This window comes from Aeromonas sp. FL131, from assembly GCF_049860615.1.
In the GTDB taxonomy this organism is placed as follows: Bacteria; Pseudomonadota; Gammaproteobacteria; order Enterobacterales; family Aeromonadaceae; genus Aeromonas; species Aeromonas hydrophila.
The window spans coordinates 54,013-109,190 of the sequence record NZ_CP187595.1 but is presented as its reverse complement, the minus strand read 5'-3'; the positions used below and the strand labels follow the sequence as shown (position 1 = coordinate 109,190).

Below are 55,178 nucleotides of genomic sequence, written 5' to 3'. Positions count from 1 at the left end.
CTGGCCTGCAAGCTGGTGAGCCAGCGCCAGATCATGCCATTGGTCGAACAGCAGCGGCAGATCCTGGCACGTCGCGGCGAGCTGCTGCGCCACCTGCTGCCGGGGGCCTGCTGGCAGGCGGGCTCCATGCACGCCTGGCTGCCGCTGCCGGAACCCTGGCGCAGCCAGGAGTTCGCCGAGGCCGCCAACGCCCTTGACGTCGGCGTGGCCAGCGGGGAACACTTCGCCGCCGGCCAGTTCGCCGCGCCGCAGGGCGTGCGGCTGAGCCTGAGCCAGCCGGCCACCGACGCCCGCGTCGCCGAGGGGCTGGAGCGGCTCGCCGGTCTGCTGCGCGCCGCGCCGCCCACCAATACCCTGCTATAGTCAGCCCCGGCCCAGCCCATCCGTGCGCTCAAAGGAGAGCCCATGCACCCGACCCGCGCCCCCTTGTTGCTCCTCACCCTGCTGCTGGGGGGCTGCGCCGCGCCCGGCCATCAGCAGCTGGGGGCCGCGCTGAGCGGACTGGAGGGAGAGTTGCAACGGCTGGAGGAGGAGCTGGCGGCGATGAACGGCCTGCACTACCAGAAGGCGATCGATGCCCCCCTCAGCCTGCGCCGCCGGCTGAGCGCCCCCGTCCCCACCGCGGAAGGGCTGCTGCCCAGCCGCAGCACGCTGACAGACGGCCCCCTGCTGCGCTACGACTACCGGCTGCCGGCCGGCATGGCCAGCCTGCCCCTCGCCGAGCCCTGTCTGCGCTACGAATTCGAGCTGCGCCACCTGGGCCGCCTCGGCCAGCTCGGCCTGCACTGGCAGGGGGCGGCGGGCTCGGGGGAGCAACTGATCCAGCAGCGCGACTGCCCCTTCTCGGCCAAAGGGCCCGGTCTGCAATAGGCCCGCCGCCGGCCGACCTGCCCCTATGGTCAGTTGAAAGGGGCGAAGCCATCTTGTAGCGTGCCAGCATCCCGACTCCTGCTGGAAGCGCCCATGAAACTGACTCCCCTGTGGCTGGCCCTGTGCAGCCTGCCCGCCCTGGCCTGCGGCCCGGATGGCTGCGAGACGCCGCTCACCCTGCAACTGACCGCCGCCCAGTGCCACCTGAACGGGCTGCCGTTCCTCTCCCCCGACAACGACACCCGCACCAACCTGGCGCTGCTGCTGGCCGATGAGCAGGCCTTCTCGCTGCCCAAGTCGCCGCTGCCGCTGCCCTTCGCCATCGAGGATCTGCTCAACCCGACCCAGGCCGAGCCGGCCCCCGCCGTGCCGGATCCCCTGCTGGCGCTGGCCGCCGGTCTCGGCATCGAGCAGAACACCACCCAGGCCGCCCTGGAGCGGGCCGCCGGCTGGAGCGAGGGGCGCTGCATCAGCAACAATCCGGTTGCGGCCGAAGCCTTCCTGCAGGCGCTGGTCGACACCCCGGCGCTGGGTGCCGACGAGCGCAGCCAGCTGGCCCGCCAGCGGCTGGCCATGCTGGGCCAGTGCGCCCAGCAGATCGAAACGGCGCCGGAGGACAAGGCCATGCCGCTGTCGGCCGCCGGCCAGGGCTTTGCCGACTATCTGGCCGCCAGCCGACTCTTCTATCAGGGGGAGTTCGCCCAGGCCGATGCGCTGTTTGCCGCCCTCGCCGGGCAGGATCAGCCCTGGCTGAAAGAGACGGCGGATTACATGCGGATCCGGGTCGCCCTCAACCAGTCCCAGCAAAGCGCCTTCGATGACTGGGGCACCCTGGATCGCAACCAGATTGACCAGGCCGCCGTGCAGCGCGCCGAGCAGTTCATCGCCGACTATCGCAGTCGCTACCCAGAGGGGCGCTATCTCGACTCCGCCAACGGGCTGCTTCGCCGGCTCGCCTGGTTCAAGGGGGACGAAGCGGCGCTGGCCAGCCTGTTCCAGCAGGCGAGCCGCCAGCCGGGCAACCCGGAGCTGCTCAACGAAATAGACCTCAAGCTGCTGATGCAGCCCGGCTTCACCGGCTCAGCCGCCATGCCGCAGCTGACCCTGGTGCAGGATCTGCGCCGGCTGCGGCTGCACGAGAGCTGGGACGAGTGGCAACCGCTGCAAAGCGGCGAGCTGACGCAGCAGAACGCCCAGTTTGCCAGCAACCCGGCCTGGCTCGCCTATCTGCAGCAGGCCGAGCGCTATTATCTCGCCAAGGATTATGCCGCCGTCATCGCCGCCGCTCCCGCCCTCGGCAAGGGACCACTCGACAACCTGGCGTTCAGCCAGCAGGTGCTCAAGGGCATGGCGCTGGCGGCCAGTCAGGCGCTGCCCGAGGCGGAGCAGCAGTGGCGCGCCCTGCTCGCCAGCCAGCCCACCCCCTTGCAGGATCAGCTGCTGCAGCTGGCTCTGGCCATGACCCTGGAGCGGGCCGGCCGGCTGGAGCAGGTGTTCGCCAAGGAGAGCCCCATCCAGAGCGTTCACTACCGCATTCCGCTGCTGGAGTACGTGGCACCGGCCCCGCTGCTGCGCCGCATGGTGCAGGATGAGCAGGCCTCCGACACCCTGCGCCAGCGCGCCGGCCACACCCTGCGCTACAAGCAGCTGACCCACGGCGACTACCGGGGCTTCCTGCAGGATCTGGCGCTGGCCCCGCTGGCCGCTCCGTTCGACTGGCAAGGAAGCCAGGAGTATCAGTGCCCGGCGCTCACGGCGGTGGTCACCACCCTGGCGGACAACCCCAAATCCCCCAGGGCGCTCAACTGCCTCGGCGAGTTTTTCCTGAGCCAGGGGCTGGACTGGGATCCGCTCCTGCAGCGGCCGGGTGCCGACACCCTGGCGGGCAGCCGGGATCTGTTTGCCGGTCAGCAGCGCAGCCGGCTCGACTGGTATCAACAGGTGATCGCAAACCCAAGGCCGCCAAGGAGGAGAAGGCCTACGCCCTCTACCGCGCCATCAACTGCTACGCCCCGAGCGGCAACAACAGTTGCGGCAGCCAAGAGATCCCTCTCAGCCAGCGCAAGGGCTGGTTCAACACCCTCAAACGCCAGTACGGAACGAGCCAGTGGGCCAAGCAGCTCAAATATTACTGGTGATGCTGGCGCTGCTGGGCGCCGAGGCCAACGCCGCCGTCGAGGCGAGCCACTACCGCCAGTTCTGGCTGTGGGCCGGGGTCAGGCCCCAGCCGGTGCTGCAACAGGCCGAGCGGCTCTATCTGCATCAGGGGGAGATAGGCCCGCTCGATGCGCGCCAGCCCGTGCGTTTTCAGGGGCAGGGCATAGCGCCGAGCAAGCTGCCGGTAAAGGAGCTCTGGCTCGCCTACCGGGTGGAACGACTCGACTGGGATGAGGCCCTGCTCAAGAGCCTGACCAACCAGCTGGCGGCCTGGCAGCGCAAGGGCAATGAGGTGCGCGGCGTCCAAATCGATTTTGATGCCCGCACCCACCGGCTGGCGGACTATGGCGACTTCCTGCGCCAGCTCCGCCGCCAGCTGCCCGCCGACTGCGCCATCAGCATCACCGGCCTGCTGGACTGGACCCGCACCGGCGATGTGGCGACCCTCAACGCCCTCGCCGGCGTGGTCGACGAGCTGGTGGTACAGACCTATCGCGGCCGCCGCACCGAGCCGGGCTACGCGCGCTACCTGCAGGCGCTGACGCGACTGACCCTGCCCTTCAAGGTGGGGCTGGTGCAGGGAGGCGAGTGGGATCCAACGTGGGAGAGCAGACTGGCCGACTCGGCGGCCTATGGCGGCGCTGTGGTGTTTCTCATCAACCCGCCAGGTGCCTGACGCCGGGGAGGAATTGACCGTCCCCAGGCTGGCGTCGAGCGTGGTAGCTCTTTGACTCCGGCAACATGCCATACTTGTCCGTACCCTGAACCAGCCAAGGAGCGCCAAGGATGCAGATCCTCCTGATCGAAGACGATGCCATGCTCAGCACGGCCCTCTCCCGAGGGCTGAATGAGCAGGGGATCACCCCCGCCCAGCTGACCCACTGCAAGGAGCTGGCGACCCTGCCCACCCTGCTGCGCCAGCAGTCGTTCGATGTGGTCATCTGCCGCCAGTATCACCATCAGGCTCGTGAGGGGGTGCGCTTGCTGCAGGAGGCCCACTATCTGGGTCTGCTCGAGCCGGGCTGCGTGCTGCTGTTGCTGGACGAGGATCACGATCAGCTGCAGTTTCCCCCTTCCGACCTCTACTTTCCGCTGCTACTGCCCATGCCGTTCACCGCCGATCAGCTCACCGCCAGTCTGCGCGAACTGGTGCAGCTGACCGGGCTGACCCGCACCCTGCCCGCCCCGATGAAGCTCAGGGAGTGGCAGGTCAGCTGCGCCCTGTGCGAAGATCTGCTCTACCAACAGCAGAAGTACCGGGAGCTGGGGCCGTTGCTGGACCGGATCAAGGGCTACATGCTGCTGCAGCAGCAGGATCACTTTCACGCCGCCCAGCACTACGCGGTCTGCACCACGGAGCACGATGCCTGGTGGCCGCGCAAGGGGTTGATCCACGCCCTGCTGGGACTGAACAAGCTGGAGAGTGCGCGCAAGGATCTGGCCCGTAACCGGGAACGGCTGCCTGCCCCCCTGCAACTGGAGCTGGCGCTGGCCTGCCTGCTGCACGAGCGGCAGTGGGAAGGGGCCTGGGACGTGCTCACCCTGCTGCTGCAAAAGCAGGCCTGGCAACCGGAGTGGCGCCAGGCGGCCATTCTGCTGGCGCTGCTGCTCAAGGACGAGGGCAAGGCGCTGGAGCAGGCCAACGCCCTCAGCCTGCACTTCTTCGCCGATCACAAGTTCCGGGTATCCATCGAGAATTTCATCCTCAATGCCAGCCTGGCGGTGCTCTGGCACTACCCGAGCGCCGCCCGGATCAGTGCCTTGCAGCAGGAGTATCGCTACCTCAGCCAGGCGGTGACCCTGCGGGCCCACGAGGATGCCTTGCTGCAGGCCCTGATGCTGAGCCTGGACTATCGCTTCGACGAGGCCCTGTTGCTGCTCGCCAAGCACCCGCCGGAGAGCGCGCGGGACAACCACCTCAACCAGCTGCTCGGCTTTGCCGTCAGCCAGTTCTGCGGCCTGCCCCACCACGCCCAGCGCTACCTGAGCCAGCTCAGCCAGTATCAGGCCAGGGTCGCCCCGGCCCCGCTGGTGCAGCAGCTGTTCAAGCAGGTCATCGGCGATTTCATGAAACAGCTGGAGCGGCGCGAGCTGCGGCTGACCTACCTGCGCCAGGAGCGGCAGCGGGCCAGCGCGGCGGGCCAGCACCAGCTGGCCGTGCAGTATGCGCTGACCCTGCAGGAGGAGTTCCCCGCCCTGCCGGGCGATGCCTGGCAACTGCTGGAGCTGCTGCAACTGTGCTGGCCGGCCGGCATGGCCGCCCCCAGGGTGGCCCTGCTGGTGGATCGGCTGGAGCGGCGCCTCAACCACAGCGCCTCCTTCATGGAGCACCACGCCGAGGAGTACCACAAGACCCTGTTGCAGATCCGCTCCCACCTCAATCCCCGCCTACCCACCACGCCCCCCAACTAGGCCCGGTCAGCCGGGCCGCTGTTACAGCAGCCCGCGTACCAGGATGCCGGCGATCAGCAGCGGCGCCACCAGCCGCCAGCACCAGAGCAGGCAGCCGCGTAGCAGCGGCGACAGACCGGCGGGCAGCACGGACTCACCCAGTCGCCAGCCCAGCAGCAGGGTCAGCACCAGACCGAACAGCGGCATCATCAGGTTGGAGGTGAGGTAGTCCAGCAGATCGAAGATGGTCTTGCCGAACAGGGTCAGCTCGCTCCAGGGGCCGAACGACAGGCTGACCGGAATGCCGGACGCCATGATCAGCAGGGTCAGCACCCGGCAGGCACCACGGCGCGACCAACCCCACTCCTCGGTGGTGAAGCGCACCAGGTGCTCCAGCATGGAGATGGAGGAGGAGAGTGCCGCCACCAAGAGCAGCAGGAAGAACACCACCGCCAGCCCCTGGCCGAACGGCAGATGGTTGAACACCGCCGGCATGGTCATAAAGGTGAGCCCTGGGCCGGCGGTGGGATCGATGCCGGTGGAGGCCAGCACCGGGAAGATCATCAACCCCGCCAGCACCGAGATGAGGCTCGCCAGGGTCACGACCCAGACGCCGGAGCGCAGCACGCCCTCGCTGCTCGGCAGGTAAGCACCATAGGTGGTGTGCACGCCAAGCCCGATGGAAAGGGAGAAGAAGGCCAGCCCCAGCGCGTCCAGCACGCCCTGACCGGTCAGCATGGAGAAGTCCGGCAGCAGGAACTGGCGCACCCCGGCCATGGCGCCCGGCATGGAGAGGCCAGTCACCACCAGCAGCATCATCATCACGAACAGGGCCGGCATCATCCAGCGCAGCGCCCGTTCCACCCCCTTCTGCAGGCCCCCCTGCACGAACCACCAGGTGAGCCCGGCAAACACCAGATGGGTCAGCACCGGCCACCAGGGGTGGCTGACATAGCCGTTGAACAAGGCGGTCAGCGCCGCACCCTCGCTCAGGTTGAGCTGCCCGCTCACCGCCAGCGCTGCATAACCCACGGTCCAGCCGCCCACCACGCTGTAGAAGCTGTAGATGAAGAAGCCGCACAGGATCCCCATGTACCCCATCCAGCGCCAGTTCGGCCCCACCAGCTTGTGGAAGGCACCGAGCACCCCGCGCTGGCTGCGGCTGCCGAGCAGGGTTTCACCCACCAGCACGGCCACCCCCAGGGTGAAGCTGAACAGCAGAAACATCAGCAGGAAGGCGCCGCCGCCGTTGGTGGCCGTCACATAGGGAAACTTCCAGATGGCGCCAAGGCCGATCGCCGAACCGGCGGCGGCCAGCACATGACCGATACGGGAAGACCACTGAACCTGGCTCATACAACCTCCGGGCAAGACAACATTCGATACTCCATGGGTAACCGCACGATGCGGGGCAACAAAAAAGGCCGCCTGGTGGCGACCTTTGCAATGAACATTCAGACAAGCTGCGCGTGCAAGGTCACCTCTCTTGCGAGCTAAAAAATCGACCGAACAGGGCAACGCGACGTGACATGAATAATCTGATCTGAATGCTGAAAAGGGATCACAGCCTAAACCATGGAAAGAAAAATTGACACAACATGACCAAACTTTTTTTCATGCGGCCAAAATAATCTTGTTTTCACCCGGCCGGCGCCAAAAATCAGCGCCGCTGCCTCCCCGCCCACGGCCTTGAACGATAATAGTCTTAGCTTGGGCGGGTTCGACGCAACCGGATGGGACCGACCTGCCCTGCCACTCCCTTGCGCAACATGGATGTACCGACGTGACGCACCTGACCGGATACTGGATGAAATGGCTGTTGCCCTGGCTACTGTTGCCTGGCCTGGCGCAGGCCACGCAACCCCCGCTGACCCTGCTCAGCCACGAGCTGCCCCCCTTTACCCACACCAGCGACGGCAAGCTCGGCGGGCTGGCGGTGCAACTGGTGCAGGAGGCCCAGCAGGAGATGGGGGTCGACTACCCCATCAAGATCTACCCCCTCAAACGGGCGCTGGCGCTGACCCGGGTCGAGCCCGGCTTCGCCCTGTTCGTCATTCTGCGCACGCCCCAGCGGGAGCCCCAGTTCAAGTGGGTGGGGCCGCTGTTTCTGAACCGGGTGGTGATCTACCAGACCAGGGGCAGCCAGCCGCTGACCGATCTGGCCCAGCTGCGCCAGCTGGCGCGGGTCGGCGTGCTGCTCGGCAACGCCGATGACGAGCTGCTCACCCGCGAGGGCTACACCAATCTGGTGCGCTGCCAGACCATCGAAGATGCCATCGAACGACTGATGCTCGGCAAGATAGACGCCTTCCCCATGGGGGAGCAGATCATGCCGGCCATCCTGGCCAAGATGAAGTTCTCCCCCCGCAGCGTGGTGAACTCAGGGCTGTTGCTGCAGGAACACTGGCTCTACATCGTCTTCTCGAAGAGCGAGGATGACGCCGTGATCGCCCGCTGGCAGGCGGCCATCGACAAGGTCAGGGACCGTCACCAGCAGCCGCAGCGGCCCATCCGCCAACCCTGATTACACCAGCCCGCGCACCAGGATGCCGCCGATCAGCAGCGGTGCCAGCCAGCGCCAGCAGCCCATCACCAGGGTACGCCAGTGCAGCGCCAGCCCGGCGGGCAGCGCCTGGCGCCCCAGTTTCCAACCCAGCAGCAGGGTGAGCGCCAACCCGAACATGGGCATCATCAGGTTGGAGGTGACGAAGTCGAGCAGCTCGAAGATATTCTTGCCAAACAGGGTCACCTGCGCCCAGGGCCCGAACGACAGGCTGACCGGAATCCCCCCCGCCATCACCAGCGCGGTGATGAGGCCGCAAGCGGCCCGCCGTGACCAGCCCAGGCTCTCACTGACGAAGCACTGCAGGTGTTCCAGCAGCGAGATGGCCGACGACAGCGCCGCCACCACCAGCAAGGCGAAGAACACCACCGCCAGCCCCTGGCCGAACGGCAACTGCTGGAACACCGCCGGCATGGTCATGAAGGTGAGCCCCGGGCCGGAGGCGGGATCGATGCCGGTCGCCGCCAGCACCGGGAAGATCATCAAGCCTGCCAGTACGGCGATGAGGCTTGCCAGCAGCACCACCCAGAGGCTGGAGCGGCCGACCCCGTCACTGGAGGGCAGGTAGGCGCCATAGGTGGTGTGAATGCCAAGGCCGATGGAGAGGGAGAAGAAGGCCAGCCCCATGGCGTCAAGCACGCCGGACATGCCGAGCTTGCTGAAATCCGGCATCAGGAAGTGGCGCACCCCGGCCATGGCGTTGGGCAGGGTGAGGCCGAAGGCCACCAGCATCAGGATCATGATGAACAGGGCCGGCATCATCCAGCGCAGGGTACGCTCCACCCCCTTCTGCACGCCTCCCTGCACGAACCACCAGGTGAGCCCGGCAAACAGCAGGTGGGTCAGCACCGGCCAGAGCGGATCCCCCACATAGTCGTTGAAACGGGCGGTGAGGGCCGCGCCGTCACCGTGCTGCAGACTGCCCGCCAGCGCCATGCCGGTGTAGCCCAGGGTCCAGCCGCCCACTACGCTGTAGAAGCTGTAGATGAGCAGGCTGCTGAGCAGCCCCATGGCGCCGACCCAGCGCCAGCGCTTGCCCATCAGTGCACCGAAGGCCCCCACCACCCCACGTCGGCTCAGGCTGCCGAGCAAGGTCTCCCCCATCAGCACCGCCACCCCCAGGGTGAAGCTGAACAGCAGAAACACCAGCAGGAAGGCGCCACCGCCGTTGGCGGCCGTCACATAGGGGAACTTCCAGATAGCGCCGAGACCGACTGCGGAACCTGCGGCGGCCAGGATATAACCGAGCCGGGATGACCATTGGGACTGCTTCATAAGAACTCCAACCGAGGGGCCCGCCACAAGGGGCCCAAAATGACGCTCAGAGTACGGGGGGGGCTGCGCAATCACAACGCCTCTTATCTGGATAAAACGCGAATTGCTGGCATCATTACCTAATTAAATTCTATTTAACGCGCAATCCTGCCAACAAATAAAAACCGGAGCAATTTTGCTCCGGTTTTACAGGGTGGTGAACCAGCGTTGGGGACTAGATCACCCCCAGCTCCCGCAGCCGCTCCATCAGGTAGCTGTGGGCGGTGTGACGCTCGGAGAGCACCACGTCCGGGCGCGGATGGAGGAACAGCGGCAGGGAGATGCGGGACTTAGCGGCGCTGCCGCCGGTCGGGTTGATGACGCGGTGGGTGGTGGAGGGGTAATAGCCATGGGAGGCTTCCTGCAACATGTCACCGATGTTGATGATGAGGGTGCCAAAATCGCACGGCACGTCCATCCACTCGCCGTCGGACCCCTTCACCTGCAGGCCCGGCTCGTTGGCGGCAGGCAGTATGGTCAGCAGGTTGATGTCTTCATGGGCGGCGGCGCGGATGGCACCCGGCTCCTCGGTGCCGTCGAACGGCGGGTAGTGCAGCACCCGCAGCAGAGTCTTCTGGCTCTCTTCGATCATGGAGGAGAGCGGGCAGCTGTAGTGGGCGGCAATGTCGCTCGGGGTGTACTGCTCGACCCAGCCCAGCAGCTCGGCCGCCAGGTTGTTGGCGAGGCGGTAGTACTCCATCGCCTGCTCTTTCAGCTCGGCCGGCATCTGGCCCCAGGGGTAGAGGTGGAAGTACTCCTTGATGTCCTTCTGGCTGTGGCCCTTGGCCACCTCGGACACCGACGGCGGGAAGTAGCCGTCCTGGGTCTCGCGATTGAACAGAAAATCCTGCTTCTGCTCGCTCATGAAGAAGCGATACCAGTTGTCATAGATGGACTGCACCAGCTCTTTCGGGATGGGGTGATTGGTCAGTACCCCGAAGCCGGTGGTCCGCAGGGATTCGGTGAAGCGCTGCGCCGCATCGGGCGAGCGGTAATCGACGGTCAGGACTTTCATTGTTTTTGTTACATGCCAGTTAAATGATGGCGCAGTTTACCCCGTGACCGGCAACAAGGAAAGGGCGCGGGCCGCCACGCCGCCAGCCCGCGCAAATAGTGACAAACCGCTCAAAAAACGGCGCCGGCCAACACCGTTTTTCATCCCTTGTCCTGCCCCGGCATCCTCTCTAGAATGCCCCCACCATCCCTCTCGGAGCCCGTCGTCCATGTCCCCCAAGATCCTGTTGCTGACCCTACCTTTCCTGCTCGCCGGTTGCAGCTCGCTGTCGGAAGAAGAGTGCCGCACCATGAGCTGGTACAACCTGGGTTATCAGGACGGCGAGCAGGGCAAGACCCGGGCCGCCACCCGCGACTACGTCTCGACCTGCGGCGAATACGGCCTCAAGGTGGACGAGGCGGAGTGGAAACGGGGTTATGCCAAGGGGCTGGAGCTCTACTGCATTCCCGAGCTCGCCTACAGCAAGGGCAAGTCCGGTGCCGAGTATCAGGGCGTCTGTCCCAACGATGCCAGCTTCCTGACCCAGTACGATCGCGGCCGTCAGGAGTACCTGGTGGAGAAACAGCTCAGCGACCTCAAGAGCGACATGGAGCGGACCGAGCGCGACATCGAGACGCTGGAGCGCCAGATCCGCAACGAGAACGACAGCAAGCAGCGCGACTACTACCGCGCCCAGCGCGAACGCGCCATCCGTCACTACGAGGGGCTGCGCCGTGACTACAACCGGATCCGTTTCCCGGATCGGGTGATCCAGTTCTCCTTCGGGAACTGACAAACAAAAAAGGGGCCGACATGGCCCCTTTCTGTTGCTGTTTCTGTCCCTCAGGCGGGCAGAACCCAGCGCTGCAGCGCCAGCGCGATGCCGTCTTCGTTGTGATCGGCGGTGACCCGATCCGCCAGCGCCTGGATCTGTGACGCCGCGTTGCCCATGGCCACCGCCAGCCCCACCTGCTCGAACATGCTGATGTCGTTGTTGTTGTCGCCAAACGCCACCACGTTCTCCATCGCGATCCCTTCGCTCGCCGCCCACTGGGCCAGCCGGTTGCCCTTGCTGCAGCCGGGTTGCACCAGTTCCACCGCATAGGGCGCCGCCCAGTCACGGGTAAAGGGCAGTTGCTCCACCACCTCTGCCATGAAGTGATGGAGCAGGGCGGGATCCTGGTTGAACAGCTCCAGCTTCCAGACAGGCCGGCTGAGCCAGCTCGCCAGATCCTCCGCCGGCAACAGGGAGATCTTGAGATGATCCGGCTGGCTCGCCGACCAGTGGCGCATCCTGGTCACATGCTCCTCGCAGCCGAGGTAGCCGATCCCCTCATCAAGGTGGAACAGGGCCCCCATCTGGTGCGCCTGCACCTCCGCCAGCAGCCGGCTGAGGGGGGCCACCGCCAGCGGATCCCCGGTCAGGATCTGCTCCTGCACCGGATCATAGAGGTAGGCGCCATTGCTGCAGATGATGGGGGTGTCGAGGGCCAGCTCGTGATGGAAAGGACGGGCCGTCATGAAGTGGCGCCCCGTCACCAGCAGCACCTTGATGCCGTGGGCGCGGGCCTGGGCCAGCGCGGCCCGGGTGGCGGACGAGATCTTGTGATCCCGGGTCAGCAGGGTACCGTCCATATCCAACGCAATGGCCTGAAAACGACTCATATCACCTCCAAAATGTCGAAACGGTTGGGGTACCATACAGTCCCGTGTCCAGTGCAATGGCCTGAAAACGACTCATGTCACCGCCAACATGTAGAAACGAATGCGGCGCCATACCAACCCGCGTTCAAATAACGATTCATGCCACCGCCCAAGGCTGAACATAGCGGGCAGCACCGAGCGAGCGGGCAAGCAAGGCAAAGAGCCATACCGTCCCAGAGTCGGCGCCACGATGCAAGTGCCGGTTGCCCCCTTCGCGTCGTTCTGTGATCCCGTCAGCCGGCTTCCACCTGGACGTCGAGCCGCTGCCGCCGATCCGCCGCCCGGCGCAGACCATAGAAGCCGATGGCACAGAGCAGGCTGCACAACGCCGCCAGATAGAAGGGCCACTCGGTGCCCGCCAGCAGCACCAGACTGCCGACCACCACCGCCAGGATCTCGCTGCCCACCGCTAGCCCGCGATAGAGCCCCATCGCCTGCCCCTGCTGCTCGGCATGGCTGCGGTTGGAGACCGCCACCGAGGTCGCCAGCTCTCCCAGGCTCATGCCGATGCCGGTGGGAATGAAGGTGAGAGCCAGCCCCCACCAGTGGCCGGGCAGCACGAACATCAACATGCCCGCCGCCATCACCAGATGGCCGACCACCCCCAGACTGCTGCCACGCCAATGACGAGCCAGGCGTGAACCCAGCCAGGATCCCAGGATCATTGGCACGCTCACCAGCACGGCGGCCTGCGCCAGCTGCACCGGATCCCAGGCCAGCCGCTCCACCAGCCAGACGTTGAAATAGGTGAAGTAGAGCTGCACCGCGCCGTAACTAAGCAGGGTCAGCACGAAGTAGGGCAGCAGCGCCGGTTGCAGCAGTAGCTGGCGGGAAGAGAGGGCCGGTGCCGGCTGCTCACTGCGGACCGCCGCCGGCCGATTGGGCAGCAGCCAGAGCACCAGCAGCAGGTTGACCAGGGTCATGGCTACCGCCAGCCAGGCCGCCAGGCTGTAATCGCCGGAAACCACAGCGGCATAGCCGCCGATCATGGGGCCCACCACCCAGCCCAGGTTCATGCCGATGTTGATCCAGGCGAAGCTGCGCGCCTTGGTTTTGGCGGTGCTCATGTCGGCCGCCATGGCCTGCACGATGGCGATGTCACCGTTGAAGAAGCCCTCCACCACCCGGCTCAGCAACAGCAGCGGCAAGGATCGCCAGGCGATCCCCAGCGCCATCAGGGCGTAGCCCACCAGCACGCCCACCAGACAGAGGGTCAGCACCGGCTTGCGGCCATGACGATCGGAGAGCTTGCCGAGCCAGGGAGCCCCTACCAGTTGAAACAGTGGATAGAGCCCCATGATGACCCCCAGCCATACCTTGCGGCTCCAGTCCGACGCTGCCGGCGTCAGCATGCCCTGGGCCGGATCCAGCAACAGCGGCGCCAGCACCGGAGACGGCAGACTGAAGCCCGCCACCGCCAGCGTCACCGTCATCACCAGTACCCACAGGCTGGCCTGCCCCTTGATCCCTTCCATGTTCGCCCCATTAAATAAAGTTATTGGTTTATTTATGTTGGCGTTCAAACCAGATTAAGTAAAGTGAATTGTTGATTTAAAAAATCCCCCTCCCCATAATGCTCCTATCCATGCCAGAACCGCGGCCGCACCTGCCGACGATGAGAGCCTTGCCATGAACGCCAGCACCGACAAGATATTGTTTCTGCTCAAGAGCCACGGCCCACAGAGTGCCGCCGAGCTGGGAGAGCAGTTGCAGATGACCTCCATGGGGGCTCGCCAGCACCTGATGACGCTGGAGGCCGACGGCTGGGTGAGTTTCAACGACGAGGCCCGCGGGCGCGGTCGACCGGTACGGTTGTGGCACCTGACCGAGCAGGCCTGGCAACGCTTCCCCGACAGCCACAGCGAACTGACGCTGCAGCTTATCGACAACATCCAGCAGCTGTTTGGCGAGGTGGGCATGGAGCGGTTGATCGCCCAGCGGGAGCAGCAACAGCTGGCCCGCTATCAGGCCGAGCTGACCCAGCCGGCGCTGGCCGACAGGCTGGCGGCACTGACGGCGCAGCGCACGCGAGAGGGCTATATGGCGGATTTTCGCCAGGAGGAGGATGGCAGCTGGCTGCTGTGGGAGAGCCACTGCCCCATCTGCGCGGCGGCGCGGGCCTGCCGGGGTTTTTGTCGCAGCGAGCTGGAGATGTTTCGCCGCTTGCTGGCGCCGGCCGGGGTGGATCGGGAGCAGTATTTGCTGGAGGGGGATCACCGCTGTCTCTATCGCATCAGGCCGCAGCCCTGATCCACGAACGCCAGAAACAACAAAGCAGGCGCCGGGATGCCTGCTTTGTTGCCTTCGGGGAGGGGATGCTCTCGTTCCAGCCCGTCGTTGCCCGATAAGGTGAGACGGCTGATGGGGTTGTTGACCCGGTAAGGTCCTTCACCACAGAGACCGGGTTGGGTTTCTGTCTTGCCACCGGAAGATGTAACCATGGTATCCCTGCCGGCCCGGTGAGTGGTTGCGAAGTAGCATGTATTTTCAGTTGTTTTTGCAATAGTTCACCCTTAATCTAGGAAAAGTGAATTAGTAATTGCAACGAGGAACGGAGAATGCTGAAACTTGATCGCATAGACAGGCATATTCTGGAGCTGATGCAGGAGAATGGCCGCATCAGCAACCTGGAGCTGGCCGAGCTGGTCGGGCTCTCCCCCTCCCCCTGCTCCCGCCGGGTCAAGGCGCTGGAGGATGCCGGTCTCATCGACACCCACGTCACCCTGCTCAACGCCCGCCAGCTGGGGCTGACCCTCACCGCCTACATTCACATCTCCATGGACCGGCACACCCCGGAGCGGTTCGAAAATTTTGACCGCGCCATCAGTGAGCTGCCCGAAGTGCTCGAGTGTGACCTCATCACCGGCAACGATGCCGACTACCAGCTCAAGGTGGTGGTGCGGGACATGGAGCACTACCAGCACTTCCTGCTGGACAAGCTGACCCATATCCCGGGGGTGACCGGGGTGCGCTCCAGCTTCGTGCTGCGCCGGATCAAGCACAAAACGGCGCTGCCGCTCAACCATCTGGGCTGACCGCTGGCCCTGATCGGCGGGCCAGACCAGATAAAAGAAGAGGAGGCCACTGGCCTCCTCTTCTTTTATCTGCAGTCAGCGGCCTGCACTCAGACCGCTACCTGGCTGACATCCTGTACCTGCAACAGCCAGCCGGCCTGCTCCTGCTGCGGCTCACCGCTGACCCGTAGCCGCTCGCCGGTCGGCACCCACTGCCCCTCGGGCAAGGAGACCAGCAGGCTCTCGCTGCCGTTGTCGAATAGCCAGCGATCTTCACCCAGCGACTCGATCAGATAACCTTCCATCTCCACTCTGGACTCGGCTTGCCAGGATGGCGCAACGGAATCACGGCTCTCGATGAAATCCCCCTGAACACCAAAACTGGCCAGCCCCCACAGAATGGAGAGCCCAACCAACGATGATTGCATCTCGTCTCTCCTCTTTTGGAACTGTAGGGCCAGTATGGGAAGAGAAAACTGAGCACACCATGAACAAGATGGCAAAGTGCCGACGGGATCGCGAAAAAAACCGGCCAGTTGGCCGGTTGTGTCATTTTATGGCGCCTGGATCACACTATTTGGCGGCTTCCTCTGCCATCCGTGCGGCTCTTGGCTTATTCGTCCACATGGCAACACCGCGATGATCCGCGCAGATCCCCTCCTCCACCACGGCCCGCACCCAGGTACCGTCCTTGCAGATAGCCTGCCAGGCATCGGCATCGTCGATGGCCATCGAAGGGGCATGGGAACCGGCACTGCAGGCGGTCAGCAACAGGGCAAACAGGGGCAACAGAAGTTTCATCGGGTGATCCTCAGGCTGGATGGATGGGCCGCACTCAACGCCCCAGCTGGGCCGAGATGCGATCGCAGAGCTGCTTGAGCTGGGCCAGTTCAGCATCGGCCAGATCCACCTGATTGCGCAAGTTGTCCGCCAGACAGCATTCCCTCACCTCCTGCTGCAGCTGACGCCCCGCCTCGGTCAGGCCGATGCATTTTTGCCGCTCATCCTCGCTGGAGACGGTGCGGGTCAACCAGCCCTTGCTCTCCAGCCGCTTGACGATGGGGGTCAGAGTGCCCGCATCCAGCCCGGTCTCCTGACCGATCTCCTTGAGGCTGACCTCGTCCCGCGCCCACAGCGACAGCATCACCAGATACTGGGTGTAGGTGAGATCCAGCTTGTCCAGCAGCGGCCGATAGGCCCGCATCACCGCGTTGGAGGCGCTGTAGAGGGCAAAACAGACCTGCTTTTTCAATTCACTCATGGGGCACCTCGCTGACGACTGGGGCCAGTATACCCCAGGAAAATCGGGGGTCGAATAATTTGCACACAAAATAGTTGTCAGCCCGCATTTTCGGGATTAGTCTGAATTTACTTTGCACACAAACAAAATCAGAGACCCCGACATGAAGACGCTCTATCGCACTCAAGCCATCGCCCAGGCCGGCCGCAACGGTGAGGTTCACACCCTGGACAACAGCCTGCAGCTGGCACTGGCACTGCCGACCGCCCTCGGTGGCAACGGCAAGGGCAATAACCCGGAGCAGCTGCTGGCCGCCGGTTATGCCGCCTGCTTCTCCAATGCGCTGATCCACGTTGCCCACAAACTCGGTGCGCCCCTCTCCAGTGCTCCCGTCACCGCCGAGGTCGAGTTGCTGGCGCTGGACGATGGCCGCTTCAACTTCGCCATCACGCTGGACGTAGCGCTCGCCGCTACCCAACCTGAACAGGCGGCGCAGGCCGAGCAGATAGTGCGGCTGGCCCACCAGACCTGCCCCTTCTCCAACGCCATGCGGGGCAATGTGGTCACCCGGCTGCTGCTCAACGGCGCCCCGCTGGATGAGACGGCGTGAACCCGTTCAGCCTCAACCCCTTGGAAATAGCCATGCTGGCGACTCGCAGGTTGCCAACCCCCCTCACACTGGAGAAAAAACCATGAATCAGTCCAGCCATCAGATCCAGCTGCTGCGTCGCCCGGTCGGCCTGCCCAGCCTGGCCGATTTCACCCTGACCGAGGTGGCTCTGCCCGAGCTGCAAGAAGGAGAGGTGCGGGTCGCCAACCAGTGGCTGTCGGTGGATCCCTACATGCGCGGTCGCATGAGCGAAGCCAAGAGCTATGTGCCCCCCTTCCCCCTCAACGGCCCCCTCGATGGCGGCGCCATCGGCGTGGTGGAAGCCTCCCGTCACCCGGACTTCGCGGTGGGCGACCGGGTGAGCAGCATGCTGGGCTGGCGCGATCGCTTCGTCGCCAATGGCGCCCAGCTGACCCGCCTGCCCGACACCCGCTTGCCGCCCCAGCTCTTTCTCGGCGCCCTCGGCATGCCGGGTATGACCGCCTGGACCGGGCTCAACCGCATCGCCAAGCTGCAGGCCGGTGAAACCGTGCTGGTGTCGGCCGCCTCCGGCGCCGTCGGCTCCATGGTGGTGCAGCTTGCCAAACGGGCGGGGGCCCACGTCATCGGCTCCACCGGGTCGGCCGACAAGGTGGCCTACCTCAAGAGCCTGGGGGCCGACGAGGTGATCAACTACCGTGAGACTCCGGATCTCGATGCCGAGCTGGCCCGGCTGGCACCGGAGGGGATCCACGTCTACTTCGAGAACGTGGGGGGCGCCATGCTGGACGCCGCCCTCAACCACATGGTGGTACACGGTCGCATCGTGATGTGCGGCCTCATCGAGCAGTACAACGGCCAGAGCGAGGCGAGCGGCCCGCGCAACCTCTCCCAGGTGATCCGCAAACGCCTCACCATGCAGGGGCTGATCGTGTTCGATCACTGGCAGCATTACGGCGAGTTTCTGGCCGAGGTGACCCCGGCCTTCGACGCCGGCACCCTGCAGGCCGAAGAGACCGTCTATCAGGGGCTCGCCAGCATGCCGCAGGCCTTCATCGGGCTGTTCGAGGGGCTCAATACCGGCAAGATGCTGGTCAAGCTGGCGTGATCCGCAGCACTGGCGCCTGACGCCGCAGACTGCTTGCATGACGGGCCCATCCGCCCTAAGGTGGGCCCGTTTTTTATGGTGCAATCCGCCGCTTGTGCAAGGAGCCGCTCATGGGTTCCCTGCTTGTCTCGCGTCATCCCAGCAAGGAGCCCTTCTTATGTCTACCCCCTATCCCCACGTCGGCGGTCGATGACAGAGTGATCCTGACCAACCCATTACCCCCTCAGCAAGGAGCTCTTCTTATGTCTACTCCCTATCCCCGCGTCGGTGTCGGCGTGATCCTCACCAACCGCCAGGGCCAGGTGCTGCTTGGCAAGCGCAAGGGCAGCCACGCCCCCTACTGGTCCATCGCCGGCGGTCATCTGGAACTGGGAGAGACGTTCGAATCGGCAGCGATCCGGGAAGTGGCCGAGGAGACGGGTTTTCAGATCAGCAACTCCAGCGTCATCGCCGTCACCAACAACCTGGAGACCTGGCGTGAGAGCGGCCTGCACTATGTCTCGGTCACCCTGCTGGCCGAGGTAGAGGGAGAGCCCCAGCTGCTGGAGCCGGAGAAGTGCGAAGGCTGGGTCTGGTGCGATCCGCGCAATCTGCCCGAGCCCCACTTCGATGCCAGCCGCCAGTCCATCGCCTGCTGGCTGGCGAATCGTTGCTACCTGCCGACCTCGAGCCAGCCGGCCCCATAAGCCATCGCCTGCTGGCTGGCCGTTGCTATCTGCCGACGCCAAACCAGCCCACCCCATAGACCATCGCCTGCTGGCTTGCTGGCCGTTGCTATCTGCCACAACCAGGCCAGCCGATGGAGTGACCTGCGGCTAACAAGGCGCGGCAACCTGCCAGCAGCCCCTGATTTGTCATAAAAAAGTCACCGCTTTGTCATATCATCGGGGCGATGATGACAACGAGGGAGTGAGGACGTGGGGCAGGTGTTTATTCAGTTTTTATGGTTGGGCTGTGTCAGCTTCGGCGGACCCGCCGCCCATATCGGCTACTTCCAGCGCACCTTCGTCGAGCGACTGGGCTGGCTGACCCAGGCCGAATTCGCCCAGTTGCTGGCCCTCTGCCAGCTGCTGCCGGGCCCCGCCTCCAGCCAGCTCGGCTTTGCCATCGGCCGCCAGCGGGCCGGGCTCGCTGGGGCGCTGGCCGCCTTCGCCGGTTTCACCCTCCCCTCCTTTCTGCTGTTGCTGGCCGCCGCCATCGGTCTGGGCCAGCTCGGCAACAACATCTGGCTCGATGCCGCCCTGCACGGCCTCAAGCTGCTGGCGCTGGTGGTGGTCGCCGATGCAGTGCTCACCATGAGCCGCCAGTTCTGCAAGACCACGCGCAATCAGGGGATCATGGTCGCCACCGCGGCCGCCCTCTGGTGGCAGCCCGGCCTGCTCACCCAGCTCGTCATGCTGGCGGGCGCTGCCCTGCTCTGTGCCCGCATCGACGCACCGCAAACACCAGACCCACAGCCCTCGCCGGCTCAGTCCATGCCTGTGCACCAACCCCACTGGCCTACCCTGCTGCTGTTTGCCCTGCTGTTTGTCGGCCTGCCACTGCTGGGAGGCCCCGTCGGCCAGCTGGTCGCCGACTTCTATCGGGCCGGCAGCCTGGTGTTTGGCGGCGGCCACGTGGTGCTGCCCCTGCTGGCGGAGAGCGTGGGCCACAGCCTCAACCAGCAGCAGTTTCTGACCGGCTACAGCCTGGCCCAGCTGGTGCCCGGCCCCATGTTCACCCTAGCGACCTATCTCGGCGCCCAGTTGCTGCCGGCCAGCCCGGTGGGCGGCGCTCTGCTGGCGACCCTGGCGCTATTCCTGCCCGGCTTTTTGCTGCTGTGGGCCATGGGCCCCTGCTGGCAGAGCTGGCTGGCCCGCCCTCGCCTCGCCGGTGCCGTGGCCGGTATCAACGCCGCCGTGGTGGGTCTGCTGCTGGCGGCGCTCTATCAGCCGGTCTGGCAGAGCGCCGTGCTGGCTCCTACCGATCTGGCGCTGGCCGCCATCGGCTTCTATCTGCTGCGGGGACTCAAGCTGCCCATTCTGGCGCTGGCCACCCTGCTGGTGGTCGCCACCCTGCTGCTGGCCTGATAGGCCCAGGCAGCGGCCACAAAGAAACGGCCCCCTGCCGAGGCAGGGGGCCGTTTTTGCATTGATGCCCGGCGCCAGACTCAGGGCTCGGGATCGAAATCCAGACTCAGGCTGTTGACGCAGTAGCGCTGACCGGTTTCGGTCGGCCCGTCCGGGAAGACGTGGCCGAGGTGGGAGCCGCACTGCCTGCAGGTGATCTCCACCCGCTTCATGCCGTGGCTGCCATCCTCGGTGTAGGTCACGGTCCCCTCGATGGCCCGATCGAACGAGGGCCAGCCGCAGCCCGAGTCAAATTTGGCATCCGAGTGGAACAGCACCTGCTTGCAGCAGACGCACAGGTAGTCGCCGCTCTTGCGGTTGTGGAGCAGGGCGCCGCTGTAGGGACGCTCCGTGCCCTTCTCCCAGCAGACGTGATACTGCTCGGCGCTCAACTGCCGGCGCCACTGCTCGGGGTTGGGGGTGTTGCCGCTCATACTGACTCCTTGCCGTGAATATCGGTGCCCAGCATACCCAGTCAGGGCGCCGCGCTCTACCCCGCCAGCGGGAACTGTGATCCGGTTGGCAACACGACGGCAACATCCGGGGTGGCGACCACTCCCTCCTCGGCCAGCGCCACCGCACTCAGGGCGACCCGCTCCAGCAGCTTGAGGGAGTGGGCCCGGCCCACCGCCACCTGCCGCTTGATATCGTCGGGCAGGAACGGCAGCCCGTCGTTGGTGGCGGTGTCGATGGTCTGGATCCACTCCAGCCCCTCCCCCGGCGGCGGCAGACGGAACTGGATGTCGTAGTCGCTGGCGTTGAACAGCACGTACCAGCGCTCACCGCCGCAGCCGATCATGCCGATGTCCATGGCGAACGCCTGCCCCATGGGGGCGTGCCAGTCCTGATCGGTGAGCTGATGGCCGTCCGGGTGATACCAGTTGACCTGATGGCAGCTGCTGGGGGCGCCGTTCCAGCTGTCGTCGCTCAGCTGCAGGTTGGAGAAGACGGTGGACTCCGCCCGCAGCGCCAGCATCTGCTGGGTGAAGGCGAGCAGCCGTTCATCCTCCGGCCGCCACTGCCAGTTGACCCAGCTGATCTGGTTGTCCTGGCAGTAGGCGTTGTTGTTGCCGAGCTGGCTGCGGCCCATTTCGTCGCCGGCGAGGAAGTGCGGGGTGCCTTGCGACAACAGCAGGGTGGCGATCAGGTTGCGCTTCTGCTGCTGGCGCAGATTGTTGACCCGCGGATCCAGAGTCGGCCCTTCCACCCCGTGGTTGTTGGAGAGGTTGTTGCCGTGGCCATCCCGGTTGTCCTCGCCGTTGGCCTGGTTGTGGCGCTGGTTGTAGGAGACCAGATCCTCCAGGGTGAAACCGTCGTGATAGCAGAGGTAGTTGACGCTGGTATGGGGGGATCGCCAGTTCTTCGGGAACAGATCCCGTGAGCCGACCAGCCGGGTGGCAAAGTCCCCCATCTTGCCCGCATCACCGCGCCAGAAGGCGCGTACCGTGTCGCGGTAGCGGTCGTTGATCTCCAGCCACTGGCTCGGGAACTGGCCGAGCCGATAGCCGAACGGGCCGATATCCCAGGGCTCGGCGATGAGCTTGACCCGTGCCAGCACGGGGTCTGCCATCATGGCCTTGAAGAAGGCCCCCATGGGGTCGAACTCGCCCGCCTCCCGCGCCAGGGTGACCGCCAGATCGAAGCGAAAGCCATCCACCTGCATCTCGGTGACCCAGTAGCGCAGGGCGTCGAGCACCAGCCGCAGGCTGTTGGGGTGATCCAGATTGACGCTGTTGCCGCAGCCGGTGACGTTGGCGTGGCGAGTGTAATCGGGGCCGTGCGCCCCCGCCTCGAAGGCGTAGTAACCGGCGTTGTCAAAGCCCTTGAAGGAGAGCATGGGGCCGTCGAAGCCCGACTCCGCGGTGTGGTTGTAGACCACATCCAGGATCACCTCGAGGCCGGCCTTGTGCAGCTCGCGCACCATGGTCTTGAACTCGGTCACCGCCTCTTGCGCCGCATAGCGCGGCTCGGGGGCGAAGAAGGCGATGGGGTTGTAACCCCAGTAGTTGGTCAGCCCCAGCTGCTCGAGCCTGGGCTCGGACATGAAGGCCGCCACCGGCATCAACTGCACCGAGGTGATGCCAAGAGACTTGAGATGCTCGATGATAAGCGGGTGGCAGATGCCCAGATAGGTGCCGCGCAGCTCGCTCGGCACCCCCTGATGCTGGCGGGTGAAGCCCTTGACGTGGGTTTCATAGATGACGGTGCGGGCCGGCTCGATGGCGGGCTTGCCCACCCCCTGCCAGTCGAAGGCATCGTCCACCACCACGGATTTGGCCACCATGGCCGCACTGTCCCCCTGATAGAGGGCATCATCCCAGTGGGTCGGGCGGCTGAGCGCCTTGGCGTAGGGGTCGATCAGCAGCTTGTCCGGGTCGAACAGCATCCCCTCCTGCGACGTGCCGTGCACCCGGTAACCGTAGCGCTGACCGGCCTTGACGCCGCGCACATGGCCGAAGCGGTACTGGCCGCGCCGGCCGGGCAGCTCGAGGCGCGCCAGCTCCCGCTCCTGCTCGTCGAACAGGCAGAGCTCCACCTTGTCCGATTGCGGCGCCCAGACGCAGAAGTGACAACCCGTCTCGTCGAGCAGGGCCCCCAGCGGATGGTCCTGCCCCTTTTCCATTGCGAACATCAAGACTCCTGTTTGATGAACAAGGTCGCGAGCGGCGGCAGATCCAGCACTATGCTGTGCGCCATCCCCTGCCAGGGGGTCGGCTCGGCGACGAAGACCAGACCCACATCATAGTTGCTGCCCCAGTAATGCTCGCTGTCGGTGTTGAGCACCACCCGGTAGTGACCGGCCGCCGGTACCCCGAGCCGGTAGGCAAGCCGTGGCACCGGCGTGAAGTTGCAGGCCACCACCAGCGGGTTGGCCCCCTGCTTGTCGGCCCGCAGCCAGGCAAAGATGCTGTTGTCGGCGTCGTTGTGATCCAGCCAGCGGAAGCCGTTTTGCTCATAATCCGCCTGATACAAGGCAGGTTCATGACGGTAGAGGTGGTTGAGATCGTGGATCAGCCGCTGCTGGCCGCCGTGCTTGGGATACTGCAGCAGGTGCCAGGGCAGCTGGGCATCGTGATTCCACTCGTTGCTCTGGGCGATCTCGGTGCCCATGAAGTTGAGCTTCTTGCCGGGGTGGGCATACATGAAGCCCATGTAGGCGCGCAGGTTGGCCGCCTGCTGCCATTCGTCCCCCGGCATCTTGTAGAGCATGGAGTGCTTGCCGTGCACCACCTCGTCGTGGGAGAGCGACAGAATGAAGTTCTCGTCATAGTGGTACACCATGGAGAAGGTCATGTCGTTGTGGTGGTAGCGACGGTGAATGGGCTCTTTCTGCATGTAGGTGAGGGTGTCGTGCATCCAGCCCATATTCCACTTGAAGCCAAAACCCAGGCCGCCCAGGAAGGTGGGACGGGAGACCCCGGCGAAGGCGGTGGACTCCTCGGCGATGGTCATGGCGTGAGGGTACTTGCCGTACACCTCCTCGTTGGTCCACTTCAGCAGGCTGATCGCCTCGTAGTTGTGGTTGCCGCCATCGACGTTGGGCACCCACTCGCCGGCGTTGCGCGAATAGTCCAGATAGAGCATGGAGGCGACCGCATCCACCCGCAGGCCGTCGACGTGGAACTTGTCGAGCCAGAACAGGGCGCTGGCCACCAGGAACTGGCGCACCGTATTGCGGCCGAAATCATAGATGTAGGAGTTCCAGTCCGGGTGCCAGCCGCGGCGCGGATCCTCGTACTCGTAGAGCGGAGTGCCGTCGAAGCGGGCCAGCCCGTGGGCATCGGACGGGAAATGGGCAGGCACCCAGTCAAGGATGACGCCGATACCGGCCTGGTGGCACTGGTCGACGAAGTATTTGAAATCATCAGCCGTGCCGTAGCGGCTGGTGGGCGAGAACATGCCCACTGGCTGGTAGCCCCAGGAGCCGCTGAACGGGTGCTCTGAGACCGGCAGCAGCTCGATGTGGGTGTACTCCATCCCCTTGACGTAATCCACCAGCTCCACCGCCAGTTCGCGCCAGCTCAGGCTGTCACCGTTGGGGTGACGCTTCCAGGAGCCCACGTGCAGCTCGTAGATGGAGAGCGGCTGCTCGCGTTTGTCGTTGAGCTGGCTCTCGCGCCAGGCGGCATCCTGCCACTGGTACTGGTCGTGGTCATAGACCACGGAGGCGAACGAGGGGTACTGCTCGCAGTAGAAACCCACCGGGTCGCTCTTGTGCGGCAGCCGGTTGCCGGCCGGGTCTTTCAGTTCGAACTTGTAGCGATCCCCGGCCTTGAGGCCCGGCACGAACAGCACCCAGTGACCGCACTGGCTGCGCTGCATCGGGTGGCGACGGCCATCCCAGAAGTTGAAATCGCCGATGAGGCTCACCGCGGTGGCGCTCGGCGCATAGACCGCAAAACGCACCCCTTCCACTTGCTGATCCAGATGCTCCACGGTGCGCAGCTGGGCACCGAGCGTATGGTAGAGGTTTTCCGGCTGGTAGGTGAGTTCCGCCAACCCGGCCCAGCCCGCATCCTGGAACTGATAGGGGTCGATGACCTCGACGCTGGCATCTGGGTAGTCGGCAAGCAACTGGTAGGGGAAGGGATTTTTACGGCGGGTGAAAACAGTTTCAAAGAGGCCCGAATCATCGGTGGGCGCCAAGGTGGCAACAATCTTGCCCGACTTGAGATCCCTGACCCGTACGGCCTGGGCATCGGGTAACCAGACGGTCAGCTTGAGGCCGGGCCCATCCGGATTGGCCTGCAGGCCTAAGTGGGAGAAGGGATCGGAACAGCGGGCTGCAACCAAACGTTCAACGAGCATCGAGATTTCCTTTCATAGCTGAGCATCCGCTCCGGCCTGGGCCGAAGCGGATGTAAGTGAGTCACGTTTTGTCGGCAGTGGCTCAACGACTGGCCTCGTCACGGGCCTGGCTCATCTTGCCTGCCAGCGCCTTGAGCGCCTCATTGGCAAAAATATCCTCCAGATCGGTAGACAGCTTGCGGCGCCAGTTCGGGTACTCGTAACTGGTGCCCGGCACGTTGACCGGCTTGTCCATCTCCAGCCAATCCTCCAGCTGGGTGCTGAACAGGGCGCAGCTGCCGCGAGACATATGCAGTTGCAGACCGTGGTTGAGCTCGGTGTTCATGCCGACCCAGTTCACGTCGTGGCTGATGTTGCCGGAGATCACCCCGTGGCCGTGCAGGCTGTCGAGGATCCGCTGCTTGGCCTGGTGGCGATCAGCATACAGGGTCTTGAGTACGTCTTCATCCGGATACAAGCCCAGCTCGCGTCCCAGCGCCAGATCGTCGCAATGCCAGAAGCCCTTGAGGGTCGGCATGTCATGGGTGGTCAGCGCCGACATGGCCTGCTCGGCGTAGTGAGCCGGAGAGATGAAGCCGCCATCGGCCTTGGAGCGCTCGAAGAAGAACACCTTGTAGGAGTGGACGCCGTTCTCTTTCAGGGTCACGTCGATCCCCTCCGGCACGGTACCCAGATCCTCGCCGATCAGCAGGCACTGGTTGCGGTGGGACTCGAGGGCCAGGATGCCGAGCAGGTCGTTGACCGGGTAATAGATGTAGGCGCCTTTGGCGGCCGACTCTCCGGGCGGCACCCACCACAGGCGCAGCAAGGCCATCACGTGGTCGATGCGCAGCGCGCCGCAGGAGCGCATGTTGGCACGGAACAGATCCACCATCGGCTGGTAGGCCGCCTCGAACAGCTGGTTCGGGTTCATGGGGGGCAGGCCCCAGTTCTGGCCGAGCGGACCCAGAATATCGGGCGGCGCACCGACCGAGGCTTTCGGGCAGTAGAGATCCCGGTTGGCCCAGATCTCGGTGGAGCCTTCGGAGACGCCCACCGCCAGATCGCGGTAGATCCCCATCACCATGCCGGCCGCCTTGGCACGGGCGTCGGCCCGGGCCAGCTGCTCGTCGGCCAGGAACTGCAGATAAAGATAGAAATTCACATCCTGGCTATGCTCGGCCATCCAGGCCGCCACTTCGGGATTGTGGTAGTCACGGAACGGTTCCGGCCACACCGGCCAGCCCCAGGCATTCTCGCCTTTGGCGTAGAAGTGAGCCTGCAGGGCATCGAAGGCGGCCTGTTGCTGCAGGCTGTCGCCGCCGGCGGCAACGAAGGCATCGAAGGCGGCCTGACGCTCGGCGCTCAGACTGGCCTGGTCAAACACCTGACGCAGCATGCCGAGTTTGGTCTCGACGACGCCGGTGTAATCCACGTTGCCCTTGGCACGCAGCTCACTCAGGTGCTGCTGGAAGGCGGGGTTCGCCACCTCGGCCTTGAGCCGGGCATTGGCCAGAAATTCGGGCACGGCTTCCACATCGATGTAGGCCACGTTGAGCCAGCGCCGAGACGAGGGGCTGTAGGGACTGGCGCTCTCCGGGTTGGCCGGATAGAGGGCATGAATCGGGTTGAGACCGACGAAGTGGGCGCCCCAGGCGGCCATCTTCTCGACCAGCTGGCCCAGATCGCTGAAATCGCCGATGCCCCAGTTGTGGCGGCTGCGCAGGCAGTAGAGCTGCACACTCGGACCCCACACCTTGCGGCCATTGGCGATGGGAGGCTGCTTGTAGCACGCCTTGGGCGCGACGATGAGGCGCATGCTGGCGAGCGGCTCGTCGTTGCCCTCCTCCAGCAGGATCAGATCGTGATAACCCAGCTCGGGCTGCACAGCCAGAGCCACGCGATAGGCCTGGCACTCCATCTCTTCGAATTCGGCCACACCGACCAGCTCGCCGTCGATGGGGGTGAGCTGACCGGACAACAGGCCGCCCTGCTCCAGCTTGAGCTGCCAGCTGAGGGCGTCGTTGACGAATTCGATGGGCAGACGAACTTCGAGGGTAATGGGCTCGCCGCTGCGGAGCACCATCACGGGATCCAGCGCACGCAGCCAGTGCTGGCGGTGCTCCTGCTCAAGCTGCTCGGTCAGGGCGGCCTCGTCATCGACGCGGTAACCCATGGCGCCCAGCATGGCGGCCTTGCTCTCTTCGGATACCTGAGCCGGGTGGCCCCAGGCATCAACATACTCGCTGGCGATACCTTTGGCGGCAGCCAGCTGTTCAATCAGGGTGGTCATAGTTTGAGAATTCCCGCTGTGGATTCTATCTATACTATTTTGATTAATTTTTATGGGTGGTACTTGAACAGTGGCTCTATGGGCCATGCTAAACCGCGCACATTTTTACACATCTGCCTGGCTGGTTGTGTGACCGAGCAGGCACTATTGTTGATAACCGCACCGCCAGGAGATAGATAGTTATTTCGACAAAAGCTGGTAGTCAGTTACATAAACAGAAAATAAATTTCACAGTTTTTCATGATATAGCGCAATTTCAGACAGATTGTTGGTTGACTCACGGGGGAGTTCTAGTAAATTTACAAACGGAATTTTCTTTGACTACTGAACAGTTAGGTAACCAATTATGACTATCAAAGTAGGTATTAACGGTTTTGGCCGCATCGGCCGTTTCGTCTTCCGTCTGGCCGCTGAGCGTTCTGACATCGAAGTGGTTGGTATCAACGATCTGATCGACGTTGACTACATGGCCTACATGCTGAAGTACGACTCCACTCACGGCCGCTTCAAGGGCACCGTTGAAGTCAAAGACGGCAACCTGGTTGTCAACGGCAAAACCGTACGTGTTACCGCTGAGCGTGACCCGGCCAACCTGAAATGGGGCGAAATCGGTGTTGACGTTGTTGCCGAAGCTACCGGTCTGTTCCTGACCGACGAGACTGCTCGCAAGCACATCGCTGCCGGCGCCAAGAAAGTCGTTCTGACCGGTCCGTCCAAAGACGCTACCCCGATGTTCGTAATGGGCGTTAACGACGCTACCTATGCTGGCCAGGACATCGTTTCCAACGCTTCCTGCACCACCAACTGCCTGGCTCCGATCGCCAAGGTTCTGAACGATACCTTCGGTATCGAGTCCGGCCTGATGACTACCGTTCACGCTACCACTGCTACCCAGAAGACCGTTGATGGTCCGTCTGCCAAAGACTGGCGCGGTGGCCGCGGTGCGGCTCAGAACATCATCCCGTCCTCTACCGGTGCTGCCAAGGCTGTTGGCGTGGTTATCCCGGAACTGAAAGGCCTGCTGACCGGTATGGCTTTCCGCGTTCCGACTCCGGACGTGTCTGTTGTTGACCTGACCGTCAACCTGAAGAAAGCTGCCACCTACGCAGAAATCTGCGAAGCGATGAAAGCTGCTTCCGAAGGCGCCATGAAGGGCGTTCTGGGCTACACCGAAGACGAAGTTGTATCTACCGACTTCCTGGGTGAGCGTCAGACCTCCGTATTCGACGCCAAGGCTGGTATCCAGCTGAACGACAAATTCGTTAAAGTTGTATCCTGGTACGACAACGAAATGGGCTACTCCAGCAAAGTTCTGGACCTGATCGCTCACATCTCCAAGTAATTTGGGATACGCAATCAAGTAGCTTGAAAAAGGCGGCCATGGGCCGCCTTTTTGTATTCTGGACCGGGATTTTTCCAACCCTCTCTTCTGAATGTGCGCGAGCACAGGAGTCCTCATGCAACCGACACGCTCTCTGACTGCCCACTGTACCCTCAGCCACCACCCGGCTGGCCAACCCCTGCTGACCGTCGACAACGGCTACGCCAAGGCAGAAATCAGTCTGTTTGGCGCCCACGTGCTGAGCTACCAGCGTCACGGCGAACCCGCCTCCATCTGGCTCAGCGACAAGGCGGTACTGGATGGCAGCAAACCCATCCGCGGCGGCATTCCCCTCTGCTGGCCCTGGTTCGGCCCGGCCCCTGCCCGCGTCGGCAGCGGCAAGCCCTCCCATGGCTTTGCCCGCACCAGCCTGTGGACGCTGGACGGTGTCTCCGATCACGGAGACGGAACTTTGGTACACCTCTCTCTGCGTGACAACGAGGCAACCCGTCAGCTCTGGCCTCATGCCTTTGAGCTGGAGCTGGACGTGCTGGTCGGCAAGGAGCTGGCCCTGGTACTGACCACCCGCAACACCGGCAAAGCACCGCTCGTCTACAGCGGCGCCCTGCACACCTACCTGCAGATAAGTTCACCGGAGTCAGTGAGCGTCAGCGGCCTTGGCGAGCCCTATGCCGACAAGCTGACCGGCCAGAATGGCCAGCAGCAGGGCCCTCTGACCCTGAACGGCCCGCTGGATCGGGTCTATTGGCAGCCTGCGGCTCACGTCAGCATCCAGGATGGCGAACGCGAGACCCGGGTAGTCAGCGGCAACCACGACAGCGTGGTGGTCTGGACCCCCTGGCTGGAAGGCGCCCGCGCCATGGCCGACATGAGCGATGATGGTTATCGCACCATGCTGTGCGTCGAAGCCGCCATCGCCAGCGAGGCAGGCGTGACCGTCGCACCGGATGAAGAGCACAGCTTCTCCACCGTGATCATCTGAGCTGGATGAGGTTCAGATAAATAAAGAGGGCTCCCGCGGGAGCCCTCTTTGCATCTCTTTGTCTTGGTGATCAGGCATTGCCCTGGGTCTTGAGCCTGAGCTCGGCGGCGAAGTTGAGCATGCGGTCGAGCGGGATCAAGGCCTTCACCCGCAGATCCTCGTCCACCAGGATCTCGTGACGCTCGGCGCCATCGGTGAGGGCCTCCTTGATGGCCACCAGGCCGTTCATCGCCATCCAGGGGCAGTGGGCGCAACTGCGGCAGGTCGCACCATCGCCACCGGTCGGCGCCTCCACCATCTCTTTCTCCGGGCAGGCCTGCTGCATCTTGTAGAAGATGCCGCGATCAGTCGCCACGATGAGCTTCTGCTGGGGCAGCTCCTTGGCCGCCTTGATCAGCTGGCTGGTAGAGCCCACCGCATCGGCCAGCTCGATCACCGAGGCAGGGGACTCCGGGTGGACTAGCACGGCGGCATCCGGATTCTGCTCCTTCAGCTCACGCAGGGCGCGGGCCTTGAACTCGTCGTGGACGATGCAGTGCCCCTGCCAGCGCAACATCTCGGCGCCAGTCTTCTTCTCGATGTAGGCACCGAGGTGACGGTCCGGGCCCCAGATGATCTTGTGACCCTGGCTGTCCAGATGTTCGACGATCTCCAGCGCGATGCTGGAGGTGACCACCCAGTCCGCCCGCGCTTTCACCGCCGCCGAAGTATTGGCATAGACCACCACGATATGGTCGGGATGGGCGTCGCAGAAGGCGGAGAACTGCTCGATGGGGCAACCCAGATCAAGCGAGCACTCGGCCTCCAGCGTCGGCATCAGGACTCGCTTGTGGGGGCTCAGGATCTTGGAGGTCTCTCCCATGAAGCGCACCCCGGCGACGATCAGGGTCTGTGCCTCATGATCGCGGCCAAAGCGGGCCATCTCGAGGGAGTCGCCGACGAAGCCACCGGTCTCCTCCGCCAGCGCCTGGATCTCGGGATCCGTGTAGTAGTGGGCGACCAGCACCGCCTTGCGTTCCTTGAGCAGTGCCTTGATGTCTGCGATCAGGGTCGTCTTCTGCTCGGCGCTCAGGGGAAGGGGCTTGGCCGGAAACGGATAGTCCATCTCGACTACCGGCGGGACATTGTTCAGTGCATTGCTCATTGCGACTGTTCCATCAACGCTTGGAAAGGCAAAAATTATAACCAGAAGCCGCGCACAAACCCATCAACAAATCCGGTGCTGCACAAGTGTCCGAATATACTCAAGTAATTCGTTGTCATTCTTGCCAAAGGAGTTGTCGAATGAAACAACGTTCCCTCAAAACCAAGCTGCTATTGCTCACCATGGGGCTGTTTCTCGCCAGTGGCCTCGCCATGACCCTGATGCAGTCCTCCTCGCTGAACACCCTGCGCAGCAACATCGTCAGCCAGACCCGCCAGGCGCTGGAGCAGGAAGTCTCCCGTACCCTGCAGTTCCAGGCCGAACGCTATGCGGTGCAGATCGCCGACCTGCTGCAGCAGTCCTATCAGGTGCCGCTGGGCATGGCGGCCCAGCTGGAGGGCAGCATGGCGCAGCCGGACAGGCTGCTGAGCCGCCCCCAGGTCGAGACGCTGCTCCAAAGCCGACTGCAGCAAGCGGGCGGTATCAGTTCCATCTATGCCCAGTTTGAACCCGACGGGTACGACGGCCAGGATGCCAGCTGGCAAGCCGGCGCCTCCCACTCCGTCGTCGGCAAGGGCAGCCTGGAAATTTATTTCACTCGCGACCAGGGCGGCCAGATCAGCCAGCAGCCGGTGGATGCCGCCACCAGTGCCGCCAAATACGATACCTCGGTCAACGAGTTCGGCATCCGCAACAGCGAATGGTACCTGTGCGGCCGCGACACCCTGCGCCCCTGTCTGATGGAGCCCTACCTCTACGAGATAAGCCCAGGCAACAAGATGCTGATGACCAGCCTGACGGTGCCCGTTCTGAAAGCCGGCAAGTTTGCCGGCATCACCGGCGTCGACATGAACCTGCCCATCTTCCAGCAACTGGCCGAGAACCTCGGCAAGAGCCTGTATGACAACCAGGCCGAGGTCACTCTGGTCAGCAAGATGGGCCTCATCGTCGGCAGCAACCGTCACGCCGACAAGCTGGGGCGGCCGCTGACGGAAGCCGGCCTCACCGCCCCCACCGGCCAGGAGCAGGACACCGAGACCGACTTCATCCTGCAACAACCGGTCAGGATCGACGCCGCCGATACCCAGTGGTGGCTGATGCTCAAGGTGCCCAAGGCGCTGGCCCTCAGTCAGGCCAACACCATCAGCAACCAGCTTGGCGACTTGCTGCAGGCCACCCAGCAGCAACAGCTGATCGCCATCGTCGTCATCACCCTGCTGGCGCTGGCGCTGCTCATCTGGTTCATCCAGACCATCACGGCCCCCCTCTCCCTCATCAGCCGCCATGTGTCCCACCTCTCCAGCAACGAGGGGGACCTGACCCAGCAGATGAGGATAGACACCCACCAGGAGCTGATCGAGCTGGGCGGCCACCTCAACGCCTTCCTCGGCAAGTTGCGCGGCATGGTTCAGGGCAGCAAGCAGATTGGCCAGCAGGTGCACCAGCAGGCTCAGGGCATGAAGCAGACGGCCGATACCATGCGCAGCAGTCTGGACGAGCAGAGTCTGGAGCTGGAAAGCGTGGTCAGTGCCATGCATCAGATGAGCACCACGGCGGTCAGTGTGGCGGGCTATGCCGAGCAGGCAGCCCAGGAATCGGAGACGGCCACCCATCACATCAGCACGGCCCAGCAGACCCTGAGCCGGGCCCGCACCGAGATCCACTCCCTGGTTGAAGACATGCACCTCGCCGACAAGGCCGTCGCCCAGGTGGCCCAGCGCAGCACCAACATCAGCCGCATTCTCGACGTGATAAGAGCCATTGCCGAGCAGACCAACCTGCTGGCGCTCAATGCGGCCATCGAGGCGGCGCGGGCCGGCGACATGGGGCGCGGCTTTGCCGTGGTAGCGGACGAAGTGCGGGCGCTGGCCAACAAGACCCGGGAGTCCACCGACGAGATAGGTCAGCTCATCGGCAGCCTGCAGACCGAGGTCAACAGCAGCCAGCAGTTGATGAGTACCGGCATCACTCGCTCGGCCAGCACGGTGGAAGGGACGGAGCAGGCCTTTGAGGCCCTCAATCAGGTGGTCACCCAGATCCAGCAGATCCACGATCACATTAGCCAGGTGGCCACGGCGGCCGAGCAGCAGAGCGCCGTCAGCGACACCATCAACCAGAATCTGATGCGGATCGGCGACGCCGCCACCACCCTGGGGCAGGAGGCCAACGCCAGCCATCACCTGAGCGAGCAGCTGGAGCAGGCCGCCACAGCACTGGCCACCCAGCTCGAGCGGCTGAGAACCTGATGCCGAACGGCCATAAAAAAAGCCCGCATTGCTGCGGGCTTTTTCAATCTGGTGGTCGTTACTGGGATCGAACCAGTGACCCCCTCCTTGTAAGGGAGGTGCTCTCCCAGCTGAGCTAAACGACCTGGGATTCTGAAATGATGGTGGGTCGTGCTGGATTCGAACCAGCGACCAATTGATTAAAAGTCAACTGCTCTACCGACTGAGCTAACGACCCATCTAAATCATTTTTTACAAACTTGGTGGTCGTTACTGGGATCGAACCAGTGACCCCCTCCTTGTAAGGGAGGTGCTCTCCCAGCTGAGCTAAACGACCTGGGATTCTTGAAATGATGGTGGGTCGTGCTGGATTCGAACCAGCGACCAATTGATTAAAAGTCAACTGCTCTACCGACTGAGCTAACGACCCATCTAAATCATTTTTTTACAAACTTGGTGGTCGTTACTGGGATCGAACCAGTGACCCCCTCCTTGTAAGGGAGGTGCTCTCCCAGCTGAGCTAAACGACCTGGGATTCTTGAAATGATGGTGGGTCGTGCTGGATTCGAACCAGCGACCAATTGATTAAAAGTCAACTGCTCTACCGACTGAGCTAACGACCCATCTAAATCATTTTTACAAACTTGGTGGTCGTTACTGGGATCGAACCAGTGACCCCCTCCTTGTAAGGGAGGTGCTCTCCCAGCTGAGCTAAACGACCTGGGATTCTTGAAATGATGGTGGGTCGTGCTGGATTCGAACCAGCGACCAATTGATTAAAAGTCAACTGCTCTACCGACTGAGCTAACGACCCATCTAAATCATTTTTACAAACTTGGTGGTCGTTACTGGGATCGAACCAGTGACCCCCTCCTTGTAAGGGAGGTGCTCTCCCAGCTGAGCTAAACGACCTGGGATTCTTGAAATGATGGTGGGTCGTGCTGGATTCGAACCAGCGACCAATTGATTAAAAGTCAACTGCTCTACCGACTGAGCTAACGACCCATCTAAATCATTTTTTACAAACTTGGTGGTCGTTACTGGGATCGAACCAGTGACCCCCTCCTTGTAAGGGAGGTGCTCTCCCAGCTGAGCTAAACGACCTGGGAATTCTTGTGGCCAGATTGGTGGGTCGTGTAGGGATCGAACCTACGACCAATTGATTAAGAGTCAACTGCTCTACCGACTGAGCTAACGACCCACACCGACTTGCCTGGCACACTGCTTGCCTTGGCAAACAGTTTAAAACTGGTGGTCGCTACTGGGATCGAACCAGTGACCCCCTCCTTGTAAGGGAGGTGCTCTCCCAGCTGAGCTAAGCGACCTGGGAATGCTGTCTCCACCTGGTGGAGAGAATGGTGGGTCGTGCTGGATTCGAACCAGCGACCAATTGATTAAAAGTCAACTGCTCTACCGACTGAGCTAACGACCCTCACCACGACCAGAACCGACTGCAATACTGCACCGGCTCTGACGGCGGCCTATATTACGGATTTATCATCCTGGCGCAATAGAAAAATCTTAAATTCAATCTGTTTGTTCATTGCGCATACAAAGCGGGGCTGTATTTACAAGACTGTTACGAAAACAGTGACATGCAGCAATGTTACAGCTTGCTCAAACTCTGCTTGGCCAGTTGGGCCGGCGAGGTGTTGGGATAGCCCTTGATCACCTGCTCATAGAAGTTCTTCGCTTCCGCCTTCTTGCCGTCAAGCTGTGCCAGCATGCCCAGCTTCAACAGCGCATCGGCTCGCTTGGGCGACTTGCTGAACTTGGTTGCCACCGTGGTGAACTGGGCAGCAGCGCCGGTCCGGTCCCCCTTGTTGAACAACAGCTGACCCAGCCAGTAATGGGCATTGGGGACATAGCTCGAGCTTGGATACTGTTTGATGAACCCTTCGAAGGCGGGGATGGCCTTGTCGTAGTTCTTCTCCTTGAGCACCATGTTCACGGCCGCATCGTAGGCCTGGTTCTCATTCAGATTGGTCGAGTAGTTGGCCGCAGCAGCCGGTGTCGCGCTCGCAGCAGCGGCTGCCGGGGCTGCTGGCGTAGCAGCAGGCTGGCTGTTGGCCACCTTGTCGAGCTCCTGATAGAGCTGACGCTGACGCTCTTGCGACTGTTCCATCTGGTAGGTCTGCTGTTCCAGCTGACCGCGCAGCTCGGAGACTTCCCCCTGCAGGGAGTCGACCTGCTGCTGCAATTCAGCTTGCAGCCGCAGACGGGCATTGAGGGTGCGTTCCAGCAGGGCAACCCTGTCTTCCAGGCTGCCGGTGGGCACTATAGCGCCGTTGTTGCCGCTAAGGACAACACCGCCACCCGAGTCACCGCTCAGATCGCTGACGGGAGCCGCCGCCTGCGCATTCAGAGCAACCAATACGGCCAGCGCAACAACAGCTTGCTTGTACACAGATTTCATTCGGATCAAACCTTAGCGTTTAGGGCAAATAAAACGGCCAGCGCCATCGTCGCTCGCTTATGCAGATTTCATTCGGATCAAACCTTGGCGTTTAGTGCAAATAAAACGGCCATCGAAATGGCCGCTTGCATATAAACGAACTTCGTTCGGTTTAAACCTTAGTAAACCAGAACCGCACGGCGGTTTTTGGCAAAGGCATCCTCGGTGTGGGACATGTCCAGCGGCTTCTCTTCGCCATAGCTGACGATGGAGAGCTGCTCGGCCTGCACACCCAGGGTTTGCAGATACTTGGCAACGGCCTTGGCACGACGCTCGCCCAGGGCGATGTTGTACTCCGGAGTACCGCGCTCGTCGGCGTGACCTTCGATCAGGACTTTAACGCTCGGGCGCTCGCGCAGGTAGCTGGCGTGGGCATCCAGCAGATCAGCATACTGACCCTGGATATCGTAACCGTCGAACGGGAAGTAGATCACGTTGTCACGTTGCAGCGCTTCGAACTTCTGACGCATCTGCTCTTCCGGGGACAACATGCCGTTGGCGCCGCCGGTTTGTACACCGCCCATGCCGTCGGTCATACCTGACTCAGCGCCAGCGGCGTCAGAATCAGAAGAAGAGCTACAAGCGGCCAGGGTGAACAGTGGCAGTGCGATGGCCAAACCCTTGAGCAGTTTATTGAGTTGCATGCTATTTCCTTAAACCTTTATAACAAAACAAAAAACAATTGGATTTTTATCAATTCAAGAAGGGCGACCAAGCTGGTGCACGAATTTCACCGCTACTGGTCGGAAGCACAGCCTTGAAGCGACCATCAGTCGACACCAACGCGAGACTCTTACGACCCTGATAGATGGTGGCATAAATGATCATGCTGCCATTGGGAGCCACACTTGGCGACTCATCCAGCGCACTCTGGGTAAGGACCAGCAGGGCATTGTTTTCCATGTCCTGGCGGGCAATACGGTACTGCCCCTGAACACGAGTCACCATCACCATGATTTTGCCATCAGGAGTGATGGATGCGCCCTGGTTGGATTCACCTTCCCAAGTCATCCGGCGAGTCATACCAGTCGCCAAATTTACGCTATAAATCTGGGGTTTGCCACCACGTTCAGAGGTGAACAACAAATTTTGCCCGTCCGGCATCCAGGAGGGTTCGGTGTCGATCACCCGGCTGGTTGTGACGCGGGTCAGCTGCTTGCTAGCGACATCAACCACATAGAGGTTCGGTGAACCATCCTTGGAGAGAACGATAGCCAGACGACGACCATCCGGCGACCACTCAGGTGCACCGTTGATCCCGCGGAAACTGGTGATCAGGCTGCGCTGCTGGGTGTAGATATCCTGCACGTAGATCTCGGACTTCTGGTTCTCGAAACTCACGTAGGCCAGCTTGCTGCCATCCGGCGACCAGGCCGGGGACATCAGCGGCTCGCGGGAGCGCAGCAGGGTCTTCTCGTTGTAACCATCGTAGTCGGCGATGCGCAGCTGATACGGGAACTGGGTGCCCTGCTGGACGGAGACATAAGCCAGGCGGGTCAGGAAGGCCCCACGCTCGCCGGTCAGACGCTCATAGACGATGTCGGAGATGCGGTGAGCGAACTGACGCATCTGGGCGCCCGGGATGGTCGCCATGCGGCTGTCCAGGATGTAGCCGTTGCTCTCGCCACCTTGCGCCTTGGCCAGCTGGCCCTTCAGCACGTCGACCAGCTCGAAGTTGATCTTGTAGGTACCGTCACCGACAGCGGCAATGGAACCGACCACCACGGCCTCGACCCCTTGCGAAGCCCAGGGTGCAAAGTTGATTTCGCCGCTGGTGCTCGGCGTCTGCGGCATCTGGCCACGAGCCAGCGGCTTGAACTTGCCGCTACGCATCAGGTCGTTGGAGACCACTTCCGCGATGTCCTGCGGCAGCTGGCCATTGCCTTCCCACTTGAAGGGGGCGACCGCAATGGGTCGGGCACTGTCGATACCGCCAGTGATGACGATGTCCAAGGCCGCCTGGGCGCTCTGGCCCAGCAACAAACAGCCAACCAAAGCAAAAAACACTTTTCTTATCATGGCTTAAATACTCGGTTCCAAAAAAATGAGAGATTAACTTCCTTTCTCGGCAAGATGCTGCCAACCACGCTACACGATTTACCTTACCCAGGCCTTAGATGCTCGGTTCCAACTTGAGGTTGAACTCCTTCAACATCTCGAACGCCGCAGGATCCTTCGGCACCGGCAGTTGGTTGGCCTTCAATACGGCCGCCTTGCCGGAACGACATACCGCCGGGTCACCCTGGCCGTTATCTACCGAGATGACAAAGCCAGTGCTCGCAAGACGTACGCCGATAGTACATGTTTTGCCCCGCATGGTGGGATCCAAAATCATATATCGCTCAACAGTCGCCTTGATGAGTGCCGCGTATTTGTCGACCTCGCCCTGCGCTGCAGCAGATGCCGCCTGACTGCGGGCATTGGCCTCAGCCGCCAGCTGCTGCTGCATCATGTCTTCCATCTCTTTTTGCAGCTTGGCCTCCTCGGCCGCCTTGCGCTTGCGCTCTGCCGCGATCTTGGCCTGCTTGTCGGCCTCCGCCTTGGCTTTCTTCTCTGCGTCAGCTTTTGCCTTCTTGGCGGCCTCTTCCTTGGCCTCCTTGGCTTTCTTGTCGGCTTCCGCCTTGGCCTTTTTCTCGGCCTCCGCCTTGGCTTTCTTGTCCGCTTCGGCCTTGGCTTTCTTCTCAGCCTCCTGCTTGGCCTTCTTCTCGGCTTCCGCCTTCTTGGCTGCGTCCGCCTTGGCCTGCTTCTCTTCGGCCTCTTTCTTCTCTTGTTCCTTTTTCTTCTTCAGCGCCAGCGCCTTGCTCTCTTCTTCCGCGGCCTTGCGCTCGGCTTCCACCTTCTTGGCTTTCTGCTCTTCCAGCTTGCGGGCTTCCTCGGCCTTCTGGGCCTTCTCTTCCGCCTGCTTCTGCTCGGCTACCTTCTTCTGCTTTTCAGCCTCGGCCTTGCGGGTGGCCTCTTCGGCCTCCTTGCGCTTGGTCTCGGCGATACGCAGCCGCTCCTGCTGCTGGGCCAGCTCGCGCTTGGCGATGTCCGTGTCTTCCTTATCCTTCTCTTTCTCTACCTTCTGCGGCTTGGGCTGAGACTTCTGCTGCTGGATCTGCTTGGCCTGCTCGTTGAGGAAATTCTCGTCGAGCATGACGGCATTGACGATCTGCCCCTTCGACTCGGGTCGCTTCGGCTTGCTGAAGTCGAGCCCGACAAACAGGATGATGCCGATGATCAGGTGCAGCAGAAGCGACGCGATGAGATAACCGGAAATACCACGCTTCACATCCATCTCCGTCAGTTCACCGGATCCGTCATCAGGCCGACCTGAGGCACACCCGCTTTCTTGAGGGCCACCATCAGCAGGATCACCTCTTCGTAGCGCACCGACTTGTCGCCGGCGACCACCACGGGGGCGTTCTGGTTGATGGCCAGGTAACCCATGGCCTTCTCGGTGATGTATTGCTGCATCGCCTCGGGAGTACCGGCAGGCACCGGCTCGTCATCGGCCTCGCCGGCCTTGATGACGTACTCACCCTCGGTGTTGACGCTGACGATGAAGGGCGGCTTGGCATCTTCCGGCAACTGCTCGGATTCCGCCTGCGGCAGGTCAACCTTGACCCCTTGCGTGATCACGGGCGTCACCGCCATGAAGATGATAAGTAGCACCAGCATGACGTCGATATAGGGAACCACGTTGATCTCGGCCACCTTCTTGCGCCGGATCCGCTGATAGGTTTGCATTACTGATCACCCTGCTGCTGAGCAATTTGACGGTTCAGAATGGTGGTGAACTCGTCCATGAAGTTGGCGTAGGCGTTTTCCAGCCGCTCGACCTTGTTGGAGAAGCGGTTGTAGAAGATAACGGCCGGGATGGCGGCAAACAGACCCATGGCGGTGGCGATCAGCGCTTCCGCGATACCGGGTGCCACCATCTGCAGGGTGGCCTGCTGCACCTGACCCAGGGCGATAAAGGCGTTCATGATTCCCCAGACGGTACCAAACAGACCGATGTAGGGGCTGATGGAGCCGATGGTCGCCAGCACCGGCAGGTTGGATTCCAGTTCGTCCACGGCGCGGGAAAGAGAGACCCGCATGGCACGGTAAGTACCGTCCATCACTGCATCCTGACCACGGGCACCGGCCTTGAGCAGACGGGCGTACTCCTTGAAGCCGGAGTAGAAGATGTCTTCCATGCCTTCGATGTCGTCGCGACGAGAGGAGGACTCCTGGTAGAGACGATTCAGATCGACCCCGGACCAGAATCTGTCTTCAAATTGCTCCGATGCGAGATTGGCTGCCTTGATGGCCTTGGAACGCTGGATGATCAGCGCCCAGGAGACTACCGACATACCCATCAGGGTCATCATGACCAGTTTTACCAGCAGGCTGGCTTGCCAAAACAGGCCAATAAACGAAATTTCAGCGTGCACTTAACAGCACTCCCTTCACATTTTCAGGTATTGCAACAGGTTTCATATGCGGATGACTGACACAGGCTATCTGTACCATGGCCTGGGTGATCAGTCGTCCATCAGCCGCCAGTATCCGTTGTGAAAAACGCATGGAGGCGCGTTTCACTTCAGTCACTTGCGTTAATACAGTCAAAAGCTCATTAAATCGGGCCGCCGAGCGGAAATCGATCTCTGTTCGACTCACCACAAACGCGAACCCGTCGCGCAGCATGACATCCTGTTCGATGCCGCCGCAGCGCAGGAACTCGGTGCGAGCACGTTCCATAAACTTGAGATAATTGGCGTTGTAGACGATGCCCCCGGCATCGGTGTCTTCGTAGTAGACCCGTACCGGAAACTCAGAGACTTCCCCCATAACAATCTGTGATCCATTCGACAGTCAGATGGGGGGCTATCATAGCGCAGGGCTGAATAGGAAAGAAGCAGGGGGAAGCAGGGAAATCCTGCCTCCCCCCGTTTTTTATGAAAGGAAATAGCCTTGGGTCAACCAGAGCCCATATAACAAACTGGGCCAGGCGAGCCAGGGGCAAAACAGCACACGACCGATGAGGCTGCGGGGATGAAATCCCAGCCCGCGCATGACGCCGCAACAGACCGCCCACATCAGCCAGGGTGCGAGCCAGAGCCCGTGTTCACTGGTATTGGCGGCCACCAGGTTGGGAGCCTGTAAAATGGCGACGGCCAGCAGGGCCGCCGCCAACAGCATCAACCCCTGCCAGGGTTGGCGCTCCAATGGAGCGGCCAACCGGGCGAGTCGATCACTTGTTCTCATCGATCTGGCGATCCATGTTCTCGGTGTGCTCCAGCCAGAGCGCATTGATGATGCCGAATGCGCAAGCCAGCAACAGACCCAGGATCCAGGTGAAATACCACATATCAGGGCACCTTCTTAGTAGAGCGATTGTTGGTTGTCTTCGATGTGCTTGCTGGTCACCCGGCCGAACATCTTGATGTAGGTCCACAGGGTATAACCCAGCACAATCGGTACGAAGATGGCTGCCGCTACCGTCATCACCTTGAGGGTGTTGAAGGAGGCAGTGGCATCCCACATGGTCAGGCTCAGTGACGGCTCAAGACTGGAAGGCATCACGAACGGGAACATGGAGAAGCCCGCAGTCAGGATCACGCCGGCAACCGCCAGGGAGGAGGTAGTGAACGCCAGCCAGCCCTTGTTCAGTTTGGCGAACAGCGCGGTCAGCAGGCTCATGGCCAGACCCAGCACAGGTGCTGCAACCATCCAGGGATAGAGGCTGTAGTTGTTCATCCAGGCTCCGGCCTGACGCACCACTTCCTTGTTCATCGGATTGGAAACGGCATCGGTCGCGGCCGCCTTGACCACCACATAGCCTTCCATGCCGCTGACCCAGAAACCGGCCAGACCGAACAGCACCAGCGTCAGCAGCGAGCAGATCATGGCGGCAGTGCGGGAGCGGGCCAGCACTTCACCGTCGGTCTTCATCATCAGCCAGGTCGCACCCTGAGTGACCAGCATGAACAGGCTCACCAGGCCGGCCAGCAGGCCGAACGGATTGAGCAGACCGAAGAAGTTGCCGTGATAGGTCAGCATCATGAACTGGTTGAAGTCGAACGGTACGCCCTGCAGCAGGTTGCCGAATGCCACGCCAAACACGATGGGCGGCACCGCACTGCCGACAAACAGCGCCCAGTCCCAGTTGCTGCGCCACTTGGCGTCTTCACGCAGGGAGCGGTACTTGAAGCCGACCGGGCGGAAGAACAGGGCCATCAGCGTCAGGATCATGGCGATGTAGAAGCCGGAGAAGGCTGCGGCATAGACCATGGGCCAGGCGGCAAACAGGGCACCACCGGCAGTCACCAGCCATACCTGGTTGCCTTCCCAGTGCGGGCCCATGGTGTTGAGCATCACCCGACGCTCGACATCCTTCTTGCCGACGAAGGGGAGCAGTGCGCCCACCCCCATATCGAAGCCGTCGGTGATGGCGAAACCGATCAGCAAGACACCGACCAGCACCCACCAGACCAGACGCAACATTTCGTAATCAAACATGGGTTACTCTCCTTATGCCTTGCTCTGTTCGAAGTGGTACTTGCCCGTCTTCAGGCTGCTTGGGCCCAGACGCGCGTACTTGAACATCAGGTACATCTCGATGATCAGCAGTACGGTATAGAACAGGCAGATCCCGATCAGGGAGAACCAGATCTCGGACGCCGGCACATTGGATGCAGAGACGGAGGTCGGCAGCACTTCGGCGATGGTCCAGGGCTGACGGCCATACTCAGCGACGAACCAACCACACTCGATGGCGATCCAGGGCAAGGGGATACCGTACAGCAGCGCCTTGAGCAGCCATTTGCGCTCGCCGATCTTGTGACGGGTGCTGTCATAGAAGGCCAGACCGATCAGCAGCAGCATCAGCATGCCGCAGGCAACCATGATGCGGAAGGCAAAGAACAGCGGCGCAACCTGCGGGATGGAGTCATCCACGGCAGCCTTAATCTGTTCGTCGGTGGCATCGGTGACGTTGTTGGTGTAGCGCTTGAGCAGCAGACCGTAGCCCAGATCCTGCTTCACTTCATCGAAGCGGGCACGGGTATCGTCGGACTTGTCGCCGGATTGCAGCTTGGTCAGCAGGTCGTAGGCGGTCATGCCGTTGCGCACGCGCAGCTCATGCTCGCTCTTCAGATCCTTGAGGCCGGTGACCTGACCATCCAGGGAACGGGTGGCGATGATGCCGAGCGCATAGGGGATCTTGATGGCGTAGTCGGTGCGCATCTCTTCCTGATTCGGAATACCGAACAGGGTAAAGGAGGCAGGTGCCGGCTCGGTGTTCCACTCGGCCTCGATGGCCGCCAGTTTCACCTTCTGCACTTCACCGGTCTCGTAACCGGACTCGTCACCGAGGATCAGCACGGAGAGGATGGAAGCCATGCCGAAAGCGGCTGCAATGGCGAAGGAGCGACGGGCAAAGGCCACATCACGATTCTTCAGCAGGTAGTAGGAAGAGATACCCAGCACGAACATGGCGCCCGTGGTGTAGCCGGCCGCGACGGTATGCACGAACTTGACCTGGGCAACCGGGTTGAACACCAGCTCGGCGAAGCTCACCATCTCCATCCGCATGGATTCAAAGTTGAACTCGGCACCGACCGGGTTTTGCATCCAGCCGTTGGCCACCAGGATCCAGAGGGCGGAGAGGTTGGTCCCGAGTGCCATCAGCCAGGTCGCAGCCAGGTGCTGACGCTTGGAGAGACGATCCCAACCGAAGAAGAACATACCGACGAAGGTGGATTCCAGGAAGAAGGCCATCAAGCCTTCGATGGCCAGCGGGGCCCCGAAGATATCGCCGACGTAGTGGGAGTAGTATGCCCAGTTGGTACCGAACTGAAACTCCATGGTCAGCCCTGTGGTGACCCCAAGGGCAAAGTTGATACCAAACAACTTGCCCCAGAACTTGGTCATGTCCCGGTAGACAGGGTTGTTGGTCATCACATAGACAGACTCCATGATCGCCAGAATGAAGGCCATTCCGAGCGTCAGGGGCACAAACAGGAAGTGATAAAGGGCCGTCGCAGCGAATTGGAACCGCGATAGGTCTACCACATGCTCAGCAATCATGATGTTTCCTCACCGATTATTGGCACGGCTATTTTAAGTTTTAAGGACAAAGCTTCCGTTGGAAGTCCCCGAATTATCGGTCATGTTCCAGTTTTGCACTGACGACCGGATTCGACTGCCACCACATTAACAACAAGGCAATAATAGGGAACAAAAAAAGCTAATGTTTAACAATTACAAAACAATCCAGCTTGCTTTATTCCCGCCCATAATGACCTGCGTTTTATATCACCTTTATTTGATTGAAATCAATGTAAAACCATCATGAATACATGCCTTTTAAAGGCATTTTCACGACCAATGAGATTTATTTTAGAGAGCTGCGTCACAAAAAAACAAAGATCGCAAATCATTGATTTAAATCAAATTTATATTTATCACCAATTAGTAATGGTTCTGTTAAAAAACAACTGGCAAGGTCGTTTTCATAATGTTTCCCGTGGCTGTGCCGGGTCCGAATAAAACTAATTAAAAACCACTAAAAACGCATGTTCATGCTAATTCCACAAGCCGGCAAAATGATTAGTTAATCTAATCTGAGATAGGTAATTTTTCTTGTTTGTCCGAGTCCGATAGAGCTCCTACAATGCGCCTCGCAGTGAGGGCATACCCTTGGATACAGGCCGGTCAATCTGGGTTCCCGGTACGTATTCGATGAACATTTCGAACCTGTTTATTGGAATCAAAGATGAAAAAGTTTGTTGCTAAAACCATCCGTTACTACAAGCTTTCGTTCGTGCAGCTCTATCAAATGAACCGACTCTGAGGCCTCGCGACGGCTCCTCTGTTTTTTTTACCGGTCTGTCTCCAGACGCACTCACTGTCTGTGAACATCCATCCTGAATTGTCTTTGCCCACCGCATCCGCAGTGGGCTTTTTTTTTGCCCGGATAACAAAAAACCGCCTCTGGCGGCGGTTTTTTGGTCAATCAGCTATTTTCACCCTTCATCTGGCCGTTGCAGGCCAAAATGCGCATAAGCTCTTGGTGTCGCGATCCGCCCTCTGGGTGTACGTTGCAGATAGCCCTGCTGGATCAGATAAGGCTCGAGTACATCCTCGATAGTGTCCTTCTCCTCCCCGATGGCAGCCGCCAGGTTGTCGAGCCCCACCGGCCCGCCCAGAAACTTGTCTATCACAGCCAACAATAACTTGCGGTCCATGAAGTCGAAGCCTTCATTATCCACGTCCAGCATGTCCATGGCTCGGGCCGCTATGGGTCCATCGATGCGGCCATCAGATTTCACCTGGGCAAAATCGCGCACCCGGCGCAACAAACGGTTAGCAATTCGCGGCGTACCGCGCGAACGACGCGCCACCTCCAGTGCACCGTCTTCCGTCATATCGAGCCCGAGGCAACGGGCGCTGCGCGCGACGATGTCGGTCAGATCCTTGACGTTGTAGAACTCGAGCCGTTGCACTATGCCAAAACGATCCCGCAGCGGACTGGTGAGGGAGCCAGCCCGGGTAGTGGCACCGATCAGGGTGAAGGGGGGCAGATCGAGCTTGATGGAACGGGCGGCGGGCCCCTCCCCGATCATGATGTCGAGCTGGTAATCCTCCATCGCCGGGTAGAGCACCTCCTCCACCACCGGACTGAGGCGGTGGATCTCGTCGATGAACAGCACGTCGTTTGGTTCGAGGTTGGTGAGCAGTGCCGCCAGATCGCCGGCCTTCTCCAGCACCGGGCCGGAAGTGGTCTTGATGTTGACCCCCATCTCGTTGGCCACGATGTTGGCCAGCGTCGTCTTGCCAAGCCCCGGCGGGCCGAAGATCAACAGGTGATCGAGCGCCTCGCCACGCTGGCGCGCCGCCGCAATGAAGATCTCCATCTGCTCGCAGACGGGATCCTGACCGGTGTAATCGGCCAGCAGCTTGGGCCGGATGGCCCGATCGATGACTTCCTCTTCTCGCCCGCCGGAGGCGGAGATGAGACGATCCGCTTCAATCATTGTCTACCTCACACCAGGCTGCGCAGTGCTTCACGGATGATATCTTCCACCGACATGCCATCGGCAGCGACCTTGCTGACGATCTGGCTGGCCTGCTGCGGCTTGTAGCCGAGCGCCACCAGCGCGCTGGCCGCCTCTTCGCTCGAATCCGGCGCCCGCAGGGCACTCTCTCTGGCAGGCAGGGTGATCTCGGCCGGCGAGAACAGATCGTGGCTGACCCAGCCCTTGAGCCTGTCCTTCATCTCCACCACCAGCCGCTCGGCGGTCTTCTTGCCCACCCCCGGCAACTTGACCAGGGAGCTTATCTCTTCGCGCTCGACGCTCAGCACGAACTGGGTGGCGGTCATGCCGGAGAGGATGGCCAGCGCCAACTTGGGACCGACCCCGTTGGTCTTGATCAGTTCGCGAAACAACGCCCGTTCCTGCTTGTGGTTGAAGCCATAGAGCAGCTGGGCATCTTCCCGCACCACGAAGTGGGTGTGGATGGTCGCCTCCTTGCCGATCTCGGGCAGATCATAGAAGCAGCTCATGGGCATCTGTACCTCATAGCCCACGCCCCCGACCTCCAGCAGTACCTCGGGGGGTTGTTTCTCAATGACTACGCCTCTCAAGCGACCAATCACGGCAATCTCCTCACCAAACCAGCTATCTGTAAATTGGCTCATAGCATAAAGAATAACTGGATAAGTATCCAGCATAGGGCGGTGAGGATCGGGGCGGATTCTCGGCACGTTCGCCCGTTGCCAGCCATGCTTGGATCCAGGCATGGCAACAACTTTATTTTTCATCGGGAATGGCGGATTCCAGCCATTGATAAAACACTGAATTGGGTTTGTTCGGAGCCAAGGAAGGTCCTGTATCATGAAAATTGTCACCACATCGAATCTCGGGCTGACCATTCTGCTCAGCTGCACGCTGGGGATGGGCATCGTCGGCTGGTATGGCAGCCAGCGACTGGCCGACCTGCTCTCCTATGTATTGGGCGCCGCCTGGCAGACTGCCGACGGCGCCATGGAAGGGTCCATCGAGCTAGGCAACCAGTCGCTCTACATCCAGAAGATGCTCAGAGGCATGCCGCTCGACGAGCCGGAACTGCAACGCGCCAGAGCGGCCACCGCCGATGCCATGCGCCGGGTGGGGGAAGGCCGGCTGATCGACGCCACCGCCATCGGCACGATGGAGCAGCAGCATCTGGCCTATCAGCAGCAACAGGAGCAGTTGCTGGCACTCTACCGGGCCTTTACCAGCGTCGATCAGGCGCTGCGCGCCAGCTCGGAGCGCATGTCCCGCCTCTCCACCCAGCTTGAGGTGGTGGGGGACGGCGCGGTCGAGAGCCTGACCCAGTCGCCGGATCAGGCCATCAGCTGGAATGGTGGTCTGGCTACCCGCTGGCATGCCGCCGATGGCGGCATGGAGGCCAACATCGGCTTCCTGCGCCAGCTCTATGCACTGGAGAAGATGCAGAGCGAGGGGCCGACTCCAGCCATCCAGGCCGAGATGAAGGAGGCAACCCGCTTCTATCAAGAGGCAGTCGACGCCATGCTGGGCAGTGGCATGTTTGATGTGCCCGGCGAAGGAGAATTTGCCGGCCAGTCGCTGGCAATCCAGTACCGCACCTTGCAAACCGAGGTGCAGCGGCTGATGGTGCAGTGGATGGCGGCACTGAGCGAGTATCAGGGTCAACTGGTCAACTATGAACGCAGTGCCGACCAGCTCAAGCAGCAACTGGTCGAGGTCGAAGCCAAGGGGGACGCCACGGTCGAGGATCAGGTGAACCAGCTCAACAGCATCATCAGCCACACCAAGAACCTGCTGCTGGGGGGTCTGCTGTTGAGCCTGCTGCTCGTGACCCTGTGCGGCTTCTGGCTGGTGCGCACCATCGTCAAACCCCTGCTGCAGGTCAATCAACGCATGCAGGATATCGCGGCAGGAGAAGGGGACCTCAATGCCCGCATCAATCTCAAGCGCGACGACGAGATTGGCTCGCTGGCCGGCAGCGTGGATCGCTTCATCGAGAAACTGCAGAAGATGATCAGCTCCACCATGGACAACAACCAGCACATCAGCGAGCACGTCCACACCTCGGTCAACCGGGTCGAAGCCATCAGCCAGAGCAGCCGCCAGACCGCCGAACACGCCCAGGCACTGCACCACGACAGCGAGCAGATGGTCCAGGTCGCCACCTCCATCTCGGACAACTGCAGCCTGGCGGCGCAAAACGCCAACGAGGTACGCCAGCTCACCGCCGAGAGCAGCCAATACGTGACTTCCGCCAGCAACGGCATGCAGCGGGTAGTGGTGGAAGTGGGCGAGTGCGCCAACGCCATCAACGCCCTCAAGGAACAGGCCAGCCAGATTGGCCAGATCATCTCCACCATCAGCAGCATTTCGGAACAGACCAACCTGCTGGCGCTCAATGCCGCCATCGAGGCGGCCCGGGCCGGTGAAATGGGCCGCGGCTTTGCCGTGGTGGCCGACGAGGTGCGCACCCTGGCCAATCGTACCGCCTCCTCCAGCGCCGAAATAACCGAGGTGATCAACAACATCCAGCAACAGACCGAGAAAGCCTATCTGATGATGCAACGCAATCTGAAGACGGTGGAATCCGGCATGGAAGACTCTGACAACACCAGGCAGATCCTGTTCAAGGTGGAAGAGGCCATCGACCATCTGGCGGACATGGTGCAACAGGTGGCGGATGCCACCGGCCAGCTCTCCCATACCCTCAGCCACACCTCGGACAAGGTCTCCGGCATCAGCCTGCAGGCCCAGACCGGCGAGCAGGAGGCGCAGGAGTGCCTGCAGCTCGCCTCCTCCCTGCATCAGGCCAGCCTGCTGCAACAGCGCCTGCTATCGCAATTTCGGGTCTGACCAACGCGGGGGCTATGTCCCCGCTTTCTCCCGTCGTACGAATTTAGCCCTTGGGCCGCAGGGTCCGGCCTGTTAAAATTCCGCTCTTGAAATTATCCAGGGCCCAGCCGCCCGTCTTAGCTAAGGTCTACCGCGATGCGTACCAGCCAATATCTGCTTTCCACTCTCAAGGAAACCCCGTCCGATGCCGAGATCGTCAGCCACCAGCTGATGCTGCGCGCCGGCATGATCCGCAAACTGGCCTCCGGCATGTATGCCTGGCTGCCGTCCGGTCTGCGGGTTCTGAAAAAAATCGAGAACATTGTTCGCGAAGAGATGAACAATGCTGGTGCCATCGAAGTCTCCATGCCGGTGGTGCAACCCGCCGAGCTGTGGCAGGAGTCCGGCCGCTGGGATGACTACGGTCCCGAGCTGTGCCGTCTGACCGACCGCCACAACCGTCCCTTCGTGCTGGGTCCGACCCACGAAGAGGTGATCACCTCGCTGGTGCGTTACGAAGTGAACAGCTACAAGCAGCTGCCGCTCAACCTCTACCAGATCCAGACCAAGTTCCGCGATGAAGTACGTCCCCGCTTCGGCGTGATGCGCGGTCGCGAATTCCTGATGAAGGACGCCTACTCCTTCCACATCGACAAGGCTTCGCTGATCGAAACCTACGAGCGGATGCACGCCGCCTACTGCGCCGCCTTCACCCGCATGGGGCTGAACTTCCGTCCGGTGCAAGCCGATACCGGCTCCATCGGTGGTACCGGCTCCCACGAATTCCAGGTGCTGGCCGAGAGCGGTGAAGACTTGATCGCCTTCTCCGACAGCTCCGATTACGCCGCCAACATCGAGATGGCCGAAGCGCTGGCACCGGCTGGCGAGCGTGCTGCCGCCACCGCGGCCCTGACCAAGGTCGCCACCCCGGCCGTCCACACCATCATTGATGTGGCCGCCTTCCTGAACGTGGCGCCGAGCGCCATCGCCAAGACCCTGCTGGTGCTGGGCGAAGAGGACGAGCACGGTAAACAGGCCGTCATCGCCCTGGTCCTGCGTGGCGACCACGAGCTGAACGAAATCAAGGCCGAGAAGCTGGCAGGCGTTGCCAACCCGCTGACCTTCGCCAACGACGAGCAGATCAAGGCAGCTGCCGGTTGCGACGCAGGCTCCATCGGCCCGGTCGGCTTTGCCGGTCGCATCATCGCCGATCGCAGCGCCGCCCATCTGGCGGACTTCGTCTGTGGCGCCAACGAGACCGGCTTCCACCTGACCGGTGCCAACTGGGATCGCGACATCGCTACCTATGAAGTGGCCGACCTGCGCAACGTGGTAGAAGGCGACCCGAGCCCGTGCGGCCAGGGCAAGCTGCTGCTCAAGCGCGGCATCGAAGTAGGCCATATCTTCCAGCTGGGTACCAAGTACTCCGAAGCCATGAAGGCGAGCGTACTGAACGAGGGCGGCAAGTCCGTCACCATGGAGATGGGTTGCTACGGTATCGGGGTTTCCCGCCTGGTAGCTGCCGCCATCGAGCAGAACAACGACCAGTACGGCATCATCTGGCCGGAAGCCATCGCCCCGTTCGAAGTGGCCATCGTGCCGATGAACATGCACAAGTCCGAGCGCGTGGCCGAGCAGGCACAGCAGTTCTACACCGAGCTGAAAGCCGCCGGTGTGGATGTGCTGTTCGATGACCGTAAAGAGCGCCCGGGCGTGATGTTCGCCGACATGGAGCTGCTGGGTGTGCCGCATGCCATCGTCATCGGCGATCGCGGTCTGGACAACGGCGTGGTGGAGTACAAGTGCCGCCGCACCGGCGAGAAGCAGGAAGTGGCGATCAGCGAGATCGTTGCCCTGCTCAAGGCCAAGCTGGGCCGCTAATTACGCCCCTAGCCACCATAAAAAAGCGCGCCATTAGGCGCGCTTTTTGTTTTCTGCCGCAGGGCAGAGGCGAGGCTGGCCGCAACTAGTTGCGGCCGATGAAGAGATCGGTCACATGGCAGCTGCTTCTGGCTTCCAGCGCATCCAGCATGTAGGCGGCGGCGTCTTCCGGGGTCATGAAGCCGCTGCTGTCCACGTGATCCGAGTTGTCCCAGAATTCACTGCGGATCCCGCTCGGATAGAGGTTCACCAGCCGCAGCGGCGAGCCTTTCAGCTCGGCCCGCAACGACTCCAGAAAACCACGCATGCCCCACTTGGAGGCGCAGTAGAGGCTCTCGTTGGCCTTGCCCACCTGGGCGGCGGAGGAGAGCACGTTGGCCAGCACACCGCCCTTGTCGCCGATGAGGCGCACCGTCTGCTGGGCCACCAGAATGGTGGAGATGAGATTGCTCTCCACCACCCGGCGGATCTGCTCGGCGGTATAGACGCCGACCGGGCCGAACTCGCCCACACCGGCGCAGTGCAGCACCAGCTCGGGCAGGCCGCCCCACTCCACCGCAGCGGCGAACGCCACGTCCACTTCCTCGTGGTGTGCCAGATCGGCGGCGATGCCGATCACCGCCTTGCCGAGCAACTCCTCCTGCTCCTGCAGCCTCTGATAACGACGCCCCATCATGGAGACCTGATGACCGCGTTCAACCAGGCCTATGGTGAGCGCCCGGCCCAGACCGGACCCCGCCCCCGTCACTATGATATGACCCATGCTCTTTCCTCGTCGGATGCCGCCATCGGGATGATGGGGACATCGTCATCAGCAGTTGCCGGAATTAGAAGGTGAATTCGCCGCCGATGAACCAGCCGTCGACCCGCTGGTCAACGCGATCGAAGTCCATGCTCGCATCACGCCAGCCGGCACGCACCTTGAGCGGTACGGTCGCGAACTTGTAGGAGCCACCCAGACGGTAGTCGTAGTTGTCGGCATCCTGCACGCGGGCATCGCCGAAGGCGGCAAAGCCGGTACCCGGGATGCGCACTTCGGCGCCGGTGTAGGCCATCAGCACGTCCTTGTCATAGGAGTAGTGCTGGGTGTTGAAATCGCCATCGTAGCGACGACCGGTCAGACCCAGATCGATCTGGAACAGGTCGTTGTTGAACAGGCGATAGTAGAGGCTCAGGTCATAAGCCATCAGATCGTTGTTGAGGGCGCCGCCGCTGGTACCGAAATCGGAGATCTCGAACTTGGCGTTGGGCAGCAGGATGATGCCGTGCTCCAGTTGCAGGTAGCCGCTCCAGTTGTAGTTCTCGTCGTAGCTGCCGTTGGCCCCGACACCGTTGATCTGGCCGCTGCCCTGAGCATTCCATACATCGGTACCAGCAGCGAAACGCCAGTCATCGGCAGCCATGGCTGCCTGGCTGAACAGGGCCAGTACGCAACCGGCAATCAAGGTCTTCTTCATCACGTCACTCTCTATCTATGGACTGGAAAGGCCATCATTTTACCCAGTGCGACGGGAATACACAGTGTAAAAAACTGAACAAGCGTCCATTAATGTCAGTGCTGCATGCCAGCCATGGGTTCAATCGGCTTCACCGGCAGGCTCAACTCCAGCTTCTGGCCATCATCCATGGTCAATGTCAGCGGGAAAGGGGTGCCCTGAGAGAGCTCGCGCACCTCGAACAGCATGATGTGAAAGCTGCCGGGTTTGAGCGCCACTTCCCCCTTGGCCGGCACCTCAATGCTCTCGACCTGACGCATCTTCATCACACCGTTCTCGTGCAGATGGGTGTGCAGCTCGGCCCGGCCCACCTCGGGCGAGGCGGCAGCCACCAGCTTGACCGGCTGATCGGCATCATTCTTCAGCACCAGAAAGGCGGCGGTGTTGGGCGAGCCCGGCGGCAGCAGGCGCACATAGCCGTCGACGGCCTCGACCTTGGCCAGAGCGGGAGCAGCCAGCCCCAGGGCCAGCAGGGAATAGAACGCACGTTTAAACATGGTTGAAATCCTTTTATGATGTTGTTAAACGCCGCAAAGATTATCGTAGCAGTAAGCTTTTGACAGCCAGCAATAACAAGGATTTAGACATGGACCCCATTATCATTGTCGAGCAGCAGGATGGCTTGCTCACCCTGACCCTCAATCGTCACGACAAGCGCAATGCCCTCAATACCGCCATGTATCGTGCGCTCACCGACGCCTTGCGACAAGCGACGGAAGATGACGCCATCCATGCCCTGCTCATCCAGGGGCAGAGCGACTGCTTTACCGCCGGTAATGACCTGGCCGACTTCGTGGGGAAAGAGACCCTGGAGGCGGACGATCCCATCTTGCAGTTCCTCCACACCCTGGCCGACTTCCCGAAGCCGGTGATCGCCGCGGTCGGCGGTGCGGCGGTGGGCATCGGCACCACCCTGCTGCTGCACTGCGATCTGGTCTATCTGGCCGACAATGCCCGCCTGCAACTGCCCTTTGTCGAGCTGGGGCTGGTGCCGGAGTTTGCCTCCAGCCTGTTGCTGCCGCGCAGTGTGGGTCACTTGAAGGCGGCGGAGCTGTTGCTACTGGCCGAAGCCATCGATGCCGACGAGGCACTGCAGCTGGGGCTAGCCAACCGGGTGCTGGCGGCCGAAGCCCTGCTCCCCTTTGCCCGGGAGCAGGGTTTGAAGCTGGCGGCCAAGGCGCCGAAGGCGCTGCAAAAGAGCAAGGCGCTGCTCAAGCAGGAGCTCAGGCAGGCGGTGCACTTCGTCATCGATCTGGAGGCACGCGCCTTCTCCCTCGCCCTGCTGGGGGAAGAGGCACAAACGCGGATCGCCCAGCGCCTCAAAGGCCGTAAATGATCCTCAGTTGAGGCGAAAACGGCCGATCAGCTCGCAGCCCTGCACCTGATCCTGCAGCTGGATCAAGCGGGCGATGTCGGGATTGGGGTGGCGCTTGAGGAAAGAGAGCAGCGCCGCCCGACAGCAACCCAGTTCGCTGATGAGGGATTCGCACTCCTGGTTCGGACACTGGGGCACCAACGCCGTCACCAGCTCGGAGGCCAGCTTGAGGTAGCGCAACTCATAGGCCGGCTCCTCCATGGCGCGCCAGAAGTCGGCCAGCCGGTGGCAGGTCGCCACCCGCATGCTGGCCAACTCGTCCAGCTCACCGTCACTCAGTTCGTATACCTCGGCGAGGGCCTGCTGATAGAGGCAGATGGCGGTGCCGAGCGCGCCCGCGCCCAGTGCGTTTTCAGCCTCCAGCATGTAACGCTGCCAGATTTGATGGGTCATGCCGATCTCCCAAGTTGATGGGTGGGACTTTTATCATGCCCAGTTGAGAATGAATATCAACCCGATATTTCGTGCAGGTTTTGACCAGATAACGATGCTTGGCTTGGCCCCCATCCCCATATGACTTACCATGCCGATCCACTCTTCAGGAACCGCACACTCCATGCTGCGACCCCGTTTACCCCAGGATCTGGGCTGCTCGACCCTGTGCGTGCCCCGCCTGCTGGTCTGGATCTATTAGCTGCGCTCCTCGCGTCATCCATCCTATTCATTTGAACGAGGAGACAACCATGAAACCCTGCCAACACTGGTCGCAGGTCGAGTACCTACACCTGACGGTGAGCAACCCCAACATCCACCTGAAGGGGTGCCACAGCTACTATTCCGGCGCCTGGGACGGCCCGTTTGAAGAGGCCGCCGTGCGCTATCTGCACGGTGACAGTTTCAGCCGCAGCCCGGAGACCGGCTGGGAGCCGCTCTGGCACATCGATCAGCTGCATATCGGCGACTATGTGCAGATAGCCGCCGGGGTGAAGATCCTGATGGGCGGCAACCACACCCACAATGCCGACTTCATCAGCACCTATCCGTTTGCCGCTCTCGATGCCCTCCAGCGCAGCTATCGCCCTGCCGGCGACACCCGCATCGGCAACGACGTCTGGATCGGCATGGACGCCATGATCATGCCGGGAGTCACCCTCGGCGACGGGGCCATCATAGCGGCGCGCGCCCTGGTCAATCAGGATGTGCCGCCCTATGCCATGGTGGCCGGCACGCCGGCCAAGGTTATCAGGATGCGCTTTGCTGAGGAGGAGATCGCCCGCTTGCAGGCGCTGGCCTGGTGGGAATGGCCGGATGCCCAGGTGCAGGCCTTGCTGCCGCTGATCCAGCAAGGCGAAGTGGCCCTGCTGGAACAGGCCGCCGCGCACTGGCAGCAGGCCCGGCAGCCATCATGACGAAGCGGGGGGCATAGGCCCCCCGCAGTTGTTTTGGCAGCGACTATCCGCTCAGTTGCCGCTGCGCGACTGATTGACTCGGCACTGCTTGCCCGGATAACCGGGCAGATCCGCCGCCTTGCTGCTGCATGCCAGCCGTTTGGCCTGATAGAGGCGATCCGCCAGGTTGGCACTGTCGACCGGCAACCAGTCCATCTGCTGGCCGAGCCAGCTGGCCCAGGCAAACTCGACGAAGTAGACCTGCTCTCGCTTGTCGAAATAGCCCGCATCCTGCAGCAGGCCGGCCACCGTCCGATAGGGGTAATCCGGCAGTTCGCCGATGTGGGCTGGCAGTTGCTGCGGCGTCAGTGCACCGCCCTTTTCATCCTTGAGCCAGGCCCAGTGGTTGCACTGCATCTGGCTCCAGAAGTTCTCCTTGTCCTGCAACCTGGCGATCACCTTGACCCGCACCTGCTTCACGCCAGACTGCCACAGCGCCTTGGTCAGATGGTGCCTGTCCACCAGCCAGTAACCGCCATCGGGCGCAATGACGATGGGGATCTCTTTCTTTTTCATCAACTTGTCGAGCTGCTTTGCGCTCTTGCCCGCCAGCTCGGCCTGGGTGTTGTCGACCTGGATCTGGCCCACGCCGCCCTGGGTCGGATGCAGCTGATCTATGTTCACCTCGCACCAGCTACCAACCTGGCTCTCGCGCTCACACGGCGCCAGCGCCCAGGCCCCTTGACTGATGGCCAGGGCCAACAGGATCCATGTTCTCATTGCTCACTCCTCTGCCCGAATGGCGGGTCAAATAAGATGCCGGGGAGCCCCCTCATCCAAGGGACTCATACTGGCGGTCTGACCAGCAAACGGGATATCATGATTTCCCGTCTGTCGGCGATCACTTCTCGCCGAGTTTTCACCCCGCTTCACACTATTTGAAGGATCAACCATGAAAGGATG

General features: G+C 61.8%; 52 protein-coding genes, 14 tRNA genes and 1 pseudogene (2 of these 67 only partly in view). 21 read left to right on the top strand and 46 right to left on the bottom strand.

The window, feature by feature from the left end:
• From ACPW75_RS00640 to ACPW75_RS00620, 5 genes and pseudogenes are all read left to right on the top strand, one after another.
• Positions 1-363 carry the final stretch of a PLP-dependent aminotransferase family protein gene (locus ACPW75_RS00640; RefSeq protein WP_077096556.1) on the top strand. The gene continues 1,014 nt to the left of window position 1, outside the view, so 363 of the gene's 1,377 nt are visible here — the last part of the coding sequence; its start codon lies beyond the left edge, outside the window; it ends in the stop codon at positions 361-363.
• 42 nt (positions 364-405) lie between these two features.
• Positions 406-870, top strand: coding sequence for a hypothetical protein (locus tag ACPW75_RS00635; protein ID WP_190283789.1), 465 nt, complete (start codon positions 406-408; stop codon positions 868-870).
• A gap of 93 nt (positions 871-963) precedes the next feature.
• Positions 964-3,008, top strand: a pseudogene (locus ACPW75_RS00630) (hypothetical protein).
• On the top strand, positions 2,978-3,703 hold the full coding sequence (locus tag ACPW75_RS00625; RefSeq protein ID WP_077096554.1) for a DUF3142 domain-containing protein: 726 nt from the start codon (positions 2,978-2,980) through the stop codon (positions 3,701-3,703). The pseudogene ACPW75_RS00630 and the gene ACPW75_RS00625 overlap by 31 nt, the downstream one beginning before the upstream one ends.
• 110 nt (positions 3,704-3,813) lie before the next feature.
• Complete coding sequence (locus ACPW75_RS00620) at positions 3,814-5,439, top strand: hypothetical protein (protein WP_045525416.1); 1,626 nt, start codon at positions 3,814-3,816, stop codon at positions 5,437-5,439.
• A gap of 21 nt (positions 5,440-5,460) precedes the next feature.
• Here ACPW75_RS00620 and ACPW75_RS00615 read toward each other — a convergent pair whose 3' ends face one another.
• Positions 5,461-6,774, bottom strand: a complete 1,314-nt coding sequence (locus ACPW75_RS00615; protein WP_017411099.1) for a sodium-dependent transporter — start codon at positions 6,772-6,774, stop codon at positions 5,461-5,463.
• Positions 6,775-7,225: 451 nt separating this feature from the next.
• Here ACPW75_RS00615 and ACPW75_RS00610 point away from each other — a divergent pair, with 451 nt between their 5' ends.
• Entirely contained in the window at positions 7,226-7,942 is a 717-nt protein-coding gene (locus ACPW75_RS00610; protein WP_077096553.1) for a substrate-binding periplasmic protein, read from the top strand.
• Here the strand turns inward: ACPW75_RS00610 and ACPW75_RS00605 are convergent, their stop codons facing one another.
• On the bottom strand, positions 7,943-9,256 hold the full coding sequence (locus ACPW75_RS00605) for a sodium-dependent transporter (protein ID WP_011707342.1): 1,314 nt from the start codon (positions 9,254-9,256) through the stop codon (positions 7,943-7,945).
• A gap of 214 nt (positions 9,257-9,470) precedes the next feature.
• Complete coding sequence (locus tag ACPW75_RS00600; protein WP_011707343.1) at positions 9,471-10,310, bottom strand: isopenicillin N synthase family dioxygenase; 840 nt, start codon at positions 10,308-10,310, stop codon at positions 9,471-9,473.
• Between the two features lie 208 nt (positions 10,311-10,518).
• Here ACPW75_RS00600 and ACPW75_RS00595 point away from each other — a divergent pair, with 208 nt between their 5' ends.
• Positions 10,519-11,082: a DUF2799 domain-containing protein gene (locus ACPW75_RS00595; protein ID WP_011707344.1), complete on the top strand. Its 564-nt coding sequence runs from the start codon at positions 10,519-10,521 to the stop codon at positions 11,080-11,082.
• 50 nt (positions 11,083-11,132) lie between these two features.
• Here ACPW75_RS00595 and ACPW75_RS00590 read toward each other — a convergent pair whose 3' ends face one another.
• Both ACPW75_RS00590 and ACPW75_RS00585 read right to left on the bottom strand, forming a co-directional pair.
• Positions 11,133-11,954: a Cof-type HAD-IIB family hydrolase gene (locus ACPW75_RS00590; protein ID WP_043127345.1), complete on the bottom strand. Its 822-nt coding sequence runs from the start codon at positions 11,952-11,954 to the stop codon at positions 11,133-11,135.
• Positions 11,955-12,226: 272 nt separating this feature from the next.
• Complete coding sequence (locus ACPW75_RS00585; protein WP_077097384.1) at positions 12,227-13,468, bottom strand: MFS transporter; 1,242 nt, start codon at positions 13,466-13,468, stop codon at positions 12,227-12,229.
• Between the two features lie 154 nt (positions 13,469-13,622).
• On the opposite strand from ACPW75_RS00585, the gene ACPW75_RS00580 reads away from it, so the two are divergent.
• A complete protein-coding gene (locus ACPW75_RS00580) occupies positions 13,623-14,243 on the top strand; it encodes a helix-turn-helix transcriptional regulator (protein WP_077097386.1) in 621 nt (206 codons plus the stop codon).
• On the opposite strand, the gene ACPW75_RS00575 is transcribed toward ACPW75_RS00580, so the two are convergent.
• Complete coding sequence (locus ACPW75_RS00575) at positions 14,219-14,434, bottom strand: hypothetical protein (RefSeq protein ID WP_135318988.1); 216 nt, start codon at positions 14,432-14,434, stop codon at positions 14,219-14,221. The two genes, ACPW75_RS00580 and ACPW75_RS00575, sit on opposite strands and share 25 nt — an antisense overlap.
• A gap of 117 nt (positions 14,435-14,551) precedes the next feature.
• Here ACPW75_RS00575 and ACPW75_RS00570 point away from each other — a divergent pair, with 117 nt between their 5' ends.
• Positions 14,552-15,028, top strand: a complete 477-nt coding sequence (locus tag ACPW75_RS00570) for an Lrp/AsnC family transcriptional regulator (RefSeq protein WP_005304871.1) — start codon at positions 14,552-14,554, stop codon at positions 15,026-15,028.
• A gap of 89 nt (positions 15,029-15,117) precedes the next feature.
• Here ACPW75_RS00570 and ACPW75_RS00565 read toward each other — a convergent pair whose 3' ends face one another.
• From ACPW75_RS00565 to ACPW75_RS00555, 3 genes are all read right to left on the bottom strand, one after another.
• Positions 15,118-15,435: a hypothetical protein gene (locus tag ACPW75_RS00565; protein ID WP_016351944.1), complete on the bottom strand. Its 318-nt coding sequence runs from the start codon at positions 15,433-15,435 to the stop codon at positions 15,118-15,120.
• A 145-nt stretch (positions 15,436-15,580) separates the two neighbouring features.
• The gene (locus ACPW75_RS00560) at positions 15,581-15,808 is read right to left on the bottom strand and encodes a DUF3761 domain-containing protein (RefSeq protein ID WP_077097388.1); all 228 of its coding nucleotides are present in this window, start codon (positions 15,806-15,808) and stop codon (positions 15,581-15,583) included.
• Between the two features lie 34 nt (positions 15,809-15,842).
• Complete coding sequence (locus tag ACPW75_RS00555) at positions 15,843-16,268, bottom strand: MarR family winged helix-turn-helix transcriptional regulator (RefSeq protein ID WP_016351946.1); 426 nt, start codon at positions 16,266-16,268, stop codon at positions 15,843-15,845.
• A gap of 142 nt (positions 16,269-16,410) precedes the next feature.
• Between ACPW75_RS00555 and ACPW75_RS00550 the strand changes: the two genes are divergently transcribed.
• The 4 genes from ACPW75_RS00550 (at position 16,411) to chrA (ending at position 20,013) form a co-directional block, all read left to right on the top strand.
• Entirely contained in the window at positions 16,411-16,857 is a 447-nt protein-coding gene (locus ACPW75_RS00550) for an organic hydroperoxide resistance protein (protein WP_179101488.1), read from the top strand.
• An 82-nt stretch (positions 16,858-16,939) separates the two neighbouring features.
• Positions 16,940-17,944, top strand: coding sequence for an NADP-dependent oxidoreductase (locus tag ACPW75_RS00545; RefSeq protein ID WP_190283791.1), 1,005 nt, complete (start codon positions 16,940-16,942; stop codon positions 17,942-17,944).
• Between the two features lie 242 nt (positions 17,945-18,186).
• The gene (locus tag ACPW75_RS00540) at positions 18,187-18,630 is read left to right on the top strand and encodes a nucleotide triphosphate diphosphatase NUDT15 (RefSeq protein WP_077097392.1); all 444 of its coding nucleotides are present in this window, start codon (positions 18,187-18,189) and stop codon (positions 18,628-18,630) included.
• Positions 18,631-18,861: 231 nt separating this feature from the next.
• Entirely contained in the window at positions 18,862-20,013 is a 1,152-nt protein-coding gene (chrA, locus tag ACPW75_RS00535) for a chromate efflux transporter (protein ID WP_077097394.1), read from the top strand.
• Positions 20,014-20,093: 80 nt separating this feature from the next.
• Here chrA and msrB read toward each other — a convergent pair whose 3' ends face one another.
• From msrB to malQ, 4 genes are all read right to left on the bottom strand, one after another.
• Positions 20,094-20,486 carry a peptide-methionine (R)-S-oxide reductase MsrB gene (gene msrB, locus ACPW75_RS00530; protein WP_077097396.1) on the bottom strand — a complete coding sequence of 131 codons (393 nt, stop codon included), beginning with the start codon at positions 20,484-20,486 and terminating at the stop codon, positions 20,094-20,096.
• A gap of 56 nt (positions 20,487-20,542) precedes the next feature.
• Entirely contained in the window at positions 20,543-22,684 is a 2,142-nt protein-coding gene (glgX, locus tag ACPW75_RS00525) for a glycogen debranching protein GlgX (RefSeq protein ID WP_077097398.1), read from the bottom strand.
• Positions 22,684-24,861 carry a 1,4-alpha-glucan branching protein GlgB gene (gene glgB, locus ACPW75_RS00520; RefSeq protein WP_077097400.1) on the bottom strand — a complete coding sequence of 726 codons (2,178 nt, stop codon included), beginning with the start codon at positions 24,859-24,861 and terminating at the stop codon, positions 22,684-22,686. The genes glgX and glgB overlap by 1 nt, the downstream gene beginning before the upstream one ends.
• An 82-nt stretch (positions 24,862-24,943) precedes the next feature.
• The gene (malQ, locus tag ACPW75_RS00515) at positions 24,944-27,133 is read right to left on the bottom strand and encodes a 4-alpha-glucanotransferase (RefSeq protein WP_179101489.1); all 2,190 of its coding nucleotides are present in this window, start codon (positions 27,131-27,133) and stop codon (positions 24,944-24,946) included.
• 346 nt (positions 27,134-27,479) lie between these two features.
• On the opposite strand from malQ, the gene gap reads away from it, so the two are divergent.
• On the top strand, positions 27,480-28,475 hold the full coding sequence (gene gap / locus ACPW75_RS00510) for a type I glyceraldehyde-3-phosphate dehydrogenase (protein WP_011707358.1): 996 nt from the start codon (positions 27,480-27,482) through the stop codon (positions 28,473-28,475).
• A gap of 115 nt (positions 28,476-28,590) precedes the next feature.
• Positions 28,591-29,457: a D-hexose-6-phosphate mutarotase gene (locus ACPW75_RS00505; protein WP_077097404.1), complete on the top strand. Its 867-nt coding sequence runs from the start codon at positions 28,591-28,593 to the stop codon at positions 29,455-29,457.
• Positions 29,458-29,527: 70 nt separating this feature from the next.
• Here the strand turns inward: ACPW75_RS00505 and nadA are convergent, their stop codons facing one another.
• Entirely contained in the window at positions 29,528-30,601 is a 1,074-nt protein-coding gene (gene nadA, locus ACPW75_RS00500; protein ID WP_045789014.1) for a quinolinate synthase NadA, read from the bottom strand.
• 140 nt (positions 30,602-30,741) lie between these two features.
• Here nadA and ACPW75_RS00495 point away from each other — a divergent pair, with 140 nt between their 5' ends.
• A complete protein-coding gene (locus ACPW75_RS00495; protein ID WP_077097406.1) occupies positions 30,742-32,847 on the top strand; it encodes a methyl-accepting chemotaxis protein in 2,106 nt (701 codons plus the stop codon).
• A 49-nt stretch (positions 32,848-32,896) separates the two neighbouring features.
• On the opposite strand, the gene ACPW75_RS00490 is transcribed toward ACPW75_RS00495, so the two are convergent.
• From ACPW75_RS00490 to ruvA, 27 genes are all read right to left on the bottom strand, one after another.
• Positions 32,897-32,972: transfer RNA gene (locus ACPW75_RS00490), tRNA-Val, on the bottom strand.
• 16 nt (positions 32,973-32,988) lie between these two features.
• Positions 32,989-33,064 (bottom strand) — tRNA-Lys (locus ACPW75_RS00485).
• A gap of 23 nt (positions 33,065-33,087) precedes the next feature.
• A tRNA-Val gene (locus ACPW75_RS00480) sits at positions 33,088-33,163 on the bottom strand.
• Positions 33,164-33,180: 17 nt separating this feature from the next.
• Positions 33,181-33,256 (bottom strand) — tRNA-Lys (locus tag ACPW75_RS00475).
• Between the two features lie 24 nt (positions 33,257-33,280).
• Positions 33,281-33,356: transfer RNA gene (locus ACPW75_RS00470), tRNA-Val, on the bottom strand.
• Positions 33,357-33,373: 17 nt separating this feature from the next.
• Positions 33,374-33,449, bottom strand: a tRNA-Lys gene (locus ACPW75_RS00465).
• 22 nt (positions 33,450-33,471) lie between these two features.
• A tRNA-Val gene (locus tag ACPW75_RS00460) sits at positions 33,472-33,547 on the bottom strand.
• Positions 33,548-33,564: 17 nt separating this feature from the next.
• Positions 33,565-33,640 (bottom strand) — tRNA-Lys (locus tag ACPW75_RS00455).
• 22 nt (positions 33,641-33,662) lie between these two features.
• Positions 33,663-33,738 (bottom strand) — tRNA-Val (locus ACPW75_RS00450).
• Between the two features lie 17 nt (positions 33,739-33,755).
• A tRNA-Lys gene (locus ACPW75_RS00445) sits at positions 33,756-33,831 on the bottom strand.
• 23 nt (positions 33,832-33,854) lie between these two features.
• A tRNA-Val gene (locus ACPW75_RS00440) sits at positions 33,855-33,930 on the bottom strand.
• A gap of 21 nt (positions 33,931-33,951) precedes the next feature.
• Positions 33,952-34,027 (bottom strand) — tRNA-Lys (locus tag ACPW75_RS00435).
• Between the two features lie 48 nt (positions 34,028-34,075).
• Positions 34,076-34,151: transfer RNA gene (locus tag ACPW75_RS00430), tRNA-Val, on the bottom strand.
• A 31-nt stretch (positions 34,152-34,182) separates the two neighbouring features.
• Positions 34,183-34,258 (bottom strand) — tRNA-Lys (locus ACPW75_RS00425).
• Positions 34,259-34,432: 174 nt separating this feature from the next.
• On the bottom strand, positions 34,433-35,242 hold the full coding sequence (gene ybgF, locus ACPW75_RS00420) for a tol-pal system protein YbgF (protein WP_024945827.1): 810 nt from the start codon (positions 35,240-35,242) through the stop codon (positions 34,433-34,435).
• Positions 35,243-35,400: 158 nt separating this feature from the next.
• Positions 35,401-35,925 carry a peptidoglycan-associated lipoprotein Pal gene (gene pal / locus ACPW75_RS00415; RefSeq protein WP_005304908.1) on the bottom strand — a complete coding sequence of 175 codons (525 nt, stop codon included), beginning with the start codon at positions 35,923-35,925 and terminating at the stop codon, positions 35,401-35,403.
• A 49-nt stretch (positions 35,926-35,974) separates the two neighbouring features.
• Positions 35,975-37,300, bottom strand: a complete 1,326-nt coding sequence (gene tolB, locus ACPW75_RS00410; protein ID WP_011707363.1) for a Tol-Pal system beta propeller repeat protein TolB — start codon at positions 37,298-37,300, stop codon at positions 35,975-35,977.
• 94 nt (positions 37,301-37,394) lie between these two features.
• Positions 37,395-38,558: a cell envelope integrity protein TolA gene (gene tolA / locus ACPW75_RS00405; RefSeq protein ID WP_011707364.1), complete on the bottom strand. Its 1,164-nt coding sequence runs from the start codon at positions 38,556-38,558 to the stop codon at positions 37,395-37,397.
• 5 nt (positions 38,559-38,563) lie between these two features.
• Positions 38,564-39,010 (bottom strand): protein TolR, encoded by a 447-nt coding sequence (gene tolR / locus ACPW75_RS00400; RefSeq protein ID WP_011707365.1) that lies wholly within the window; start codon positions 39,008-39,010, stop codon positions 38,564-38,566.
• Positions 39,010-39,699 (bottom strand): protein TolQ, encoded by a 690-nt coding sequence (tolQ, locus tag ACPW75_RS00395; protein WP_011707366.1) that lies wholly within the window; start codon positions 39,697-39,699, stop codon positions 39,010-39,012. The genes tolR and tolQ overlap by 1 nt, the downstream gene beginning before the upstream one ends.
• Positions 39,689-40,096 (bottom strand): tol-pal system-associated acyl-CoA thioesterase, encoded by a 408-nt coding sequence (ybgC, locus tag ACPW75_RS00390; protein ID WP_011707367.1) that lies wholly within the window; start codon positions 40,094-40,096, stop codon positions 39,689-39,691. Before ybgC ends, tolQ begins: the two co-directional genes overlap by 11 nt.
• A 105-nt stretch (positions 40,097-40,201) precedes the next feature.
• Positions 40,202-40,513 (bottom strand): cyd operon YbgE family protein, encoded by a 312-nt coding sequence (locus ACPW75_RS00385; protein WP_077098181.1) that lies wholly within the window; start codon positions 40,511-40,513, stop codon positions 40,202-40,204.
• Positions 40,500-40,616, bottom strand: a complete 117-nt coding sequence (cydX, locus tag ACPW75_RS00380; protein ID WP_005304933.1) for a cytochrome bd-I oxidase subunit CydX — start codon at positions 40,614-40,616, stop codon at positions 40,500-40,502. The genes ACPW75_RS00385 and cydX overlap by 14 nt, the downstream gene beginning before the upstream one ends.
• 14 nt (positions 40,617-40,630) lie before the next feature.
• Positions 40,631-41,767 carry a cytochrome d ubiquinol oxidase subunit II gene (gene cydB, locus ACPW75_RS00375; RefSeq protein WP_011707369.1) on the bottom strand — a complete coding sequence of 379 codons (1,137 nt, stop codon included), beginning with the start codon at positions 41,765-41,767 and terminating at the stop codon, positions 40,631-40,633.
• A gap of 12 nt (positions 41,768-41,779) precedes the next feature.
• Positions 41,780-43,336 carry a cytochrome ubiquinol oxidase subunit I gene (gene cydA / locus ACPW75_RS00370; protein ID WP_011707370.1) on the bottom strand — a complete coding sequence of 519 codons (1,557 nt, stop codon included), beginning with the start codon at positions 43,334-43,336 and terminating at the stop codon, positions 41,780-41,782.
• 938 nt (positions 43,337-44,274) lie between these two features.
• Positions 44,275-45,285 carry a Holliday junction branch migration DNA helicase RuvB gene (ruvB, locus tag ACPW75_RS00365; RefSeq protein WP_011707371.1) on the bottom strand — a complete coding sequence of 337 codons (1,011 nt, stop codon included), beginning with the start codon at positions 45,283-45,285 and terminating at the stop codon, positions 44,275-44,277.
• A gap of 8 nt (positions 45,286-45,293) precedes the next feature.
• Positions 45,294-45,908, bottom strand: a complete 615-nt coding sequence (gene ruvA / locus ACPW75_RS00360) for a Holliday junction branch migration protein RuvA (RefSeq protein WP_011707372.1) — start codon at positions 45,906-45,908, stop codon at positions 45,294-45,296.
• A 238-nt stretch (positions 45,909-46,146) separates the two neighbouring features.
• Between ruvA and ACPW75_RS00355 the strand changes: the two genes are divergently transcribed.
• Both ACPW75_RS00355 and ACPW75_RS00350 read left to right on the top strand, forming a co-directional pair.
• Entirely contained in the window at positions 46,147-48,156 is a 2,010-nt protein-coding gene (locus ACPW75_RS00355; protein WP_077095134.1) for a methyl-accepting chemotaxis protein, read from the top strand.
• A gap of 135 nt (positions 48,157-48,291) precedes the next feature.
• A complete protein-coding gene (locus tag ACPW75_RS00350; RefSeq protein WP_077095135.1) occupies positions 48,292-50,016 on the top strand; it encodes a proline--tRNA ligase in 1,725 nt (574 codons plus the stop codon).
• Positions 50,017-50,101: 85 nt separating this feature from the next.
• On the opposite strand, the gene ACPW75_RS00345 is transcribed toward ACPW75_RS00350, so the two are convergent.
• The 3 genes from ACPW75_RS00345 to ACPW75_RS00335 all read right to left on the bottom strand — a co-directional run bounded on the left by ACPW75_RS00345 (position 50,102) and on the right by ACPW75_RS00335 (position 52,009).
• On the bottom strand, positions 50,102-50,779 hold the full coding sequence (locus ACPW75_RS00345) for an SDR family oxidoreductase (protein WP_011707375.1): 678 nt from the start codon (positions 50,777-50,779) through the stop codon (positions 50,102-50,104).
• Between the two features lie 64 nt (positions 50,780-50,843).
• A complete protein-coding gene (locus ACPW75_RS00340; protein WP_011707376.1) occupies positions 50,844-51,473 on the bottom strand; it encodes a TIGR04219 family outer membrane beta-barrel protein in 630 nt (209 codons plus the stop codon).
• Positions 51,474-51,568: 95 nt separating this feature from the next.
• Positions 51,569-52,009: a copper chaperone PCu(A)C gene (locus ACPW75_RS00335; RefSeq protein WP_011707377.1), complete on the bottom strand. Its 441-nt coding sequence runs from the start codon at positions 52,007-52,009 to the stop codon at positions 51,569-51,571.
• An 89-nt stretch (positions 52,010-52,098) separates the two neighbouring features.
• On the opposite strand from ACPW75_RS00335, the gene ACPW75_RS00330 reads away from it, so the two are divergent.
• Complete coding sequence (locus ACPW75_RS00330) at positions 52,099-52,848, top strand: enoyl-CoA hydratase-related protein (protein ID WP_179101285.1); 750 nt, start codon at positions 52,099-52,101, stop codon at positions 52,846-52,848.
• 3 nt (positions 52,849-52,851) lie between these two features.
• Here ACPW75_RS00330 and ACPW75_RS00325 read toward each other — a convergent pair whose 3' ends face one another.
• Positions 52,852-53,280 (bottom strand): DUF2753 domain-containing protein, encoded by a 429-nt coding sequence (locus tag ACPW75_RS00325; RefSeq protein WP_011707379.1) that lies wholly within the window; start codon positions 53,278-53,280, stop codon positions 52,852-52,854.
• 290 nt (positions 53,281-53,570) lie between these two features.
• On the opposite strand from ACPW75_RS00325, the gene ACPW75_RS00320 reads away from it, so the two are divergent.
• Complete coding sequence (locus ACPW75_RS00320) at positions 53,571-54,236, top strand: CatB-related O-acetyltransferase (RefSeq protein WP_077095137.1); 666 nt, start codon at positions 53,571-53,573, stop codon at positions 54,234-54,236.
• A 51-nt stretch (positions 54,237-54,287) separates the two neighbouring features.
• Here the strand turns inward: ACPW75_RS00320 and ACPW75_RS00315 are convergent, their stop codons facing one another.
• Positions 54,288-54,995: a ParB-like protein gene (locus tag ACPW75_RS00315; protein WP_011707381.1), complete on the bottom strand. Its 708-nt coding sequence runs from the start codon at positions 54,993-54,995 to the stop codon at positions 54,288-54,290.
• 172 nt (positions 54,996-55,167) lie between these two features.
• On the opposite strand from ACPW75_RS00315, the gene ACPW75_RS00310 reads away from it, so the two are divergent.
• Positions 55,168-55,178 carry the 5' end (the start) of a peptide ABC transporter substrate-binding protein gene (locus ACPW75_RS00310; RefSeq protein ID WP_077095138.1) on the top strand. 1,594 nt of this gene lie beyond the right edge of the window, so the window shows 11 of its 1,605 coding nt (coding positions 1-11); it begins with the start codon at positions 55,168-55,170; its stop codon lies beyond the right edge, outside the window.

Bases quoted from the DNA above. Each gene is read 5' to 3' on its own strand.
- ACPW75_RS00635 (WP_190283789.1), top strand. From the start codon at position 406: ATGCACCCGACCCGCGCCCCCTTGTTGCTCCTCACCCTGCTGCTGGGG.
- ACPW75_RS00620 (WP_045525416.1), top strand. From the start codon at position 3,814: ATGCAGATCCTCCTGATCGAAGACGATGCCATGCTCAGCACGGCCCTC.
- ACPW75_RS00615 (WP_017411099.1), bottom strand. From the start codon at position 6,774: ATGAGCCAGGTTCAGTGGTCTTCCCGTATCGGTCATGTGCTGGCCGCC.
- ACPW75_RS00610 (WP_077096553.1), top strand. From the start codon at position 7,226: ATGAAATGGCTGTTGCCCTGGCTACTGTTGCCTGGCCTGGCGCAGGCC.
- ACPW75_RS00605 (WP_011707342.1), bottom strand. From the start codon at position 9,256: ATGAAGCAGTCCCAATGGTCATCCCGGCTCGGTTATATCCTGGCCGCC.
- ACPW75_RS00600 (WP_011707343.1), bottom strand. From the start codon at position 10,310: ATGAAAGTCCTGACCGTCGATTACCGCTCGCCCGATGCGGCGCAGCGC.
- ACPW75_RS00595 (WP_011707344.1), top strand. From the start codon at position 10,519: ATGTCCCCCAAGATCCTGTTGCTGACCCTACCTTTCCTGCTCGCCGGT.
- ACPW75_RS00590 (WP_043127345.1), bottom strand. From the start codon at position 11,954: ATGAGTCGTTTTCAGGCCATTGCGTTGGATATGGACGGTACCCTGCTG.
- ACPW75_RS00585 (WP_077097384.1), bottom strand. From the start codon at position 13,468: ATGGAAGGGATCAAGGGGCAGGCCAGCCTGTGGGTACTGGTGATGACG.
- ACPW75_RS00580 (WP_077097386.1), top strand. From the start codon at position 13,623: ATGAACGCCAGCACCGACAAGATATTGTTTCTGCTCAAGAGCCACGGC.
- ACPW75_RS00575 (WP_135318988.1), bottom strand. From the start codon at position 14,434: ATGGTTACATCTTCCGGTGGCAAGACAGAAACCCAACCCGGTCTCTGT.
- ACPW75_RS00570 (WP_005304871.1), top strand. From the start codon at position 14,552: ATGCTGAAACTTGATCGCATAGACAGGCATATTCTGGAGCTGATGCAG.
- ACPW75_RS00565 (WP_016351944.1), bottom strand. From the start codon at position 15,435: ATGCAATCATCGTTGGTTGGGCTCTCCATTCTGTGGGGGCTGGCCAGT.
- ACPW75_RS00560 (WP_077097388.1), bottom strand. From the start codon at position 15,808: ATGAAACTTCTGTTGCCCCTGTTTGCCCTGTTGCTGACCGCCTGCAGT.
- ACPW75_RS00555 (WP_016351946.1), bottom strand. From the start codon at position 16,268: ATGAGTGAATTGAAAAAGCAGGTCTGTTTTGCCCTCTACAGCGCCTCC.
- ACPW75_RS00550 (WP_179101488.1), top strand. From the start codon at position 16,411: ATGAAGACGCTCTATCGCACTCAAGCCATCGCCCAGGCCGGCCGCAAC.
- ACPW75_RS00545 (WP_190283791.1), top strand. From the start codon at position 16,940: ATGAATCAGTCCAGCCATCAGATCCAGCTGCTGCGTCGCCCGGTCGGC.
- ACPW75_RS00540 (WP_077097392.1), top strand. From the start codon at position 18,187: ATGTCTACTCCCTATCCCCGCGTCGGTGTCGGCGTGATCCTCACCAAC.
- msrB (WP_077097396.1), bottom strand. From the start codon at position 20,486: ATGAGCGGCAACACCCCCAACCCCGAGCAGTGGCGCCGGCAGTTGAGC.
- glgX (WP_077097398.1), bottom strand. From the start codon at position 22,684: ATGTTCGCAATGGAAAAGGGGCAGGACCATCCGCTGGGGGCCCTGCTC.
- glgB (WP_077097400.1), bottom strand. From the start codon at position 24,861: ATGCTCGTTGAACGTTTGGTTGCAGCCCGCTGTTCCGATCCCTTCTCC.
- malQ (WP_179101489.1), bottom strand. From the start codon at position 27,133: ATGACCACCCTGATTGAACAGCTGGCTGCCGCCAAAGGTATCGCCAGC.
- gap (WP_011707358.1), top strand. From the start codon at position 27,480: ATGACTATCAAAGTAGGTATTAACGGTTTTGGCCGCATCGGCCGTTTC.
- ACPW75_RS00505 (WP_077097404.1), top strand. From the start codon at position 28,591: ATGCAACCGACACGCTCTCTGACTGCCCACTGTACCCTCAGCCACCAC.
- nadA (WP_045789014.1), bottom strand. From the start codon at position 30,601: ATGAGCAATGCACTGAACAATGTCCCGCCGGTAGTCGAGATGGACTAT.
- ACPW75_RS00495 (WP_077097406.1), top strand. From the start codon at position 30,742: ATGAAACAACGTTCCCTCAAAACCAAGCTGCTATTGCTCACCATGGGG.
- ybgF (WP_024945827.1), bottom strand. From the start codon at position 35,242: ATGAAATCTGTGTACAAGCAAGCTGTTGTTGCGCTGGCCGTATTGGTT.
- pal (WP_005304908.1), bottom strand. From the start codon at position 35,925: ATGCAACTCAATAAACTGCTCAAGGGTTTGGCCATCGCACTGCCACTG.
- tolB (WP_011707363.1), bottom strand. From the start codon at position 37,300: ATGATAAGAAAAGTGTTTTTTGCTTTGGTTGGCTGTTTGTTGCTGGGC.
- tolA (WP_011707364.1), bottom strand. From the start codon at position 38,558: ATGGATGTGAAGCGTGGTATTTCCGGTTATCTCATCGCGTCGCTTCTG.
- tolR (WP_011707365.1), bottom strand. From the start codon at position 39,010: ATGCAAACCTATCAGCGGATCCGGCGCAAGAAGGTGGCCGAGATCAAC.
- ybgC (WP_011707367.1), bottom strand. From the start codon at position 40,096: ATGGGGGAAGTCTCTGAGTTTCCGGTACGGGTCTACTACGAAGACACC.
- ACPW75_RS00385 (WP_077098181.1), bottom strand. From the start codon at position 40,513: ATGAGAACAAGTGATCGACTCGCCCGGTTGGCCGCTCCATTGGAGCGC.
- cydX (WP_005304933.1), bottom strand. From the start codon at position 40,616: ATGTGGTATTTCACCTGGATCCTGGGTCTGTTGCTGGCTTGCGCATTC.
- cydB (WP_011707369.1), bottom strand. From the start codon at position 41,767: ATGTTTGATTACGAAATGTTGCGTCTGGTCTGGTGGGTGCTGGTCGGT.
- cydA (WP_011707370.1), bottom strand. From the start codon at position 43,336: ATGATTGCTGAGCATGTGGTAGACCTATCGCGGTTCCAATTCGCTGCG.
- ruvB (WP_011707371.1), bottom strand. From the start codon at position 45,285: ATGATTGAAGCGGATCGTCTCATCTCCGCCTCCGGCGGGCGAGAAGAG.
- ACPW75_RS00355 (WP_077095134.1), top strand. From the start codon at position 46,147: ATGAAAATTGTCACCACATCGAATCTCGGGCTGACCATTCTGCTCAGC.
- ACPW75_RS00350 (WP_077095135.1), top strand. From the start codon at position 48,292: ATGCGTACCAGCCAATATCTGCTTTCCACTCTCAAGGAAACCCCGTCC.
- ACPW75_RS00345 (WP_011707375.1), bottom strand. From the start codon at position 50,779: ATGGGTCATATCATAGTGACGGGGGCGGGGTCCGGTCTGGGCCGGGCG.
- ACPW75_RS00340 (WP_011707376.1), bottom strand. From the start codon at position 51,473: ATGAAGAAGACCTTGATTGCCGGTTGCGTACTGGCCCTGTTCAGCCAG.
- ACPW75_RS00335 (WP_011707377.1), bottom strand. From the start codon at position 52,009: ATGTTTAAACGTGCGTTCTATTCCCTGCTGGCCCTGGGGCTGGCTGCT.
- ACPW75_RS00330 (WP_179101285.1), top strand. From the start codon at position 52,099: ATGGACCCCATTATCATTGTCGAGCAGCAGGATGGCTTGCTCACCCTG.
- ACPW75_RS00325 (WP_011707379.1), bottom strand. From the start codon at position 53,280: ATGACCCATCAAATCTGGCAGCGTTACATGCTGGAGGCTGAAAACGCA.
- ACPW75_RS00320 (WP_077095137.1), top strand. From the start codon at position 53,571: ATGAAACCCTGCCAACACTGGTCGCAGGTCGAGTACCTACACCTGACG.
- ACPW75_RS00315 (WP_011707381.1), bottom strand. From the start codon at position 54,995: ATGAGAACATGGATCCTGTTGGCCCTGGCCATCAGTCAAGGGGCCTGG.